This is a genomic window from Gemmobacter aquarius (assembly GCF_003060865.1).
Classification (GTDB): domain Bacteria; phylum Pseudomonadota; class Alphaproteobacteria; order Rhodobacterales; family Rhodobacteraceae; genus Paragemmobacter; species Paragemmobacter aquarius.
On sequence record NZ_CP028918.1, the window covers coordinates 1,244,091 to 1,285,000 of the forward strand.

General features: G+C 66.9%; 37 protein-coding genes and 4 pseudogenes (2 of these 41 cut by a window edge). 19 read left to right on the plus strand and 22 right to left on the minus strand.

What is annotated here, in order from left to right:
- A protein-coding gene (locus tag HYN69_RS06040) for a PfkB family carbohydrate kinase (protein WP_108434960.1) crosses the window boundary here: on the plus strand, positions 1–722 show its 3' portion. The gene continues 154 nt to the left of window position 1, outside the view; only the last 722 of its 876 coding nucleotides appear in the window; its start codon lies beyond the left edge, outside the window; its stop codon occupies positions 720–722.
- 5 nt (positions 723–727) lie between these two features.
- Here the strand turns inward: HYN69_RS06040 and HYN69_RS06045 are convergent, their stop codons facing one another.
- The 3 genes from HYN69_RS06045 to HYN69_RS06055 all read right to left on the minus strand — a co-directional run bounded on the left by HYN69_RS06045 (position 728) and on the right by HYN69_RS06055 (position 3,660).
- Positions 728–1,435: a hypothetical protein gene (locus HYN69_RS06045; protein ID WP_159082371.1), complete on the minus strand. Its 708-nt coding sequence runs from the start codon at positions 1,433–1,435 to the stop codon at positions 728–730.
- 121 nt (positions 1,436–1,556) lie between these two features.
- Positions 1,557–2,834 carry an AAA family ATPase gene (locus HYN69_RS06050; protein WP_108434962.1) on the minus strand — a complete coding sequence of 426 codons (1,278 nt, stop codon included), beginning with the start codon at positions 2,832–2,834 and terminating at the stop codon, positions 1,557–1,559.
- Positions 2,835–2,973: 139 nt separating this feature from the next.
- Positions 2,974–3,660: an aspartate/glutamate racemase family protein gene (locus tag HYN69_RS06055; RefSeq protein WP_108434963.1), complete on the minus strand. Its 687-nt coding sequence runs from the start codon at positions 3,658–3,660 to the stop codon at positions 2,974–2,976.
- A 188-nt stretch (positions 3,661–3,848) separates the two neighbouring features.
- Between HYN69_RS06055 and HYN69_RS06060 the strand changes: the two genes are divergently transcribed.
- From HYN69_RS06060 to HYN69_RS06070, 3 genes are read left to right on the plus strand one after another with little or no spacing between them, the layout of a single operon-like run.
- Entirely contained in the window at positions 3,849–4,745 is an 897-nt protein-coding gene (locus tag HYN69_RS06060) for an NAD-dependent epimerase/dehydratase family protein (protein WP_174213601.1), read from the plus strand.
- 36 nt (positions 4,746–4,781) lie between these two features.
- Complete coding sequence (locus HYN69_RS06065; RefSeq protein ID WP_108434964.1) at positions 4,782–5,612, plus strand: SDR family NAD(P)-dependent oxidoreductase; 831 nt, start codon at positions 4,782–4,784, stop codon at positions 5,610–5,612.
- A gap of 25 nt (positions 5,613–5,637) precedes the next feature.
- Entirely contained in the window at positions 5,638–6,699 is a 1,062-nt protein-coding gene (locus tag HYN69_RS06070; RefSeq protein WP_108434965.1) for an aldo/keto reductase, read from the plus strand.
- Between the two features lie 33 nt (positions 6,700–6,732).
- On the opposite strand, the gene HYN69_RS06075 is transcribed toward HYN69_RS06070, so the two are convergent.
- From HYN69_RS06075 to HYN69_RS06125, 13 genes and pseudogenes are all read right to left on the minus strand, one after another.
- A complete protein-coding gene (locus HYN69_RS06075) occupies positions 6,733–7,341 on the minus strand; it encodes a dihydroxyacetone kinase subunit L (protein ID WP_108434966.1) in 609 nt (202 codons plus the stop codon).
- On the minus strand, positions 7,338–8,339 hold the full coding sequence (locus tag HYN69_RS06080; protein WP_108434967.1) for a dihydroxyacetone kinase subunit DhaK: 1,002 nt from the start codon (positions 8,337–8,339) through the stop codon (positions 7,338–7,340). Before HYN69_RS06080 ends, HYN69_RS06075 begins: the two co-directional genes overlap by 4 nt.
- 48 nt (positions 8,340–8,387) lie before the next feature.
- Positions 8,388–9,368 (minus strand): ABC transporter permease, encoded by a 981-nt coding sequence (locus HYN69_RS06085; RefSeq protein WP_108434968.1) that lies wholly within the window; start codon positions 9,366–9,368, stop codon positions 8,388–8,390.
- A complete protein-coding gene (locus tag HYN69_RS06090; RefSeq protein ID WP_108434969.1) occupies positions 9,365–10,351 on the minus strand; it encodes an ABC transporter permease in 987 nt (328 codons plus the stop codon). The genes HYN69_RS06085 and HYN69_RS06090 overlap by 4 nt, the downstream gene beginning before the upstream one ends.
- Entirely contained in the window at positions 10,348–11,835 is a 1,488-nt protein-coding gene (locus HYN69_RS06095; RefSeq protein WP_108434970.1) for a sugar ABC transporter ATP-binding protein, read from the minus strand. The genes HYN69_RS06090 and HYN69_RS06095 overlap by 4 nt, the downstream gene beginning before the upstream one ends.
- A 77-nt stretch (positions 11,836–11,912) precedes the next feature.
- Positions 11,913–12,893 (minus strand): autoinducer 2 ABC transporter substrate-binding protein, encoded by a 981-nt coding sequence (locus HYN69_RS06100; RefSeq protein WP_108434971.1) that lies wholly within the window; start codon positions 12,891–12,893, stop codon positions 11,913–11,915.
- Between the two features lie 206 nt (positions 12,894–13,099).
- On the minus strand, positions 13,100–13,858 hold the full coding sequence (locus tag HYN69_RS06105) for an alpha/beta fold hydrolase (RefSeq protein ID WP_230426506.1): 759 nt from the start codon (positions 13,856–13,858) through the stop codon (positions 13,100–13,102).
- A 45-nt stretch (positions 13,859–13,903) separates the two neighbouring features.
- Positions 13,904–13,999 (minus strand): annotated as a pseudogene (locus HYN69_RS21890) (hypothetical protein); the annotation flags it as partial.
- 164 nt (positions 14,000–14,163) lie between these two features.
- A pseudogene (locus HYN69_RS21895) lies at positions 14,164–14,355 on the minus strand (biotin/lipoyl-containing protein); the annotation flags it as partial.
- The gene (locus HYN69_RS06115) at positions 14,316–15,320 is read right to left on the minus strand and encodes an alpha-ketoacid dehydrogenase subunit beta (RefSeq protein ID WP_108434973.1); all 1,005 of its coding nucleotides are present in this window, start codon (positions 15,318–15,320) and stop codon (positions 14,316–14,318) included. The pseudogene HYN69_RS21895 and the gene HYN69_RS06115, both read right to left, overlap by 40 nt.
- Positions 15,317–16,354, minus strand: coding sequence for a thiamine pyrophosphate-dependent dehydrogenase E1 component subunit alpha (locus HYN69_RS06120; protein ID WP_108434974.1), 1,038 nt, complete (start codon positions 16,352–16,354; stop codon positions 15,317–15,319). The genes HYN69_RS06115 and HYN69_RS06120 overlap by 4 nt, the downstream gene beginning before the upstream one ends.
- Entirely contained in the window at positions 16,351–16,830 is a 480-nt protein-coding gene (locus HYN69_RS21320) for an FGGY-family carbohydrate kinase (RefSeq protein ID WP_230426550.1), read from the minus strand. The genes HYN69_RS06120 and HYN69_RS21320 overlap by 4 nt, the downstream gene beginning before the upstream one ends.
- Positions 16,713–17,834 carry an FGGY family carbohydrate kinase gene (locus HYN69_RS06125; RefSeq protein WP_230426551.1) on the minus strand — a complete coding sequence of 374 codons (1,122 nt, stop codon included), beginning with the start codon at positions 17,832–17,834 and terminating at the stop codon, positions 16,713–16,715. Before HYN69_RS06125 ends, HYN69_RS21320 begins: the two co-directional genes overlap by 118 nt.
- A gap of 223 nt (positions 17,835–18,057) precedes the next feature.
- Between HYN69_RS06125 and HYN69_RS06130 the strand changes: the two are divergent.
- The 6 genes and pseudogenes from HYN69_RS06130 to denD all read left to right on the plus strand — a co-directional run bounded on the left by HYN69_RS06130 (position 18,058) and on the right by denD (position 23,749).
- A pseudogene (locus HYN69_RS06130) lies at positions 18,058–18,917 on the plus strand (sugar-binding transcriptional regulator).
- Positions 18,914–19,762: a sugar phosphate isomerase/epimerase family protein gene (locus tag HYN69_RS06135; RefSeq protein WP_108434975.1), complete on the plus strand. Its 849-nt coding sequence runs from the start codon at positions 18,914–18,916 to the stop codon at positions 19,760–19,762. Before HYN69_RS06130 ends, HYN69_RS06135 begins: the two are co-directional and overlap by 4 nt.
- Positions 19,763–19,774: 12 nt before the next feature.
- A complete protein-coding gene (gene mtnK, locus HYN69_RS06140) occupies positions 19,775–21,028 on the plus strand; it encodes an S-methyl-5-thioribose kinase (protein WP_108434976.1) in 1,254 nt (417 codons plus the stop codon).
- A gap of 13 nt (positions 21,029–21,041) precedes the next feature.
- Entirely contained in the window at positions 21,042–22,130 is a 1,089-nt protein-coding gene (gene mtnA, locus HYN69_RS06145) for an S-methyl-5-thioribose-1-phosphate isomerase (RefSeq protein WP_108434977.1), read from the plus strand.
- On the plus strand, positions 22,130–22,771 hold the full coding sequence (locus tag HYN69_RS06150) for a class II aldolase/adducin family protein (protein ID WP_108434978.1): 642 nt from the start codon (positions 22,130–22,132) through the stop codon (positions 22,769–22,771). Before mtnA ends, HYN69_RS06150 begins: the two co-directional genes overlap by 1 nt.
- Positions 22,772–22,783: 12 nt before the next feature.
- A complete protein-coding gene (gene denD / locus HYN69_RS06155) occupies positions 22,784–23,749 on the plus strand; it encodes a D-erythronate dehydrogenase (RefSeq protein WP_108434979.1) in 966 nt (321 codons plus the stop codon).
- Positions 23,750–23,760: 11 nt separating this feature from the next.
- On the opposite strand, the gene HYN69_RS06160 is transcribed toward denD, so the two are convergent.
- Complete coding sequence (locus HYN69_RS06160) at positions 23,761–24,189, minus strand: YqaA family protein (RefSeq protein WP_108434980.1); 429 nt, start codon at positions 24,187–24,189, stop codon at positions 23,761–23,763.
- A 247-nt stretch (positions 24,190–24,436) separates the two neighbouring features.
- Here HYN69_RS06160 and HYN69_RS06165 point away from each other — a divergent pair, with 247 nt between their 5' ends.
- The 3 genes from HYN69_RS06165 to HYN69_RS06175 are packed head-to-tail and all read left to right on the plus strand — an operon-like array spanning position 24,437 to position 26,370.
- Positions 24,437–25,354, plus strand: a complete 918-nt coding sequence (locus HYN69_RS06165; RefSeq protein ID WP_159082373.1) for a diacylglycerol/lipid kinase family protein — start codon at positions 24,437–24,439, stop codon at positions 25,352–25,354.
- Positions 25,351–26,130, plus strand: a complete 780-nt coding sequence (locus HYN69_RS06170; protein ID WP_108434982.1) for a metallophosphoesterase family protein — start codon at positions 25,351–25,353, stop codon at positions 26,128–26,130. The genes HYN69_RS06165 and HYN69_RS06170 overlap by 4 nt, the downstream gene beginning before the upstream one ends.
- A 60-nt stretch (positions 26,131–26,190) precedes the next feature.
- Positions 26,191–26,370: a hypothetical protein gene (locus tag HYN69_RS06175; protein WP_108434983.1), complete on the plus strand. Its 180-nt coding sequence runs from the start codon at positions 26,191–26,193 to the stop codon at positions 26,368–26,370.
- Positions 26,371–26,791: 421 nt separating this feature from the next.
- On the opposite strand, the gene HYN69_RS06180 is transcribed toward HYN69_RS06175, so the two are convergent.
- Together HYN69_RS06180 and HYN69_RS06190 are read right to left on the minus strand one after the other, a co-directional pair.
- Positions 26,792–30,175: an MFS transporter gene (locus tag HYN69_RS06180; protein ID WP_108434984.1), complete on the minus strand. Its 3,384-nt coding sequence runs from the start codon at positions 30,173–30,175 to the stop codon at positions 26,792–26,794.
- A gap of 684 nt (positions 30,176–30,859) precedes the next feature.
- Positions 30,860–32,275: an amidase gene (locus HYN69_RS06190; protein WP_108434985.1), complete on the minus strand. Its 1,416-nt coding sequence runs from the start codon at positions 32,273–32,275 to the stop codon at positions 30,860–30,862.
- A 148-nt stretch (positions 32,276–32,423) separates the two neighbouring features.
- On the opposite strand from HYN69_RS06190, the gene HYN69_RS06195 reads away from it, so the two are divergent.
- Positions 32,424–33,206 (plus strand): ThuA domain-containing protein, encoded by a 783-nt coding sequence (locus HYN69_RS06195; RefSeq protein WP_108434986.1) that lies wholly within the window; start codon positions 32,424–32,426, stop codon positions 33,204–33,206.
- Positions 33,206–34,255, plus strand: a complete 1,050-nt coding sequence (locus HYN69_RS06200; protein ID WP_174213602.1) for a Gfo/Idh/MocA family protein — start codon at positions 33,206–33,208, stop codon at positions 34,253–34,255. Before HYN69_RS06195 ends, HYN69_RS06200 begins: the two co-directional genes overlap by 1 nt.
- Here the strand turns inward: HYN69_RS06200 and HYN69_RS21325 are convergent.
- Positions 34,239–34,709, minus strand: a pseudogene (locus HYN69_RS21325) (DUF2243 domain-containing protein). The gene HYN69_RS06200 and the pseudogene HYN69_RS21325 sit on opposite strands and share 17 nt — an antisense overlap.
- A gap of 338 nt (positions 34,710–35,047) precedes the next feature.
- Here HYN69_RS21325 and HYN69_RS06215 point away from each other — a divergent pair.
- Positions 35,048–37,378, plus strand: coding sequence for a Tex family protein (locus tag HYN69_RS06215; protein ID WP_108434989.1), 2,331 nt, complete (start codon positions 35,048–35,050; stop codon positions 37,376–37,378).
- 350 nt (positions 37,379–37,728) lie between these two features.
- Here the strand turns inward: HYN69_RS06215 and HYN69_RS06225 are convergent, their stop codons facing one another.
- Complete coding sequence (locus tag HYN69_RS06225; RefSeq protein WP_108434991.1) at positions 37,729–38,517, minus strand: enoyl-CoA hydratase; 789 nt, start codon at positions 38,515–38,517, stop codon at positions 37,729–37,731.
- Between the two features lie 69 nt (positions 38,518–38,586).
- On the opposite strand from HYN69_RS06225, the gene HYN69_RS06230 reads away from it, so the two are divergent.
- Positions 38,587–38,994, plus strand: a complete 408-nt coding sequence (locus tag HYN69_RS06230) for a PaaI family thioesterase (protein WP_108437062.1) — start codon at positions 38,587–38,589, stop codon at positions 38,992–38,994.
- Positions 38,995–39,005: 11 nt separating this feature from the next.
- Here the strand turns inward: HYN69_RS06230 and HYN69_RS06235 are convergent, their stop codons facing one another.
- Positions 39,006–39,377, minus strand: a complete 372-nt coding sequence (locus HYN69_RS06235) for a bactofilin family protein (RefSeq protein ID WP_108434992.1) — start codon at positions 39,375–39,377, stop codon at positions 39,006–39,008.
- Positions 39,378–39,605: 228 nt separating this feature from the next.
- On the opposite strand from HYN69_RS06235, the gene HYN69_RS06240 reads away from it, so the two are divergent.
- Positions 39,606–40,568 (plus strand): agmatinase, encoded by a 963-nt coding sequence (locus HYN69_RS06240; protein WP_108434993.1) that lies wholly within the window; start codon positions 39,606–39,608, stop codon positions 40,566–40,568.
- A gap of 99 nt (positions 40,569–40,667) precedes the next feature.
- Positions 40,668–40,910, plus strand: partial view of an amidohydrolase gene (locus tag HYN69_RS06245; protein ID WP_108434994.1) — the 5' end (the start) only. The gene runs 1,425 nt beyond the window's last position; 243 of the gene's 1,668 nt are visible here — the first part of the coding sequence; it begins with the start codon at positions 40,668–40,670; its stop codon lies beyond the right edge, outside the window.

The window sequence follows — 40,910 nt, forward strand, 5'->3', positions numbered from 1 at the left end:
AGGCGGCGGGGGCAAGGGGGCGCATGTTCGGGGCCGTGGGGCGCGACGGGTTCGGGGCCTTCATGCTGGAGGCGCTGGACCGTGGCGGGGTGGACCGGCGTTTCGTGGCAGAGTTGGACGGGGTGGGGTCGGGCATGAGCGTGGCGATACAGGATGCTGCGGGCACCTATGCCGCGACCATCGTTTCGGGGGCGAACCTGTTGGTGGACGCGGGCGCGCTGGAGGCGGCGGCGCTGTGGCAGGATGTGAAGGTGCTGGTCTTGCAGAACGAGGTTCCGGCGGGCGTGAACCTTGCCGCTGCGCGGGCCGCACGCGAGCGAGGGGTCAGGGTGGTGCTGAACGCGGCGCCTGCGCGCGAGGTTGCGCGGGAGTTGCGGGCCCTGGTCGATGTGCTGGTGGTGAATGCGGTCGAGGCGGAAATGTTCGGGGCGGGGGAGGTGGGCGATCTGGCTTCGGCGCTGGCTGCCGCGCGGCATCTGGCGGCGCAATATGACAGCGTGGTGGTGACGGCGGGGGCCGAAGGGCTGGCAGCCTGGACACTGGACGATGTGCAGATCACCCTGCCCGCCCGCAAGGTGCGGGTTTCGAGCACGCATGGTGCAGGCGATTGCTTCACCGGCACGCTGGCTGCGGCTTTGGCCATGGGGCAGGGGTTGGAAGAGGCCTGCGCGCAGGCGTCGGAGGCGGCGGCGCTGCATGTGGCGGGCGGGCAGGCAGGCTGACGCCGTCAGAAATGCGGGTGTTTGCAGGTGCCCTTTGCGAAGTCGTCAGGAGAGACGGGCGCGGCCGTTTCGGGGAGTGACGATGTGGGGGCACCGGTCGCCACGGGCTTGCCGGTGCGCGGGTCGCGCAGCGCCCACCATATCGTGACGCTGTCGATGAAGGCGAAGTAATGCATGGTCTGGCCGAGTTGCGTGATCGGGCGCATCCGGTCCATCGTATCGGCAAAGACCCAGACGCCGCTTTCGGGGTCGTCGTAGAAGGTCACGACATGTAACTCATTCCGCCGCGACGGAAGCTGGGTAACGATCAGCCCAAGGCGGTCTGCGGGAAAGCCTGCACAAATGGCGAGTTGCGCGCCCGTCACGGCCACATCGTCGCAATCGGCCGCCGGTTTGCGTGCGCCCGAGATGACGGTGCCGGTGAGGGGGGTCCAGCGGTCCTGTCCCTTGTCGGGGATGAGAGTGACGCCGGTCTTGAGCCGTTTGTCGATCTCGCGCAGGGCGGAGATACTGGTGCCCGTTGGCCAACCCGCAGCGTCGTAAGCCTGTTGCAATGCGGCGCAGGTATCGAGCCTGCCGAAATCGCGTTGCAGGATGTTGGATTGCGGCATGGACCAGCGCATGGTCTGCGGAAAGGGGCTGTCCCGTGCCGAAAGCGGTGTGGCGACCACGTGTACGGCGAGAGCCAGCCACGCGCAGACCAGCGGCTTCAATTGGGTGCCATCAATTCCACGCGACCGTTTAGAGTTGAGGTGATCTGGCTGAACCGAGCAGTTATTCACATATCTTTATGCGAGATGCCGCGGTTTTGTCACATCAATTCTTTCACCGCTTCTATCCGGCGACGGGCGGCCTGCGGTCGCTGATGACGTTTTGCCATGCGAGGTCGAGGAGGTCGCGGGTCAGGCTGGGCGGGCGACCAAGGTAGCTTGACGCGGCGATGACGTGTTTGAGCAAAAAGCCCGGATGCGCGCCCGAGGTGACGAGTGACTGCGCGGCGTAGGTGTCGTCGAAGAAGGCTTCGACGATGGATGCGTCATAGGCGATGCCGCGCCTTTCGCAGGTGCGGCGGAAGATTTCGAGATATTCGTCGCGGGTCGGGCTGGGGACGTGGAGTTTGAAGGTGATGCGGCGCAGGCCTGCACTGTCGGCGATGGCCTCGACCGGCATGTTGGTGGAAAAGAGCAGGAGAAGGTCGAAGGGGACGCCGAATTTCTTGCCGGTGTGCAGGGTCAGGATGTCGTAGCCGCGCTCCAGAGGGCCGATCCAGCGGTTGATGAAGGCCATCGGCGGCTCTTTCTGGCGGCCGAAATCGTCGATCAGGAACATTCCGCCCAAGGCCTTGAGGTGCATGGGGGCTTCGTAGAAGCGGGCATGGGGTTCGAAGATCAGGTCGAGTTTGGCAAGGGTGAGTTCGCCCCCCGCCGCGATGATCGGGCGGCGGCAGCGCACCCAGCGGCGGTCGAGGTGGTCGCCTGCGTCATCGCCTGCGGCGATGTGCACGGTGTCGTCGAAGACCTGGATGATCTCGTTCCTGACGACAAAGGCGTAGGGGACGAGGATGGTGTCCTGAAAGGTGGTGGCCAGCGCCTCGGCGATCGAGGTCTTGCCGTTTCCGGCCTCGCCATAGAACAGGACCGAGGCGGCGGAGTTGACGGCGGGACCGAGGCGGTCGGTCAGGCCGGGGGGCAGGACCAGATGCGAAAGGGCATCGTGCAGGCGGTCTTGGCGGATCGTTTCGGCTGCAACGGTCTGGAGTGCGGCTTGTGCGACGAAGGCTTCGAGCGGCACGGGGGCGGGGCCGATGTATTGCGACACGGCAAGCGCCGCTTCGGCGCGGGCATCGCCACGGTCGGTCAGGGCAAAGCGCAGGTCCGAGCGCAGGTCGCCCTGAAGCGAGAGGCCGCGGGCTTCGACCAGTTGCAGGCGGACCATGTCTTCGGTCAGGCTGCGGATGATGGGGCGAGACAGGCACAGCGCATCGGCCAGTTGCGAGGTGGAAAGCACGCCGTTGCTTTTCATGAATTTGAGCGCGAGGCCGATGAGGAGATCGGCGTTAAGGCCGGTGTCTTCCGGGGTCAGCGGGGCGGCGGGGTGGGGAAAATCGGTCATCTGGGCCTGTCGGGGCCGTGGGCGGCCATGGGGGAGGGTGGCCTGCGCGGGGCGCAGTCGGTGTGGATACTTAATATAGATTAATGACCTAAGGGCGCCGCGAGCGCAACTTTGGTATACGGCGGCGCTATGGGCGCGGTCAGCTTGCCGAAAGGCGGTCGCGGATGTGGCGGATGCCCAGTTCGGGGCTGGTCAGCACCGGCGTGCTGCCAAGATCGCCCGCCACGGTGGCAAGGGCGCGGGCCATCGAGGCTTGGGCGAGCACGACCGTATCGCAGGTGGCGGCGAGGGCGCGGATTTCTGCGGCGACCATCGCGTCATGGGTGGCGGTGTCGCCGCTGGCCAGTTTCTGGAACGCGCCTTCGGCGAGGCGGTCGGTCACGCTGCAATCGCGGCCAAGGCGGGCGGCGGTGGCGCGGATCAGCGCAGCCGTAGGGGCAAGGGTGCTGGGCAGGGTGGCCAAGACGCCGATGCGGCCAAGGTGCTGGACTGCTGATTGGACGGCGGCGATGGCCATGCCTTCGTCGATGCGGAACAGGGGCACGGGGCAGAAGGGGCGGCAGGCCTCGACCGCGGGGCCGAGCGAGGAGCAGGTGACGACCACCGCTTCGGCCCCTGCATCGGTGGCCGAGGCGATCAGGGCGGCCAAGCGGCGGGTGGTGAGGGGCGAGGGGCTGCCATCGCGGATGGTGGCGCGCAGCAGGCTTTCATCGACCATGTTGAAGCCGGCCCAAGCGGGGAGGTCGGCTTTCAGCAGCGCGTCGAAGGTGGGGATCAGGCCTGCCACGGTATGGATCATCGCGAGGGAGCGGGGGGTGGGGGTCATGGGCCTGCCTGCCGGATTGGGTTAGGGCGATGCTGGGGCAAAGCGGGGGCGCTGTCAAATCGGCGGGCGTGTCGGTTTCGGGGGTGAAATCGGGCTAATGGGTGGATAGGCTGGGGGAAATATCGGGGCGGGGCACTGGCTTAGGGCCGGTGCGCCGCGCCGGACTGCAAAAGGTTGGAGACCGGATCATGACAAAGCGCATCGTATTCACCGGCGGGACCGGCAAGGCCGGACGCCATGCCGTGCCGCATCTGCTGGCCAAGGGGTATCAGGTGCTGAACCTCGATCTCAAGCCGTTCGACCATCCGGGGGTGAACACGCTGATCACGGATGTGACCGACAGCGGGCAGGTGTTCAACGCGCTGACGTCGCATTTCGGGTTTGACGGGTTCGAGGCGGGGCAGCCCGCGCAGGCGCCCGATGCGGTGGTGCATTTCGCCGCCGTGCCGCGGATGCTGCTGAACCCCGACAACAAGACCTATGCCGACAATGTGGTCAGCACCTATAACGTGATCGAAGCTGCGATGAAGCTGGGCGTTCGCAAGGTCATCATCGCCAGTTCCGAGACGACCTATGGCGTTTGTTTTGCCGAAGGCGACCGGGATTACCATTCCTTCCCGCTTGAGGAGGATTACGACACCGACCCGATGGACAGCTATGGCCTGTCGAAGGTGGTGAACGAAAAGACGGCGCGTGCCTTTGCCATGCGCTACGGGGCCGATATCTATGCGCTGCGGATCGGCAATGTAATCGAGCCGCATGAATATGCGCGGGATTTTCCGGGCTATCTGGCGAACCCAGCGGTCCGGAAGCGCAATGCCTGGAGCTATATCGATGCGCGGGATCTGGGCGAGATCGTGCATCTGTGCATCGAAAAGGACGGGCTGGGGTTTCAGGTGTTCAACGCGGTCAACGATACGATCACCGCGCATGAGCCTACGGCGGAGTTTCTGGCCAAACATGCGCCCGGAACGCCTGTGACGCGGGCGTTGCAGGGGTTTGAAGCGCCGCTGTCGAACCGGAAAATCCGCGAGGTTCTGGGGTTTCGCGAGGCGCATGACTGGCGTGATTATGTAAAGGGTTGAGCGGGTTATGGGGCGAAGCTGACAGGAGGGTTCGGGGTGCATCCGGCAATCGGGCAGGGCCGCGTGGCGGTGGTGACGGGCGGGGCTTCGGGCATCGGGCTGGCGGCGGTGGTGCGGTTCGCGTCGATGGGGATGCGGGTTTGCGTGGCCGATCTGGCGGGGCCTGCGCTTGACGCGGCTAAGGCGGCTGCGCTGGCGGCGGGGGCGCCTGATGCGATGGCCATGGCCTGCGATGTGGCGGATGCGGCGCAGGTGCGGGCGCTGGCGGATGCGGTTTACGGGCGGTTCGGCGTGGTGCATGTGTTGATGAACAATGCGGGGATGCAGCCCGGCAGCAGCATTTTCGATGCCGAGGAGAATTGGGAGCGTATCCTTGGCGTCAACCTGATGGGTGTGGTGCGGGGATCGCAGGTTTTTGGCCCGCGCATGATCGCGGGGGGCGAGGCGGGGTTGATCATCAACACCGGATCCAAGCAGGGGATCACCACGCCGCCCGGAGACCCGGCTTATAACCTGTCGAAGGCGGGGGTGAAGGTGTTCACCGAAGCCTTGCAGCATGATTTGCGGGGCCGTGCGGGCTGCTTGGTCGAGGCGCGGCTGTTCGTTCCGGGGTTTGTCTTTACGCCGCTGACAGCGCATGGCCGCGTGGAAAAGCCCGCAGGGGCATGGACGCCCGAGGAGACGGTGGAGTTCATGCTGCACAGCGTGGCGTGGGGGGATTTCTACATCCTTTGCCCCGATAACGAGGTGACGCGCGAGCTGGATGCCAGGCGCATCCTGTGGGCGGCGGGGGATATTGCCGAGAACCGACCGCCCTTGTCGCGCTGGCATCCCGAGTATGCGGAGTTGTTCAAAGCATCGCTTTAGGGCGAAACCTTCTGGGAGGAAGATTTTGGAATACAGGACGCTTGGACGGTCGGGGCTGAAGGTCTCGGCGATCACGATGGGGACGTTTACTTTTGGCGGGGTCGGCCCCTTTGCGCGGGTGGGCAATACCGGCGTGGACGAGGCGCGGCGGCTGGTCGATCTGGCGATCGATCACGGCGTGAACCTGTTCGATACGGCCAACATGTATTCGAGCGGGGTGGCCGAAGAGATCGTGGGCGAGGTGATGGAGGGGCGGCGCGACAATGTGCTGATCACATCCAAGGCGCGGATGCGGGTGGGGACGGGGCCGAATGACGAGGGCACGAGCCGCTGGCACCTGATCCGCGAGTGCGAGAAAAGCCTGAAACGGCTGCGGACGGACCATATCGACATCTATTACATGCACGAATGGGACGGGACCACGCCGGTCGAGGAGACCATGATGGCGCTGGATATGCTGGTGCAGCAGGGCAAGGTCCGGTATTTCGGCTGCTCGAATTATTCGGGCTGGCATGTGATGAAATCGCTGGCCGTGGCCGACCGTGACCGGCGCGAGCGCTTCGTGACGCAGCAGATCCATTACACCATCGAGGCGCGCGAGGCGGAGTATGAACTGCTGCCGATCAGCGTCGATCAGGGGCTGGGGGTGCTGGTGTGGTCGCCCCTCGCCGCCGGGCTGCTGACCGGCAAGCACCGGCGCGGCAAGCCGACGCCCGAGGGGACGCGGCAGTTTGCGGGATGGACCGAACCCCCGATCCGCGATGCGGAACGGTTGTATGACATTGTCGAGGTGCTTGTCTCGGTCGGCGAGGCGCACGGGGTTTCGGCCGCTCAGGTGGCGCTGGCGTGGTTGCTGACGCGGCCTGCGGTGACGTCGCTGGTTGTGGGCGGGCGTAATGCGGCGCAGTTCGAGGATAACTTCGCGGCGGTCGATTTGAAGCTGACGGCGGATGAACTGGAACGGTTGAACGAGGTGAGCCGCCCGCCGCTGATCTACCCCTATTGGCATCAGGGGCAGTTTGCGGTCGACCGCTTTTCCCCCGCCGATCACGCGATGCATGACGGGAACCCGCCGCCGAAGTGGTGAGGGTGCGGCCCCGCCTGTGCGGCGGGGCCTGTTTCAGCGGTTGGCGATGGCTGCGGTGATCGCGGTCATGGCCAGCATGCCCGGATCGTCCATGCCGATGGTCTTTTCGCCGAAGATGCGGGCGCGGCCGATGGTGGCGACCTTGCCGCGCATATCGTCCAACGCCTGTTTGGCCGCTTGGGTGGCGGTGTCGGCCATCGGGACCGCATCGGTCTGGCCTGCGGTGGCCTTTGCCACGGCGTCGAGGCTGTCGAGCACGGTCTTGCCACCCAGATCAGCCTTGCCGCGTGCCTGCATCGCGTCGCGTGCGCCTGCGATCAGGGCGGGGAGGTCGGCCACGTCGACGGATGTTTGTCCGCGCAGGGTTTTGGCCATGGACATCAGGCCGGTGGCCATGAGCGTGCCGTAGCTGGAGCCGGAGGTTTTGGTGAAGGCCTGCGCGCAGGCGAGCAGGGCCTGGCCGAGGTCTTCGGGCAGGGTGGGGGCAAGGTCGGTGATCGCCCGCATGCCACGGGTGAGCGTGACGCCGAGGTCGCCGTCGCCAAGCGCGCCGTCTGCGGCGTTGAGCGTTTCAAACTCACGCTCCATCGCGGCGGTCAGGCGGGTGATGGCGGCCCGCAGATCGTCGGTCGTCAGGGTCATTTCACGCTCCAGAAGGCGCAGTCGCAAGGGGCGGTGAGGTAGGATTCGAGTTCCGCGTCGAGTTTGATGAGGGTGAAGGACACGCCCGTCATCTCCATGCTGGTGGCGTAGCGGCCGACAAGCGGCATGACGGTGGTGGCACCGGCGGCGTCGAGGCGGGCTTTGACGGTGCGGTAAAGGATGTAGAGTTCCTCGGGCGGGGTGGCGCCGAGGCTGTTGACGAGGATCGAGACGCGGTCGCCCGATGCAATCGGCAGGTCGTCGAGCAGGCGGTCCATCATTTCGGATGCGATGGCATCGGCGGGGCGGAGTTTGTCGCGCCAGACGCCCGGTTCGCCGTGGATGCCCATGCCCATTTCCATCTCGTCCTCGGCGATGGTGAAGGTGGGTTTTCCGGCTTGCGGCACGGTGCAGGGCGACAGGGCCGCGCCGACCGAGCGGCAGGCGTCGGCGGCTTTCTGGGCGATGCGGGTGACTTCGTCGAGGTCGCGGCCTGCCTCGGCGGCTGCGCCTGCGATCTTGAAGGCATAGACCATGCCCGCCACGCCGCGCCGTTTGGCGGCTTCGTCCTTGGGGGCGGATGCCACATCGTCGGCAAGGATGACGGTGGTGCAGCGGATGTCTTCGAATTCCACGAGGTCGCCGGCCATGTCGAAGTTCATGATGTCGCCGCCGTAATTGCCGTAAAGGCGCAGCACGCCCGCGCCGGTATCGGCGGCGCGCATGGCATCGGCCATTTGCTCGGCGGAAGGCGAGGCGAAGACGTCACCGATGGCGCAGGCATCGAGAAGGCCGGTGCCGACATAGCCGGTAAAGACCGGCAGGTGGCCGGAACCGCCGCCCGTGACGATGCCGACCTTGCCCTTGGCCCCCGGTGTTGCGCGGGCGACGACGCGGCCCGTGTCGCCGTGCAGGCGGTAGTGTTGGGGATGGGCTGCGGTGAAACCGGCCAGCATTTCGTCGACGTAATCGACGGGGTTGTTGAGGATCTTTTTCATCGGGGGTCCCTTTCGGTTTCTGGCGTGGCGCGGTCAGGCCGGGTGTGGTCAGGCTTTACGGGGCTTGGCGCGCCATGTGTTCATGATCATGACAAGGATGAGCAGGGTGCCCCAGATCAGTTCACGCGCAAAGTTCGAGACTTGCAGCATGTTCATCCCCGAGGACAGGAATTGCATCGACAGGACGGCCAGCACCACGCCGATCACGCGCCCGTATCCTCCGTAGGGGTTGACACCCCCGAGCACGGCGATGAGGACGGCGAGGAGCAGGTAGCTTGACCCGTAATCGGCCTTGGCGGAATTCGCGCGGCTCATCACCACCATGCCCGAGATGGCGGCGAGCGCGCCCGAGAGCATGTAGACGCGCAACAGCATGGCGTCGATGTCAATGGCTGCGTAGCGGGCGGCGAGCGGGTTCGCGCCGAACATCCGCAGTTTGATGCCAAAGCCGGTGCGGGTGAGCAAAAGCGAGATGCCAAGGGCAAGGAGGGCGAAGACGATGAGGGGGGTGGGGATGCCCAGCACCGTGGAATTGCCGATCCATGCGGTGGCGGGGGGAAAGCCCATGACGGCAGAGCCGCCGGTCATGGCGATGGCGATGCCGGTGAAGATGAGGCCCGAGCCGAGGGTGGCAAGGATCGGCGGCAGGCCGAGGGTGGCGATGAGGATGCCGTTGAACAGGCCCGCGACCACGCCGACCGCGACCGAGACCGACAGGGCGAGCGCGAGGACGGCCCAGCCGTCTCCGCTGCCGGTGAGTTTGGTCAGGATGAGGGCTGCGACGATCGCGGTCATGTTGGCGATGCCGACAACCGACAGGTCGATGCCGCCGGTCAGCATGGTGATGGTCATGGCAAGCGCGAGGATGGCGAATTCGGGGAACTGGAAGGCCATCGACGTGAGGTTCTGCACGCTCAGGAACTTGTCGGGCGAGAGCAGCGCCATGACGAGGAACACGGCGAGCGCGATCAGGGCGAGGCGGCCTTCGGTCGATGCGGTGAAGCGGGTGAGCATTGGAACCTCGTTCATGCGGCGCGGGCGGCGGCGCGTTTGGCTTGCCACGCAGGCAGGCCGGTGCCGAGCAGGATGAGGCAACCGATGGTGACAGATTGCCATGTCGAGGGGATGCCAAGGACGATCAGGCTGTTCCGGACAAGGACGATGAGGGCCACGCCAAGGATGGTGCCGGTGAGCGTGCCGTGGCCACCAGCAAGGCGTGCGCCGCCGAGGACGACGGCGGCGATGACGGACAGCTCGAGGCCGACGAGGTCGAAGGGGTTGGCGACGCGGGCCATGCTGGCATGGATGATGCCCGCAAGGCCTGCAAGGGCGCCGACGTAGATGTAGACGAAGAACTGCACGCGCGAGACGTTGATGCCGATGCGGCGCGCGCTTTCTTCCGACCCGCCGATGGCGAAGATTTGCCGCCCCAGCATGGTGCGGTGCAGGATCGCCCATGTGAGCACGACGACGAGGACGGTGACGGCAAAGGCGCCGTGCAGCGAGTAGAACGAGCCGTCGGAATTTTCACCGCGCAGGAGCATCATGCGGCCGAAATCGCGCATGCCGGGGGGCAGGGTGGTGATCTGCTTTTGGCCGATGAAGGTGAGCATGGTGCCACGGAAGATCGACATGGTGCCAAGCGTGACGATCAGCGTGGGCAGGCCGAAAAACGCGATCAGCACGCCGTTGAATGCGCCGAGGGCTGCGCCGACTGCCATGCCAAAGGCGAGTGCGGCCCACCACGGCAGCCACGGCAGGGCGGCGTTCAGGATCATGGCGGTGACATACATGGTAAAGGCGGCGACGGCGGTGAAGGACACGTCGATGCCGCCGGAGATCAGCACGATCAGGGCCGCGACCGCGAAGATGCCAAGGACGATGCCGCCGCGCAGCAGGTCTGTCAGGGTGGCGAGCGACAGGAAACCTGGGTCTGACATCGCGGCGGCGGCGCAAAAGCCGAGGATCACGAGGGCGACGAGGGTTTCGTTGCGGGTCCAGTCGATTTTCATGACGCCAGCCTGTGGGCGAGTTCGGTTTCGGTGACGGCGCGGGCGTCGAAGTCTTCGGTGATGCGGCCGGATTTCATCACGAGGACGCGGTGGCAGGTGGCCAGCACCTCGGGCAGGTCGTCGGAGATGACGATGACGCCTAGGCCCTGGGCGGCAAGGCCCGCGATGATGCCGTGGATTTCGGATTTGGAGCCGACATCGACGCCGACGCTTGGACCGTTGAGGATCAGGACGCGGGGGGAACGGGCCATCCAGCGGGCAAGCACCACGCGCTGCTGGTTGCCGCCCGACAGCGAGCGGACGGGGGCATCGGGGGTGGTTGTTTTCACCGAAAGTCGTTTGAGCCAATCGCGCGCTTCGGACATCAGGGCGGGCAGGTCCAGGATGCCTGCGGTGCTGCCATGCGCGTCGAGGCGGCCTATGGCGATGTTTTGCAGGATGCTTTGCGTGAGGAACAGGCCTTCGGTCAGGCGGTCTTCGGGCACGTAGCCGATGCCAGCTTCGGCGGCGGCAAGGGGGTTGCCGGTGGGGACGGGCTTGCCGTTCAGCGTGATGCTGCCACGGTCGGGCGCGACGAGGCCGAAGAGCGCCTTGGCCAGTGCGGTGCGGCCTGACCCGAGAAGGCCCGAGATGCCCAGCACCTCGCCTGCGTGGAGGGTAAAGGAGATGTCGGTGCAGGCGCCATCCTTGTGCAGGTTTTCGACCTGCATCAGGACGGGGGCGTTGGCGGGCAGGGGGGCTGGCGGGCTTGCGGCAACGTCGCGGCCTGTCATATGGCGGGTGAGCGAGGCTGCGTCGAAGTCGGTCGCGGGGCCTTCGGCGACCTTTTCGCCGTTCCTGAGCACCACGACATGTTCGCAGACCTCAAGCACCTCGGCCAGTTTGTGGCTGACGAAAAGGACGGCCACGCCATCGGCTTTCAGGCGGCGGATGATGCCCAGAAGCACCCGCACCTCGCGTTCCGTGAGCGCGGTGGTGGGTTCGTCCATGATGATAAGGCGGGCTTCGGTGGCCAAGGCGCGGCAGATGGCGACGAGTTGCTTGTGCGCGACCGAGAGGGTTTCGACCGCCACGTCGAGCGGGATGTCGACGCCGATGCGCGCAAGGGTGCGGGTGGCGAGGTCGCGGATGCGTGCCTTGCGGTAGAGCCGTGCGCCTGCGCCAATTTCGGCGGAGAAGGCGATGTTTTCGGCGACCGAGAGGTTGGGGAACAGCGAGAAGTCCTGAAAGATCACTTTGATGCCCGCCGCTGCCGAGAGGCGCGGGTTGAGGGGGCCTTGGGTCACGCCTGCAAAGGCGATGCGGCCACGGTCGGGCTGTTCGACGCCTGCGAGGATCTTGATGAGGGTGGATTTGCCCGAGCCGTTCTCGCCGGCCAGACACACGGCTTCGCCCGCCGCTATGGACAGGCTGACGCCATCGAGCGCGGTGATGCCGGAATAGGTTTTCGTCACGCCGTCGAGCGTAACCAATGCGTCTGGCATGAGGATCCTTGATCGGTCGGCGACCGGATGGTCGGGCGGAAAAGGGGGCGGCAAGGCGCCGCCCCCGATGGGAAGGATCAGAACGGATAGTCGGCCATGTTGGCCTTGTTCACGTTGACCCAAGCCTGACCGTAGATGACTTTGCCGTCGAGTTTGACCTTGTTGTAGCCTTCAAGCCCGAGGTCCATGCCATCGGTGACCGCTTCGCCGTTCATCACCATCGTGGCGAGCTTGTTCATCGCATAGCCTGCGACGGACGGATCCCAGAAACCGATGCCATCGACCGCGCCGGTGTCGAGATACTGGCCCGCGATCGAGGGCAGCGAGGTGCCGAAGACGCAGGTCTTGTCGCCGAGACCCTTTTCTTCGACTGCAAGGCCGATGCCTGCGACGTCGGTCGAGGCCGAGCCTTGCAGGCCCTTGACGTTCGGGAAGGCGCGCAGGACTTCCTGTGCCTTTTCATAGGCTTTCTGCTGGTCGTCGAAGGTTTCGTTCTTGTCGCCGACAAGCGTCATCTTCGGATACTTTTCCTTCTGGTACGCGATTGCGCCATCGACCCACTGGTTGTGCGTCTGGCTGGTGAGCGAGCCGACGAAGACGGCGTATTCACCTTCGCCGCCCATGCAGGTGGCCATCTGTTCCATCAGGTTGGCGCCGAAATCCTCGTTCACGAAGGCTTCGATGTCGTAGTTGGTGTTCTGCTGGCTGGCGGCTTCATGGGTGATGACGGTGATGCCCGCATCCATGGCGCGCTTCAGCACGGGTTCCAGCGCCTCGGGCGACATCGGGACGACGGCGAGGGCGTTGACGCCCTGGGCGATCATGTCTTCGATCAGGGCGGCCTGCTGCTGCGGGTCAGCCTGTGCGGGGCCGACCTGAAAGGCATCGTTGCCGGTGTCGGTGGCGTATTGCTTGACGCCTTCTTCCATCCGGTTGAACCACTGGATGCCGGCGATCTTGACGACCGTGGCGATTTTCTTTGAGTCCTGCGCCGCTGCGGGCAGGGCGAGGATCGAGGCCGAAGCGGCCAGAACGGCGAGCAACTTTACGGATTTCATAAGACTTCCTCCCTGATGACACCCCGTTTCGGGGCATTTCTTTTCTTGGCTACAGATTAGGCAGTCTGGATTGTAATTCCAGTGTTTTTTCAGCGGTTGACGCTAAAAAAATCGTTTTCATACAATGGGTTATTTGGGTTTTCCATAGGCGGGCGCCGCCCCCTTGGCCTGATGGGCCGGAGCGGTCTTTGCACAGTGCGGGCAGGTCAGGCGCGGGTGGCGGTGCTCCTTTGGGCGGTGACGAGGGACAGCACGAGGTCGGGGTCGGCGTGGTGGGCCAAGTGGCCCGCGCCGCGGATCAGGTGGATCGCGGTTGTGGCGGGCAGGTGTTCGATGCAGCGCCAGTCAAGGATGCGGTCGGCGGTGCCGAAGATCACGGTGGTGGCGCAGGTCAGGCGGGCGAGGTCGGCGGTGATGTCGATCTGCTGGAAGCCGTGGGATGACAGGGCGGCGGCGAGGGGGGCATGGCCCGCGCGCTGCGCTTTCAGGCGGGCGAGTTCCTGCGCGAGCGCTGTGGGGGACAGGGGGCCTGCGTCAAGCAGCGAAAGCGCGCGTGCGAGGGCTTGCGGCGTTTCGGCGGCGAGCATGCCTTGGGTGAAATCGGGGTTGATGCGGGGGCCGAGGCCTGCGGGAGCCGACAGGATCAGGTGTGCGATGCGCTGCGGCATGAGGGTGGCGATTTTGACGGCGAGGGCCGCGCCGAGGGAATGGCCGATGAGGGTGAGGGGGCCAGCGGGGATGGCTTGCGTTACGGTTTGGGCGAGGGTGGTCAAGACTTCGTCGAGGGTCGCGGCGGGGGCGCTGTCGCCGTGGCCCGGAAGGTCGGGCGCGAGGACGCTGTGGCCTGCGGCGGCAAGGCGGCGGGGCAGGTCGCGCCAGCCTTTCGGGCTGTCGAACAACCCGTGCAGGAGGACGATTGCCTCGGCGCTGCCGGTGGGGGCTTGGCCTTGGGTGGTGCCGGTCACATCGGCGGCGGTGATGCGGCCACGGCGGCCCGTGCCTGCGACGAGCGCGAGGTCTGCACCGCTGCGGCGGGCGGCGGCGCGGGCGGCGGGGCTGGCTGCGGGGCTGGCTGCGGGGCTGGCTGCGGGGCGGGGGGGGCGGATCGGGCGGGGATCGCTGCCTGCGCTGCTGCGGCGGGGGCTGGCGCTGCGGGGGCGGTTTGGGGGGCGGGTTCGGGGGTCGTTTCTGCGCCTTCGGCTTCGACCAGCGCAATGGGGTGGGCGAGGGCGACCATCTCGCCGGGGTGGACGAGCTGTTCCAGAAGGGTGCCGTCGGTCAGGGCGGGGACTTCGACCACGGTCTTGTCGGTTTCGACCTCCAAGAGCACGTCTCCGCGTTTGAAGGCGGTGCCGGGGGTGACGAGCCAATCGGTGACCCGCGCTTCCTCCATCGTTTCGCCAAGGCGGGGCAGGGTGAGGGTTATGCGGCCCATTCCGGGGCCTTTCGGGTCACAAGCCATTGAGCGGTATCGTGGATCAGCGTGGCCGAGGGGATCGAGCCGCGTTCGAGGGCGGGGGAGACGGGAATGGGAATATCCTCGCCGCCCACCCGCAGGATCGGTTCTTCGAGCCAGTCGAAGCAGGACTCGGTCAGGCGGGCGGCGATTTCCGAGGCGACGGAGCCGGTGACCACGGCTTCGGTGACGACCATGGCGCGGCCCGTGCGTTTGACGGCCTCGATCAGGGGGGCCTCATCCAGCGGGTTGAGGCAGCGCAGGTCGATCACCTCGGCCTCGATGCCCGATGCGGCGAGGCGGTCGGCTGCGGCGAGGCTTTCGTGCAGCATGCGGCTGTAGGAGAGGATGACGAGGTCGCTCCCCTTGCGGCGTGTGACGGGCTGGCCCCAAGCGCCATCGGGGGTGTCGGGGTCGAGATCGCCCTTGAGGGTATAAAGGCCCTTGTGTTCGATGAAGACCACGGGGTCGGGTTGGGTGAGCGACTGGCGCAGCAGGTGATAGGCGTCGTTCACGGTAGCGGGCATGATCAGGCGCAGACCGGGGGTGTGCATCACCCATGCCTCGAGGCTTTGGGAATGTTGGGCGGCGGCGGAGCGGCCCGTGCCGCCCTGCGTGCGAAGGACCATCGGCACGCCGATCTGGCCACCGAACATGTAGCGGCTTTTCGCGGCCTGATTGGCGAGCTGGTCCATCGTCATGCCAATGAAATCGACATACATCAGTTCCGCCACGGGGCGCAGGCCGGTCATGGCGGCCCCGACCGCTGCGCCGACGATTGCGGGTTCGGAAATCGGTGCGTCGATCACGCGGTTGGCGCCGAAGATGTCGATCAGGCCTTTGGTGACGCCGTAGGCGCCGCCGTAAAGGCCGACTTCTTCGCCGATCAGGATGACCGAAGGGTCTGCGTGCATGGCGTCGAGCAGGGCTTGGCGGATCGCCTCGCGGTAGGTGGATTGGGTCAGGCTCATGCGCGGGCCCCTTCGCTCAGGATTGCGGTGAGGCGCTCGGCCTGCGGGCGGGGGGCGGGGGTGCCGGGGGCGTAGACGTCCTGGAACATGGTGGACAGGGCGGGGGGCGTGGCGGCTATGGCGTGCGACAGGGCGGCGTCCATTTCGGTGACGGCTTCGGCGTCGATGAGGGTCAGGTCGTCGTCGGTCGCAAGGCCATGGGCAGAAAGGCGGGTGCGGGCGGCTGAAAGCGGGTCGCGGGCGCGGCCTGTCGCTTCCTCGTCCGCGGTGCGGTAGGGGGATTTGTCCATGCGGGCGTGGCCGTAAAAGCGGTAGGCGTCGATCTCGAGGTATCCGGGTTTGCCGTCGCGGGCGGCCTGCACCAGCGTGCGGGCGGCATCGTGCACGGCTTCGACATCGGCCCCGTCGGCGCGGGCGGTGTTCAGCCCGAAGGCTGCGGCGCGGGCGGGAAAGTCGCGATGGCCGGCCGAACGGTCGACGCGGGTGCCCATGCCGTATTGGTTGTTGATGCAGCAAAAGATGACCGGCAGGTGCCAGAGCGCGGCCATGTTCATCGATTCGTAGAGGATGCCTTGTGACATGGCACCGTCACCGAAGAAGGCCACGGAAATCTGGCCGGTGCCGCCGTTGCGATAGGTGATGCCCGCGCCGACGATATGGGGGATGCCGCCGCCGACGATGGCATTTGCACCAAGGTGGCCAAGCGCGCGGTCTGCGATGTGCATCGAGCCGCCCTTGCCACGACAATAGCCGTCTTCCTTGCCCGCGATTTCGGCCATCATGCGTTTGGGGTCGGCCCCGCGCCCGAGGAAGACGCCGTGGCCACGGTGGTGGGTGGTGAAGGTATCTCCCGCCTGCATGGCATCTGTCATGCCGACCACGGCTTCCTCGCCGATGGAGAGATGCAGCATGGAGCCTGCGCTTTCGCCTTTCAGGAACAGCTCGCCCACCCGTTCCTCGAACGACCGGATGCGGCGCATCATGCGGTAGCGGCCAAGGGCTGCGGTGTTGGTGGGCAGGTGGGGGGCGTTCATTCGGGGGCTCGCAGCGGTTGGAGGGCGTGGTAGGCGGCGCGGTAGCGGGCGTAGATCGGTGCATAGGCTGCGTGGGTGGCCATGTCGGGTTCGACGGTGCGGGCCACGCGGACCATGGCGGCGACGGCGGCGTCGATGGTGGGGAAATGCCCCGCGCCATGGGCGGCGAGGACGGCCGAACCGAGCGCGCAGGCTTCGGTTTCTTCGGTCAGGATCAACGGCAGGCCGAGGGTGTCGGCATGGACTTGCAGCCAGAAGGGAGAGCGGGTGGCCCCGCCTGCCACGACGATGCGGCGGGGGTGGAAGGCATCGCCGAAGGCTTCAACAATCGCGCGGGTGCCGAAACAGATGGATTCGATCAGGGCGCGGTAGACATGGGCGGGGGTGTGTTTGAGCGACAGCCCCGTGATCGCGCCACGGGCGAGCGGGTCGGTGTGGGGGGTGCGGTTGCCCTGGAAGTGGTCGACGGCGAGCAGGCCTTCGGCCCCGGGGGGAGGGCTGCGGCGAGGGCGTTCAGGGTGTCGAAATCGGTGTGTTCGGCGAAGTGGCGCTTGAACCATGCGATGACCGAACCGGTCGAGGTTTGCCCGCCCTCGATCACCGGGCGGTCGGGGTAGACGCAGTCCATGTAGGTGCCCCATGTTCCCGCTTCGTGCACGGAACGTTCGGCTATACCCAGTTGCAGGTGCGACGATCCGGTGATGAGCGCGAGGTCGCCGGGGGCGGTGACGCCAAGGCCGATCATGCCGATGAAGGCATCGGCCCCGCCCTGGACCACGGGGGTTCCGGCATTGAGGCCGAGGTGGTGGGCGGCATCGGCGGTGAGGGGGCCGATGATCTGGCCTGCCGGGACAAGGGTGGCGGGCCAGCGTTGGAGGAGGTCTGACAGGTCGAGGCGGGCGAGCATGGATGCGGGCCAGCCGCCGTGCTGGGTCTGGTAGTGCCAGCGCATGGTGGCGTTGTTCAGGCTGCCGGTCCACAGGCCGGTCAGGCGCAGGGTGAGGTAGTCCTGATATTCGCCCACCATCGCTGCCTGCGCCCAGAGGTCGGGCTGGTTGCGCTTGAGCCAGAGCGCCTTGGGGATCATCCATTCGGGGCTGACGGGGCCGCGACCGCCGCCGTTCAGGCGCAGGGCGGGGTCGCCGCAGGCGGCGACATCGGCGGCTTCGCGGTGGGCGCGCACGTCCATCCAGAGCAGGCAGGGGCGCAGCGGGCGGCCGTTCGCATCGAGGGCGACCACGGTGCAGGAGGTGGTGTCGCAGGCCAGTGCGGTGATCTGGTCGGGGGATATGCCCGCGTTGGCGATGGCTTCGTGCACGGCGATGCCTGCGGCGTGCCACCAGTCGTCAGGGTTCTGTTCGGCGTGGCTCGGTTCGGGAAAGCGGGTTTCATAGCCGCATTTGCCGACCCCGCGCGAGCGACCGGCAAGGTCGAACACATGGGCGCGCAGCCCTTCGGTTCCGCCGTCGATGCCGATCACATAGGCCAAGGAGGGACTCCGTTTTTCTGCAACCGCAATGCTGCGCCTGCAACATTGTGCGGTGTTTGCACTTTTGTTGATATGCGTTGACGAAGGGGGCGGTCAAGTGTCTAGTTGACGCGCGTTTTGGGTGGAGGCGGTGGTGAGCGGCGGGGATGATCTGGTTCAGGCGGCTTGGCTGTATCACATCGGCCAGATGAGTCAGGAAGAGGTCAGCCGCCGCATGGGGCTTTCGCGCTTCAAGGTGTTGCGATTGCTGGCGGAAGCCCGCGAGCTGGGGTTGGTGCGGGTGTCGCTGGAGCACGGGGCGGTGCGGACGCTGGCGCTGGCCGACCGGCTGGCGCAGCGCTTCGGGCTGGACGAGGTGCAGGTGGCACCCGACAGCGGCGACGGGGACGATGCGGCGCGGCGGGCGGTGGGGCATCTGGCGGCGGGCTGGCTGGCGCGGGTGGGGCGCGAGGGGCCTTTGGTCGTGGGTGTGGGCTGGGGGCGCACGGTGGCCGCCATGTCCGAGGCGCTGACGGGGTTGAAGAATCCTGACCTGTGTTTCGTGTCGCTGATGGGGTCGATGACGCGGACCTCTGCCACCAGCCCGTTCGACGTTTGCGTCCGGCTGGCGGCAACCACGGGGGGCGGGCGATGTTCCTGCCTGCGCCGTTTCTGGCCGACAGCGCCGAGGCGGCGCAGGTGATCCTGAGCCAGCGCATGGTGCGCGAGGCGTTGGAGCTGGCCGAGCGGGCGGATCACATGGTGATCTCGGTCGGCGAATGCACGGCCGATGCGCTGTTGCAGGCGACGGGCGTGCTGACGCCTGACGAGATTGCGGCGCTGGGGCGGGCGGGGGCGGTGGCCGACACCACGGGCAAATTTTTCCGCGCCGACGGGGCGCTGGCCGAGACGGATCTGAACGCGCGCGCGCCGTCGATCGGGATTGCCGATTTGCAGCGGTCGAAGGTTCTGCTGCTGGCGGCGGGGCGGGGCAAGGCGGTGGCCACGCTGGCCGTGCTGCGCGCGGGCTTCGTGGACCGTTTGATGGTGGACGAGGGATTGGCTTTGGCATTGCTGGAAGGAGACGGGGCATGAAGGGGTTCGGGGTTCATACGTCGATGTGGACGATGGCGTGGGATCACGCCGGGGCCGAGCGGGCGGTGGCCGCTGCGGTGGATTACAAGATGGATTTCATCGAGGTGGCGCTGCTGTCGCCCGAAAAGGTCGACGCTGTCCATTCGCGGCGCTTGCTGGAAAGGCATGGCATGCCTGCGGTCTGTTCGCTGGGGCTGCCCGAGGGAAAGCATGCGTCCAAGCATCCCGAGGCGGCGCTGGAGTTCCTGAAGCTGGCGTTGGACCAGACGGCGGCGATTGGCGCTTTGGCGTTGACCGGCGTGACCTATGGCGGGATCGGGGAACGCACGGGGGTTCCGCCCACGCAGGCCGAGCGCGACAATATCGCGCGGGTGCTGGTCGAGGCTGCGGGTTATGCCAAAAAGCTGGGGCTGGAGCTGGGGATCGAGCCGGTGAACCGCTATGAAAACCACATCCTGAACACCGGCTGGCAGGCGGTGGAGATGGTCGAACGCGTGGGGGCAGACAATCTGTTCATCCATCTCGACACCTACCACATGAACATCGAGGAGCGGGGGCTGGCACTGGGCATCCTCGATGCGGCGAAATACCTGCGCTATATCCATTTGTCGGAAAGCGACCGTGGCACGCCCGGATCGGGGAACGTGCGCTGGGATGAAATCTTTGGCGCGCTGAAGGCGGTGGGGTTCACCGGCGGGTTGGCGATGGAGAGCTTCATCGACATGTCGCCCGAGGTGGCATTCGGTCTGGCGGTGTGGCGACCGGTGGCGGAAAGCCGCGATGTGGTGATGGGCGAGGGCTTGCCCTTCCTGCGCAACAAGGCGCGGCAATACGGGCTGATATAGCGGGGTGCGGCGATGGGATATGCGGCGCTGACGCCAGACAGTTTGCCTGCGCGGTTGGGCGGGCTTGAGGCTTTGACCGGCAGGATCGGGCCTGCGGCGGGCTGGAAGGTGGCCGAGGTCGGGGACGGGAACCTGAACCTTGTGTTCATCGTGACGGGTGAGGCGGGGGCGGTCGTGGTCAAGCAGGCCTTGCCCTATATCCGGCTGGTGGGGGACAGTTGGCCCTTGCCGCTGAACCGCGCCTTTTTCGAGTATCACGCGCTGGTGCGTCATGCCGCGCGCGATGCGGGGCGGGTGCCGGAAGTGTTCCATTTCGACGAGGAACAGGCGCTGATCGTGATGCGCTATCTGTCGCCGCATGTGATCTTGCGCAAATCGGTGGTGCGGGGGGTGCAGCACGGCCATATGGCCCGGCATATGGGGCTGTTTCTGGCGCGCAGCCTGTTTCGCGGGTCGGGGCTGGCAATGGGCGGCAAGGCCCTGCGCGAGGATATGGCGCTGTTCTGCGCCAACCATGCCTTGGCGGATATCACGGAAAACCTTGTCTTTTCGGACCCTTACTTTGACGCGCGGTTGAACCGGCATACGGCGGGGCTTGATGGGTTCATCGCCCCCTTGCGGGCCGACCGCGCCTTGCGGATCGCGGCGCAGGAGATGAAGCACGCCTTTGTCGCCAAGGCCGAGACGCTGGTGCATGGCGATCTGCATTCAGGGTCGCTGATGGTGACGGCGGAGGACACGCAGGTGATCGATCCGGAATTCGCCATTTACGGGCCGTTCGGGTTCGATGTGGGGATGTTTCTGGCCAATATCCTGCTGGGGTATTTCTCGCAAAGCGGGCACGAGGCGGCTTCGGGAGCGCGTGACGGGTATCGGGCTTATCTGCTGGCGCAGTTTTCCGAAGTCTGGGCCGAGTTTGCGGCCGAGTTCGGGAGGTTGTGGCGGTCTGAGCGGACGGGTTTGCTTTACGAGCGGAGCCTGTTTCAGGATGCGGGCGATGCGGCGGGGGCCGAGGCGGCTTTGGTGGCGGTGCTGCGCGGCATCTGGACCGATGCGATGGGGTTTTGCGGGGTCGAGTTGCACCGCCGGATCCTTGGCCTTGCCCATGTCGAGGATATGGAGGCGATTGCCGATCCTGCGCGGCGGTGGCCCTGCGAGGCGCGGGCGCTCGAGGCGGGGCGGATCATCGCCGTGATGCGGCATGGTCTGGCGGTCGGGGATGTGGCAGCACTGGTGCAGGACGTCGAAAGGTCGGTTGCGAGATGAAGGTGGGTGCAAGATGAAGGTGGGGCAGGGGCATTACCGGTCGATCTGGGTCGAGGATGGCGCGGTGCGGATCATCGACCAGACGCGGCTGCCGCATGAATTCGTGGTGGTGACGCTGGGCACGCTGGAGGAGGCGGCGACCGCAATCCGCGACATGTGGGTGCGGGGCGCGCCCTTGATCGGGGCGACGGCCGCTTATGGCGTGGCGATTGCGATGCGCGAGGATGCAAGCGATGCAGGGCTGGCGCGGGCGCATGAGGTGTTGGTGAAAACGCGGCCCACGGCGGTGAATTTGCGCTGGGCGCTGGAGGAGATGGCGCGGTTCCTGATGCCGCTGGCCCCTTCGGCGCGGGCAGATGCCGCCATGTCGCGGGCGGCCGGGATTGCAGACGAGGATGTGGCGATCAATGCGGCCATCGGGACGCATGGGTTGGGGATCATCCGCGAGATTGCGGAAAGGAAGGGCGGGGTGGTGAACATCCTGACCCATTGCAACGCGGGCTGGCTGGCCACGGTGGATTGGGGCACGGCGACAGCACCCATCTACAAGGCGCATCTGGCGGGGATTGCGGTGCATGTCTGGGTCGACGAGACGCGGCCGCGCAATCAGGGGGCGCATCTGACGGCTTGGGAAATGGCGAGCCACGGGATTTCGCACAAGCTGATCGTGGACAATGCGGGCGGGCATCTGATGCAGCATGGCGAGGTGGATATGGTGATCGTCGGCACCGACCGGACCACGGCGCAGGGCGATGTGTGCAACAAGATCGGCACGTATCTCAAGGCCTTGGCGGCGCGGGACAACGGGGTGCCGTTCTATGTGGCGCTGCCTTCGCCAACCATCGACTGGCGGGTGAGGGACGGGGTGCGCGAGATTCCGATCGAGGAGCGGTCGGGCGACGAGGTGTCTTTCGTGCAGGGCAAGCTGGCCGATGGCACGGTGGGGCGGCTGCGGATCAGCCCCGAGGCGACGCCTGCGGCGAACCCCGCATTTGACGTGACACCTGCGCGGCTGGTGACGGGGTTGATCACCGAGCGCGGGGTTGCGCCTGCGACGGCTGACGGTCTGGCCGCGATGTTTCCCGACCGCGAGGGGCAGTGATGGACGAGCGGGAGTTGCGGGCCGATGTGGTGCGGGTGGTGCGCGAGTTGGACGCATCGGGGCTGAACCGCGGGACGTCGGGGAATGTGTCGGCGCGGTTCGGCGCGGGGATGCTGGTCACACCTTCGGGGGTGCGAGGGGCGGATCTGGAGCCGGAGATGCTGGCATTCATGCCGCTTGACGGGGAAGGCTGGACGGGGCCGATGAAACCTTCGTCGGAATGGCGCTTCCACCGCGACCTGTACCGCGCGCGTGCCGAGTTGCAGGCGATCGTCCATACCCATGCGCCGTTTTCCACCATCCTGTCGATTGCGCGAAAGCCGGTTCCGGCGGTGCATTACATGATGGCGGCATTCGGCGGGCTGGAGATCCGCTGTTCTGACTATGCGACATTCGGCACGGCGGCGCTGTCGGATGCGGTCGTGGCGGCGATGGAGGGGCGGGCGGGATGCCTTATGGCCAATCATGGCATGGTGGTGGGTGGGCCGACCCTGACGCGGGCGGCGTGGCTGGCGCATGAACTGGAGGCGCTGGCGCACCAGTATTACCATGTGTTGCAGATCGGCGGCGGGGTGATCCTGACGCCGGCCGAGTTGGCCGAGGCGGCGGCAGGCTTTGCCGGTTACGGGCCAAAGGCCTGAGGGGGGGGCGCGATGCATGTGATGGTGCTGGGTGCTGCGGGGATGATCGGGCGAAAGCTGGTCGCGGCCATCGTGGCGGGGGGCTTGGACGCGACGGCGCTGACGCTGGTCGATGTGGTGGCCCCCGATGCGCCTGCGGGCTTTGCGGGGCGGCTGCGCTGCCTTGCGCTGGATCTGGGCGAGGACGGGGTGGCCGAGCGGCTGGTGGGGCTGCGGCCCGACCTGATCCTGCATCTGGCGGCGGTGGTGTCGGGCGAGGCGGAGCGGGATTTCGACAAGGGCTACCGCGCCAACCTCGACGGGACGCGGGCGCTGTTCGAGGCGATACGGCGGGTCGGGGGCTATTGCCCGCGTGTGGTCTTTGCCTCGTCCATCGTGGTGTTCGGGGCGCCGTTTCCGCAGCGGGTGGGCGATACGCAGCTTGTCGCACCCATGACGAGTTACGGCACGCAAAAGGCGGTGTCGGAACTGCTGCTGGAAGATTATTCGCGGCGCGGGATGCTGGACGGGGTGGCGTTGCGGCTGCCCACGATATGCATCCGGCCCGGTGCGCCCAACAAGGCCGCGTCGGGGTTCTTTTCCAACATCCTGCGCGAGCCTTTGCTGGGGCGGCCTGCGGTGCTGCCGGTGGGGGACGGCCTGCGCCACTGGTTCGCCAGCCCGCGCGCGGCGGTGGGGTTCTTTCTGCACGCGGCGCGGATGGATACGGGGGATCTGGGGCATCGGCGGGCTGTCACCTTGCCGGGTGTTTCGGCGACGGTGGGCGAGATGGTCGAGGCGTTGCGGGATGTGGCGGGCAATGACGCGGTGGCGTTGATCCGGCGCGAACCGGACGAGGCGATTGCGGCCATTGTCGCAGGCTGGCCCGGCGACTTCGAGGCGACGCGGGCGCGGGCGCTGGGCTTTCGCGCCGAGGCGGATTTCGCCGAGATCATCCGTGTGTTCATCGAGGATGATCTGCCCGCAGCCGAGCATTAGGCAAGGGGGGGTTAGGCGAGGGCGAGGGTCGCCGCGACCAGTATGACGTAGCGCAGGCCCTTGGCCAGCGTGACGACAAGCAGGAAACGCCAGAGCGGTTCGCGCAGCAGCCCTGCGGCGAGGGTGAGGGGGTCTCCGATCACCGGAACCCATGACAGGAACAGGCTGGGCCAGCCCCAACGGCCATACCAGAGGGCGGCGCGGTCTAGTTGTGCGGGGCTGACGGGAAACCAGCGGTGGCCCGCATGGTGCATCAGGAAGCGGCCAAGCGCCCAGTTGAGCAAGGAGCCGAGCACATTGCCGGTGGTGGCAACCGCCAGCAGCAGCCAGACGGGATGGCCGCCGGTCAGGACGAGTGCGGCGAGCACCGCTTCGGATTGCGCGGGGATCAGCGTGGCGGCGGCAAAGGCCGCGAGGAACAGGCCGCCGAGGGCTAGCATGGGGGTGCTTGGGGGGTGCGGGGTCTGGTCATGGTGCGACCTTACCCCAGCGCAACGTGCCGCGCACGGGGGTAAACGACGCGCCAAGGACGGTGGTGCAAGGGTCGCTGCGGCATTTGTTGGCGTCGCTGCTGGAAAAGGCAGGACAGGCGCATTAGGTCGAACGGGAACAGGGCGGCGGAACAGGGCGGTTGGCCGCGTGTTCCCGACCCGTGCCAGAAGGCGCCGACCTGACAGGAGAGTGCCCATGCCGCTAGACCCCGCGACGATCTGCGTTCTGGCCAACCCCAAATCGGGGTTGAACAGCCGCGATGCCGAGGCGATCGGCAAGGCCATGGCGGTGTTCGGCCCTGCGGCCACCCTGCGCCGCTGGGAGCGGGGCGAGGCTTTGGCCGATGTGGTGGGCAAGGCGATTGACGACGGGTTCACCACGATTGTCGCGGCAGGAGGCGACGGGACGGTCAGGGGTGTGGCGCAGGAGATGCTGGGACGCGACGTGTCGATGGCCGTTCTGCCCTTGGGAACGTTCAACTTTTTCGCCCGTGGCTTGGGCCTGCCCGAAGACCCCGAGGCGGCGGCGCGGGCGATATTGAACGGGACGGCGCGGCGGATCGCGGTGGGCACCGTGAACGGGCGGGTGTTTCTGAACAATGCGAGCCTCGGGGTCTATCCGCTGATCCTGCAATCGCGCGAGCAGGTTTATGCGCGGTTCGGGCGGTCGCGGCTGTTGGCCTATTGGACGGTGGTCGAGACGCTGGTGCGCGTGCAGGCGACCAAGCGGATGGTGATCCATGCCGACGGGCAGTTGCATGATTTCCGCTCGCCACTGCTGTTCGTGGCGCGGTCGGCTTACCAGTTGAACCATTACGGGCTGGAGGGGGCGGCGGCGATCAGTGCCGACCGGTTCGCCGTATTCATTTTGCGCGATGGCAGCCGGTGGCAGATGCTGAAGGCCGTGGCGAAACTGGCGATGAAGCGGGCGGTGGTGGGGAGCGAGATCGACGTGATCTATGCCCGCGACATGCAGGTGACGCCTGCGAGCAGGCGACCGCTGGTCGCGATGGACGGCGAGAGGGAGCATATCCGCGCGCCGTTGCGCTTTGTGATCCGCGATGAGGGGCTGTCGGTGATTTTGCCGTCCGAGGCAGACAAGGTGGGCCTGTGAGACGGATCGTGCATCTGTCGGACCCGCATTTCGGGGCCGAGGAACCGCGTCTGGTGCCGCATCTGCTGGCGGCGGTCGCAGCACTTGCGCCCGATCTGGTGGTGATGTCGGGCGATCTGACGCAGCGGGCGCGGCCAGAGCAATTCGAGGCGGCGGCGCGGTTTCTTGCCGCTTGCCCGGCGCCGGTTCTGGCGATCGCGGGCAACCATGACGTGCCGCTTTACGATCTGCGGCTGCGGTTCGGCGATCCGTGGCGGCGCTGGCGGCAGAGTGTGGGGCGCGACCTCGAGCCGGTGTTCGAGAATGACGCGCTGGTCGTCGTTGCGGTCAACACGGCCAACCCGCTGGCGTGGAAGGACGGCAAGATAACGGGCCGGCAGGTAGAGCGGGTGGCGCGGTGTTTCGCGGAAGCGGGCGCGCGGCGGCGGGTGTTGGTGATGCATCATCCGTTGCAGGGCCCACCCGCCGAGCCGCCCGCGCTTGTGGGGGCGGGTGATGCCTTGGCCGGTCTGGTCGAGGCCGGGACCGAGGTGGTGCTGTCGGGGCATTTGCACGCGACCTATGTGACGCCGCTTACGGGGGCGGAACGCATCCTGTCGGTTCAGGCGGGCACGTGCCTGTCATGGCGGGTGCGGGGGGACGGCAATGCGTTCAACGCGCTGGACTTCGATACGGACGGGGTGGTGCTGACGCATCACCGCGCCGGGGCGGACGGGCGCTTTGCGGCCGATGCGGCTATCCGGATGGAGCGCAGGGCGTCGGGGTGGCAGGTGTGACGGGAACCCGGACGCGCGTGGTGCGTTACGTTCGTGGAAAATATTGAGCGAGGCATATTGATGGCTGCGACAGATGACACTCCGCCCGAGACCGGATACCGCGAACTCGGCCCCGCCGAGGAGGCGGTGACCGAGGCGGAACGTGACGAGCGAGCCGACACCGTCTATGCCCGCTACAGCGCGGCCATGACGTTTTTCGGCGAAACGCCCGCGCCCAAGGGCAAGGCACAGCGCGACTAGGCGGCGTGGGTCCGGATCGTCGGGCTTGCCCGAGGCGGTTTTGCAGCCTTTCCGGACGAGACGGTGATGCGAATTCGGATAGCCCTTCGGCCCTTTCCTGTGTTTTTACGGGTAAGGGGCGGAGGGTTTTTTGACATCGCGCGCGGTGAGGCAAGTCCGGGCATGCCGCCACCTGTTTTCCCGTTACAGCGCGGCGAGGATTTTTCAGACGCGACGCGCAATGCCGGTTGGCTTTCGGTCATGCGAGGTCTGATCGTCGAGCGTGCTCGAGGCGGGGCAGCTGCAATCTGGCGACCAAGTCCACACCAAGCGGCGCTTGGCTTGCGCTTCGGGCTGCACCTCGGGTTTCGGGGCGTCGGTGGAGCAAGTCGGGCTTTCGGCTGCGGCGGGGGTGATCTTGGGTTGGTGACATGCCGCGCTATCACGGGTCGGCGTAGAGTTTGGCTATGGCCGGATAGTCGGGTTTGCCCGAGGCGAGCATGGGGAGTTTCGCGAGGAGTTCCAGACGCGCGGGCAGCATGATTTCGGCCATCCCCTCGGCCCGCGCCTGGGTTTTCAGGGCGTCGAGGGTGGGTGCCTTTTCGCCGTGGGGCGGGGCGAGGACGAGGATCACGCGGTTGCCCTTGCGCGGGTCGGGTTGGGCGATGGCGGCGGCGGGGATGTTGGGCCATGTGCGTTCCGAAAGCGCCTCGACCGCCGCGAGGCTGACCATTTCGCCGCCGATCTTGGCAAAGCGTTTGATGCGGCCGCGGATGGTGATGAAGCCATCGTCATCCAGCGTGACGGCGTCGCCGGTGTCGTACCAGCCGTCTTCGGGGGCTTCGATCACGCCGGGGGCGGTGGCGCGGATATAGCCGCGCATGATGTTTTCGCCGCGCACATAAAGCTTGAAGGCGTCGACCCCGGTGATGGGTTCTAGGCGTGGCTCGATGCCGGGAAGGAAGCGGCCAACCGTGCCGTCACGCGACGAGACGGGCGTGTTGAGCGACAGGACGGGGGCAGTTTCGGTCGCACCGTAGCCTTCGAGGATGCGCACCCCGAAGCGGCGTGACCACAGGTCGCGGGTGGCCTGTTTGATCGGCTCGGCCCCCGCTATGGCGGTGCGCAGGCTGGCGAAATCATAGTCATGCGCGCGGCGGCCCCAGCCCGACAGGAAGCTGTCGGTGCCGAAGATGACGGTGGGCTGGTGGTAATAGGCCAGTTCGGGGATGACCTTGTAATGCAGCGGCGACGGGTAGGCCACGACCTGCGCGCCGACGACGAGCGGCAGAAGGATGCCTGCGGTCAGGCCGAAGGAGTGGAACACGGGGAGCGCCGTGAAGATGCGGTCGCCTGCGTTCACGTCGGTATGGGCGCGGAGCTGCGCGATATTGGCGAGGAAGTTGGCGTGCGACAGTACGACGCCTTTGGGGGCGCCTTCGGTGCCCGAGGTGAACAGGATCGCGGCGGGGGTGTCGCGGGTGATGGGGACGAGGGTGCTACCCTTGCGGGCGGGGCCGAATTTGGCGGAGAGGAAGGCGCGTGCCTTGGTCGCGATTGTGACCGATGCGCGGATGTCTTCGGTGCGAAGGATGCGGATGCCTGCGGCTTCGAGATCGGCAATCAGGCCGTGGAGTTTGGCTTGGTCGACCATCGCGGTCGAGGTGATGACGGTGGTGATCTGCGCGGTGGTCAGGCAGGTTTTCAGCGGGCCGGGTCCGAGCGTGGGGTTGAGCATGGCAGGCGTCACCCCCATGCGCCAGAGGGCGAGGAGGACGGCGGGCACCCCTGCGGCGGTGGGCAGCAGGAGGCCCACGGTGGGGTCGTCTTTCAGCAGGGGGGAAAGCGTGCGGGCGAGGACATCCCCCGCAAGGGTCAGTTTGCCGTGGCTGAGGTCGGTGCCGGTGTGGTCCACCAGTGCGGAGCGGTTCGCGCCGTAGAGGGCTGCGGTGTCGGCAAGGGCCTGCGGGAGGGTGTCGTAACGGTTCAGCGCGATGTAGCGTTGCGTCTCCAAGAGCTCGCTGACCATGAGGGCGGCGCGTTCGCGGCGTTTCCTGCCCTTGAGGTCGGGGTCCAGCGTGATGCGCTGGGCGGGGCCGATGGTCAGGCGCACTTTCGGGAACCAGCGGCGCGGGAAGCCGTGTTTGGGGCGGCTTTGGCGCGAGAATTCCAGCCCTTCGATATGGATCGGGATGACGGGGACATTCGCCTGATCGACGAGCCACGAGGTACCGGGGTAGATTTTCATCAAGGCACCCGTGGCGGTGATGCGGCCTTCGGGGAAGATCACGCAAGATTGGCCTGCGGCGATGCGGCGGGCCATGGCCTTGATCGACATCGGCTTGGTGTGGTCGGTTGCGAGGATCGGGACGAGGCGCGCGACCTTTTGCATGAAGGGGCGGTCGGCCCAGATGCTGGTCATCGCGAAGGCGGCTTGGGGACCGAGCAGCGAAAAGAGCAGCGGGCCGTCGAGCAGGCTTTGGTGGTTCGACGCATAGATCACGGGGCCTGTGGTGTTCAGGTTTTCCCCGCCGGTGATCTTTACGCGCAGGAGGGTGCCGAGGAGGAGGCGCAGGAGGCCCTGCAGCGCCTCGGCCGGGAAGAAGCGCAGGGTGGCGGCGAAGGCGGTGGCGCTGCCTGTGGCGAGGATCAGGAACTGTGCGGACAGGGGCAGGCCGAGCGTGGTGAGAAGCGCCATGAGCAGGCTGGTGGCGGTGATTGCGGCGGCCGAGAGGATGCCCTTGCCCGCCTGGATGCGGGCGCGGGCATCGGGGGGCGAGCGGGTCTGGATCGCGGCGGCGAGGGGGACGGCATAGGCGCCGCCCGCCATGGCGACGGCGAGGATCGAGAGGGTGGTGACGATCCCGCTCGGGGTGGTGAAAAGCGCGGCGGTGCCGCCGCGTGCGGGCAGGGCGAGGAGGGCCGCGTAAAGGACAAGGCCCCCGAGGGCGAGGAGGAGCGCCGAGGGGGCGGTCGAGGTGAGCGAGGGCTTGCCGCGCAAAAGGCGCGCAATGAGCAGAGAGCCTGCGCCGATGCCTGCGGCAAAGACCGCCATGATGGTCGAGACGAGCAGTTGGTCGGCGTCGAGCAAGCCGCGCAGGAATACGGGGAGGGCCGAGAGGTAGACTGCACCTGCCGCCCAGAACCACGATTCCAGCAGGGCGGCGCGCATCAGGCCGCGGTCGGCGGCGAGGTCTTGCAGCAGGGTGATATTGCCGCTGAACGGGTTGGCGGGGATGTGAAGGGCGGGGGCGGCGGGCTGGCCTGTGGGCAGGCGCAGGCTGGCCGCGATGCCTGCAAGCGCGATGAGGACCGAGGCCGTGGCCACGGCAGGCGCGCCCCAGAGCGCCATGAGAGCGCCGCCGCCGAGGGTGCCCAGAAGGATCGCGGCGAAGGTGGCGGTTTCCAGCAGGGCGTTGGCGGGCACGAGGTCGGCTGCGGGCAGGCGTTCGGGCAGCCAGCCCTGTTTCAGCGGGCCGTAGAAGGCCGAATGGGTGCCCATGGCGAAGATCACCACCAGGAGGAAGGGCAGGCTGTGCGCGAGGAGGGCTGCGGAGGCGAGGCAAGCGATCGCAAGCTCGGCCGCTTTGATCCAGCGGATCAGGCCCGCCTTTTCGCGCTTGTCGGCAAGGCGTCCGGCGAGGCCAGAGACGAGGAGATAGGGCAGCATCATGAGGCCGCTTGCCAGCAGGGCGATGAGGGCGGCTTGGCTCGCGGGGACGAGCAGCGTTGCCAGAACCACGAGTGCGGCGCGCAGGAGGTTGTCGTTCATCGCGCCGAAGAAGGCGGTGGCGAGCAGCGGATGAAGCGCGGGGTTACGGGTCATTGCGTGCCTTTGCGGGGGGAGGGGCGGACCGGACGGGCTGTCAGCGTGTCACATCGGGGAAAGTGGCGGAAGGGGGTGGGGGTTCCCTTTCGCGGGTTCGGGCGGGTGGGTGTGGGGCCGAGGTCGAGCGGGGGGCCAGCCCCCGGACCATTTGGGCAAAGGTGAACAGGGGGTACGGTTGGGGCCGCGAAGGATGTGTCGGTGGGTGCGGGATGGTGTGGGGTTTGGTTGGCTTGTGGTTGGGGTGGGTGCGGCTACGGCGGTTGGTGGGTTTGGTCGGTGGCGGGGGGCGCCTCGATCGCGGTGAAGTATTTGGGCAAAGGTGAACGGGGGGCGGTTGGGGCCGCGAAGGATGTGTCGATGGGTGCGGGATGGTGTGGGGTTGGGGTGGGTGCGGCTGCGGCGGTTGGTGGGTTTGGTCGGTGGCGGGGGGCGCCTCGATCGCGCTGAAGTATTTGGGCAAAGGTGAACGGGGGGCGGTTGGGGCCGCGAAGGATGTGTCGATGGGTGCGGGATGGTGTGGGTTTTGGCTGGCCTGTGGCTGGGGTGGGTGCGGTTGGGAGGGGCAATCGTCTTCGTTGGGCCTTGTGGAGTATTTGGGCCGAGATGAAGGGGGGCGGGATCGTCAGGCAGGGGTGGGGAAAGGGTTGGCTGGCGTTTTGGTAAACGGTGGAGGGGAGGGGATCAGACGGGTGCGCGGCGGTGGTGCCATGGCATCGCGGTTTCGAGATCGCGGGCGAGGCGGACGAGGGTGGATTCGGCGGCGAAGCGGGCGACGAGCTGGATGCCTATGGGCATGCCTGCTGCAGATTGGCCGAGGGGGAGGCTGACCGAAGGTTGGCCTGTCACGTTGAAGGGGCCGAGGTAGGTGAAAAGGCTGGTGTCGCCCATCGCGTACCCCTCGGCGGAAAGGTCGGGGCGGGTGGTGGCGAAGAGGCCATGTTCGGGGGCGGTGACGGGCAGGGTGGGGGTGAGGAGCACATCGAAGCGGGCGGTGCGGGTGGCGATTTCCACGCGGATGCGGCGGAGGGTTTCGAAGACCTCCATGATCTGGGCGGGGGTCATCGCGAGGGTCTGGTCGAGGAGTTTGAGGGTGACGGGTTCGAGCGTCGTGTCATCGAGCGGGCGGCCGAGTTTGCGGGCGAGTTCGGGCAGGGTGGCGAGGCCGAGGTTGAACGCGCCCATGACGCCGGTCGCGATGTCTTCGGGTTGGACGGGGGAGGGGATTTCCTCGAGGCTGTGGCCCTGGGCGGAGAGGGTGGCGGCGGTTGCGTCGACGAGGGCGAGCACTTCGGGGTTGAGCGCGATCTCGCCCCATGCGGTGCGGGCGACCCCGATGTGCAGGCGCGGTGTCGCGCCGTCGAGGTCGGTGACGAAAGGGGCGTCGGGCGGCGGGATGGTGAAGGGGTCGCCTGCCTCGGGGCCTGCGAAGATGTCGAGGGCGAGCGCCATGTCGCGCACGGTGCGGGTAAGGACGAAGGCGCGGGCGAGGCCGAAGAGCGCATCCTGACCGTCGGGCCCGCCCGAGACGCGGCCCCGCGACGGGTTGAGGCCCACAAGGCCGCAACAGGCGGCGGGGATGCGGATGGAACCCCCGCCGTCGCTGGCGTGCGCGATGGGCACGATGCCAGCGGCGACCGCTGCGGCGGCCCCGCCGGAGGATCCGCCTGCGGTGCGGTCGGGCGACCACGGGTTGCGGGTGATGCCGTGAGCCAAGGTTTCGGTGAAACCGGAAAAGGCCAGTTCCGGCACGGCGCTGCGCCCGACGAGGGTAAGGCCTGCGGCGCGGGCGCGGGTGATGAAATGGCCGTCGTGGTCGGGGCGGTTGCCGCGCAGCAGGCGCGAGCCGCATTCTTGCAGGCGTCCGGCCTCGGTCGCGCCTATGTCCTTGCGAAGGAAGGGCACGCCGGAAAGGGGGCCTGATGTGACGGGCAGGGTTTCGGCGTCGTCGTAGAATTCGATGACCGCATTCAGCGCGCGGTTCACCGCGTCGTGGCGCGTGCGGGCGGCGCGGGTGAGGTCGAGCGGGCTAACGTGGCCTTGGCGGACCAGTGCGGCGAGGCCGGTTGCGTCATGGGAGATATAGTCGCTTTGGTCCATCGGGGCGGCCCTTTGTTGCTGCAAGTCAGGCTAGGGGGGCTTTCCGGGCCTGCCAAGGGGATTGCTGCCGAGGGCTGCTTTGCGGCTTGTTTAAAGCGCTTTGGAACGGCAGATTCCGGCGCAGAATCGGAATGACAGGAGAAGTGCGATGCTGCGGGTCACGGTCTGGGGCGAGAATGTGCACGAGCAGAAGAACCGCGTGGTGGCCGAGGTTTACCCCGACACGATGCATGGGACGATTGCGGGCTTCCTGAACCGAGCGGGCGGGATTGCGGCCACGACCGCCACCTTGCAAGAGCCGGAGCACGGGCTGACGGCGGAACGGATTGCCGCGACCGACGTGCTGGTCTGGTGGGGCCATGCCGCGCATGGCGATGTGGCCGATGCGGTGGTGGACCGCGTTTGCGATGCGGTCTGGGGCGGGATGGGGATGATCTTCCTGCACTCGGCCCATTTCGCCAAGCCGTTCAAGCGGCTGATGGGCGCACCCTGCAATCTGACGTGGCGCGAGGCGGGCGAGCGGGAACGCTTGTGGGTGACGAGCCGCAGCCATCCGATCACGGCGGGCTTGCCGGATCATTTCGAGCTGGAGCACGAGGAGATGTATGGCGAGCCCTTTGGCGTGCCCGAACCGCTGGAGACGGTGTTCGTTTCGTGGTTCGCGGGGGGCGAGGTGTTCCGGTCGGGGCTGACCTGGCGGCGGGGGGCGGGGAATGTGTTCTATTTCCGTCCGGGGCATGAAACTTATCCGACCTATCACGACGCCAATGTGCAGCGGGTGATCTGCAACGCTGTGCGTTGGGCGCATAATCCGGCGATGCGGATCGCAGACCCCCATGCCGCGCCGAACGTGCCGGTAGACCGCGCGCTGGAGTCGATCACCGAGCGGGGGCCACGGCTGCATCATGACGGCGAGGCGGGGTATCGCTGATGGTGCGGGTTCTGGTCGTCGGCACCGGCGGGATGGCGGAAAACCACGCGGCGGCTTTTGCTGCGATGGACGGGGTCGAGCTGGTTGCGGGGGTGGATACGCGGGCGGAACCGCTGGCCGCGTTTTGTGCGCGCCACAGGATCGGGCGGGGGTTCGCCTCGGTTTCCGAGGCGCTGGATTGGGGCGGGTTCGATGCGGTGACCAATGTCACGCCGGATGCCGCGCATTACGCCACGGTGATGCCGTTTCTGGCGGCTGGCAAGCATGTGCTGTGCGAAAAGCCTTTGGCCACCAATGCGGTGCAGGCCGGGGCCATGGCGGATGCGGCGGCGCAAGCGGGCGTGGTGAACATGGTGAACCTGAGTTACCGCAACGTGGCGGCCTTGCAGCGGGCGGCGGTGCTGGTGCGCGATGGGGCGATCGGCCGCGTGCGGCATTTCGAGGCGAGTTACCTGCAAAGCTGGCTGGTGCAGCCCGCTTGGGGCGAGTGGCGGACCGAGGCGCAATGGCTGTGGCGGCTGTCATCGGCCCATGGGTCCAACGGGGTGCTGGGGGATGTGGGAATCCATATCCTCGACTTTGCGACCTTTGTGGCGGGGCAGGCGGCGGCCGAGGTGTCTTGCCGTCTGGCTACTTTCGACAAGGCGGAAGGCGGGCGGATCGGCGAATATGTGCTGAACGCCAACGATAGCGCGACGATGCAGCTGGTGCTTGAGGGCGGGGCCATCGGGACGGTGACGGCCACGCGCTTTGCCAGCGGGCATCTGAACGATCTTTCGCTGCGTATCCATGGCGATGCGGGCGGGCTGGAGGTGACATTCATAAACAATGTCAGCCGGTTGCGGGCCTGTGTTGGAGCGGATTTGCAAGGCGCTGTCTGGCGTGACGTGGACTGTCCTGCGGTGCCGACGATCTATGCGCGGTTCATCGCTGCGGTGCGGGGGCAAGGGGCTGCGGTGCCCGATTTCGCGCGCGGGGCTGCGTTGCAGCGCCTGGTCGACCGGGCCGGAGAGTCGGCGGGGCGGGGCTGCGTCAGTCTGACGGTTTAGCGGGGCGTGCCGGAATGCGGCGGGTCGGCGGGGGTGGTGTCGCGCATCGAGAAGCGACGAGCAAGGGGTGCAGGCCAAAGGCGGCGAGCCAGCCGATGTCCCAGAGGATGGGCACTTCGGCGGTGGGGCGGATGCGGTGCAGGCCCATAAGCCAGTGGACGATCAGCGCATCGGCGATGTTCCTTGCTCCGAACCCGATCAGCGCCATGCCTGCCACGCAGCGGGGATGGATGCGGGCGGTGGTCGTGCGGGCGCGGATCATGCCGGTCAGTCCGGCGAGAAGGGCTGCCTACATTGCGGCGTCGAAGATCGAATCCTGCCGGATATGGCGGGCGAGCGGTGCGTCGGGCAGCGCGCCGGTCAAAAGGGGATGCCAGCCCAGCAGCCGGTGCAGGACGAGGCTGTCGAACAGCCCCGCAAGGCCGAAGCCCGTCAGCGCCGAGAGCAGGTTCACGCGGCGGACCTACGTTCGAGCGGGCCAGTCGGGCGGGCCAGTCGGGCGCGGGGTCTGCTTTGGCGGGTCGGGGCATGGGGTCCTTTGCGGTGAGGGCGGTCCTTGGCGGGACGGTCGTCGGGTTCAAACAGGCAAGGTCCGTGTCGGTTGCCTTCCCTTGGGGATACCGGAACAGACGGGCAGCGGGGCATATACGGGCGGCTGGGCGCAGACGGGCGGCGGGGCACAGACGGGGGGCTGGGCGCAGACGGGCGGCTGGCAGGGCTTGGCGCGGGGGGTGGGCGCGGCTATGGTCGTGGCCCTGTCACCGCATTCGACCTACCGGAGAGTTCCTGCCCATGACGACCGATACCGCCCGCCGTATTCCCCAGATCATCGCCGCTGAAATCGGGGCGCAGCCGGGGCAGGTGGTGGCGGCCATCGGGCTTTTGGACGAGGGCGCGACGGTGCCTTTCGTCGCGCGGTATCGCAAGGAGGTGACGGGGGGGCTGGACGACACGCAGCTTCGCAATCTGGCCGAGCGGCTGGCCTATCTGCGCGAGATGGAGGCGCGGCGGGCGGCTATTTTGTCGTCGATCCGCGAACAGGGGAAGATGACCGATGCGCTGGAAGGCGCGATCCTGAAGGCGGGGACCAAGTCGGAGCTTGAGGACATTTATCTGCCCTACAAGCCCAAGCGGCGCACCAAGGCGATGATCGCGCGGGAAAATGGCTTGCAGCCGCTGGTCGATGCGATTCTGGCGGATCGCGGGGCTGATCCTGCGGTGCTGGCGGCGGGTTTCGTGACCGAAGCCGTGGCGGATGTGAAGGCTGTGCTGGAAGGCGCGCGTGACATCGTGGCCGAGGGGCTGGCCGAGGATGCGGCCCTGCTTGGCCGGTTGCGCGGGCATATGAAGCAGGTGGCCAAGCTGGTCGCCAAGGGTGTCGATGGAAAAGAGGTCGAGGGGGCCAAGTTTTCGGATTATTTCGCGCATAGCGAGGCTTGGGCGACCGCACCTTCGCACCGCGTGCTGGCCATGCTGCGCGGGCGCAACGAGGGGTTTTTGGCCATCGACCTTGAAATCGATGCCGATGCGGCGCGGGGCGAAAGCCCTGCGGAACGGGCTTGCGGGGCGGCTTTGTCAGTGACGGGGCGCGGGGCGGGGGATGCGTGGCTGCGCGATGCCGCCGCATGGGCGTGGCGGGTGAAGATCAGGACTTCGCTGACGCTGGACCTGATGGCCGAGATGCGCGAACGGGCCGAGGCCGAGGCGATCCGGGTTTTTGCGATGAACCTCAAGGCGCTGTTGCTTGCGGCTCCGGCGGGCGGCAAGGCCACGATGGGGCTGGACCCCGGCATCCGCACGGGGGTGAAGGTGGCGGTGGTCGATGCGACGGGCAAGGTGCTGGCGCATGACACGGTCTATCCGTTCCAGCCGAAGAATGACTTGCGCGGGGCGCAGGGGACGATTGCGCAGATGATCGCCAAGCATGGCGTCAAACTGATCGCCATCGGCAATGGCACGGCGAGCCGCGAGACGGAAAAGATGGTGGCCGATCTATTGGCCGTGCTTCCCGGCAGCGAAAAGCCGGTGAAGGTGATCGTAAGCGAGGCGGGGGCTTCGGTCTATTCGGCCTCCGAACTCGCGGCGAAAGAGTTTCCCGATCTGGATGTGTCGATCCGGGGGGCGGTCAGCATCGCGCGGCGTTTGCAGGACCCGCTGGCCGAACTGGTGAAGATCGAGCCGAAGTCTATCGGCGTCGGGCAATACCAGCATGATGTGGACCAGTCGCGGCTGGGACGGTCGCTGGAAGCGGTGGTCGAGGATGCGGTGAACGCGGTGGGGGTGGACCTGAACACCGCCTCGGCGCCGTTGCTCGCGCGGGTGTCGGGGGTGGGGCCGTCGCTGGCCGAGGCGATCGTGGGGCACCGCGATGCCAACGGGCCCTTTGCCACGCGGCGCGAGTTGCTCAAGGTGGCGCGGCTGGGACCGAAGGCATTCGAGCAGGCGGCGGGGTTCTTGCGGATCGCGGGGGGGAAAGAGCCGCTCGATGCCTCATCCGTGCATCCCGAGGCCTATGAGGTGGCAAGGAAGATCGTGGCGGCTTGCGGGCGCGATATTCGCAGCCTCATGGGGGACGCGGCGGCGCTGAAGGCTGTGGACCCGCGGGCTTTCGTGGACGCGCGGTTCGGCCTGCCCACGGTGCGCGACATTCTTGCAGAGCTGGAAAAGCCGGGGCGCGACCCGCGACCCACCTTCAAGACCGCGACCTTTGCCGAAGGGGTGAACGAGATCCGCGATCTGAAGCCGGGGATGTTGCTGGAGGGCACGGTGACCAACGTGGCGGCCTTCGGTGCCTTTGTCGATATCGGAGTGCATCAGGACGGGCTGGTACATGTGAGCCAGCTTGCCGACAGTTTCGTGAAAGACCCCCATGCCGTGGTCAAGGCGGGCGATGTGGTCAAGGTGCGGGTGGTCGAGGTGGACGCCGCGCGCAAGCGGATCGGGCTGACGATGAAAAGCCAGTCGGGCGAGGCGCGCGACGCTGCGCGGGAACGCGGGCCGGTGCAGAAGGCGGCTGCGGTCAAGCCGGGGGCAGGGTCGGTGGGGCCGAAGGGGGGCACGGCTGGGGAACCGGCGGGGGGCAACGCCTTTGCCGATGCGCTGAAGGGCAAGTTCGGGCGCTAGGCTGGCGTTTGGCGGAATTTGACGCAAATTCCGCGCCGAAATCTGACGCAGATTTCGGGGTTTTGCCGAACGGTCTGGGCGAGGCGCAGACTGCGTCATTTCCCGCGCACAACGCTTGGCGCGGGACGGTGCAGAAAGCGGTAGTGGTCAAGCCGCAGAGCAATGCCTTTTCCGATGCGCTTGGGGGCAAGTTCGGGCGCTATGCCTACGCGGTGACCGGGGGGCGGTGATGCGGAATTTGACGCAAATTCCGCGCCGAAATCTGACGCAGATTTCGGGGATTTGCTGAACGGTCGAGGCGAGGCGGAAAATGCGTCATTTTCCGGCGCGGAATTTGCGTCAAATTCCGCTCAGCTCCAGTCGGGTTTGCGCTTTTCGAGGAAGGCGGTGATGCCTTCCTCGGTGTCGCGCCAGAGCATGTTTTCGACCATCGCGCGACCGGTCAGGGCATAGGCTTCGGCAAGGGATTCGCCTTGCTGGTCGTAGAAGGCGGATTTGCCGATCTTGACGGCGGCGCCCAGTTTGCCTGCGATCTGGCGGGCGAGGACACGGGTGTCGGCGTCGAGCGTTTCGGGCGGGCTGATGCGGTTCACGAGGCCCGCGTCGCGGGCGCGGGTGGCATCGATGAACTCGCCCGTGGTCAGCATCTCGAAGGCGAGGGCGGGGGGGATCTTGCGGGTCAGGGCGACCATCGGGGTCGAGCAGAAGAGGCCGATGTTGACGCCGTTCACGCCGAAACGGGTGCCTTGCGCTGCGGTGACGAGGTCGCAAGAGGCGGCAAGCTGGCAGCCTGCGGCGGTGGCGATGCCGTGGGTCTGGGCGATGACGGGCTGGGGCAGAGCGGGGATCATCTGCATCATCGCGGCGCAGCGCTGGAACAGGTCGCTGAAATAGGCGGCCCCCTTGTCGGGCGACTGGCGGGCGGCCTGCATTTCCCGCAGGTCGTGGCCCGCGCAAAAGGCGCGGCCTTCGCCCCTGAGCACGACCACGCGGGTCTGCCGGTCGGTCGACAGGGCGGTGAATTGCGCGGTCAGCGCCGCGATCATCGCATCCGACAGGGCGTTCAGGCTGGCGGGGGTGTTCAGGGTCAGGGTGGCGATGCCGTCTGCATCTTGGCGGGTCAGGATCGTGTCGGTCATTGCGCTTTCCTTGGTGATTGGCAAAGCATAGGCGGCGGACAGGCGGGAGGGAAGGGCTTGGGCTTGATGATGGACAAGGCGGCGCTGGCCGTATTCCTGCGGGCCGATTTCGCGCAGGTGGCGGATGATTTCGTGGTCGAGCGGGCGGACGAGGCGGGGGTGACGCTGCGGCTGGTGGCGGGCGAGCGGCATCTGCGGCCGGGGGGCACGGTATCGGGGCCTGCGCTTTTCGCGCTGGCCGATGTGGCGATGTATCTGGCGATCCTTGCCCGTGTCGGGCCGGTGGCGCTGGCGGTGACCACGAATTGCAGCATCGATTTTATGCGAAAGCCCGAGGCGGGGCGCGATCTTCTGGCCGAGGCGCGGGTGCTCAAGCTGGGGCGCGTTCTTGCAGTGGGCGATGTGCTGGTGTTTTCGCAAGGTCGCCCCGAGCCTGTGGCGCGGGCGGGGCTGACCTATTCGCTGCCGCCGCGCTGAGGGGGTGTAGGCTAGCCCTGTTTGGCCTTGGTGAAGCGGCCCTCGATCTGGGCGCCGCTTTCGATGCTGACGGCGCTGTAGGTCACGTCGGCCTGCACATTGGCACTGGCGCGCAGGGTCAGGTGTTCGGTCGAGGCGCGGCCTTCGAAGCGGCCTTTCACTTCGACCGTTTCGGCCGAGACTGTGCCCTTGACCTCGCCCTCGGGGCCGATGATCAGACCGCGGGCCGAGAGCGTGCCATCGATCACGCCGTGGATTTCGACGGTGCCGGTCGAGGTCACATCTCCGGTGATGCGAAGGTCTGATCCGAATACGGACTTGCCCGTGTTGGGGCTGGCGGGCCGGGAAGCGGCGGGTGCGGGCTGGTCGGGTTTGGAAAACATGGGAACGCTGCCTTTCAAATGCGGGCAGATAAGGCGACAGGGCAGGGCCGCGGTCAAGGGCCGAGAACGCGGCGGAGCGGGAAGCGGCGGCTTCGGCGTACCCGTTGCGGGCACCCTTTGTTTCACAGAGCGTCTCGGGGTCGTTATTGGGCCTGACAAGGGGTTGCTGGCGGGGTTTGATACGGCAAAGAATCAGGCAAGAGCGGGGTGCAGCCTATGTCAGGTGGTATGGGGAACGACTTTTTCCGTCCGGTTTCGGGGTTGGACCTGCCGCGATTCGCGGGGATTCCGACGTTCATGCGCCTGCCGCATGTGGGCTTGGACGATCCGCGCCTGGCCGAGGTGCAGATCGGGCTGATCGGGGCGCCCTGGGACGGGGGGACGACGAATCGTCCCGGTCCGCGCCACGGTCCGCGCCAGTTGCGCGACCTGTCCACCATGATCCGCGCGCAGAACGGGGCGACGTGGGTTGCGCCCTTCGAGTTGGCGCGCTGTGCCGATCTGGGGGATGTGTCGCCCAATCCGGGCGATCTGATGGACAGCATGGCGCGGATGACGGCGTTTTACGACCGTGTCGTCGCTGCGGGGATATTGCCGCTGACGGGGGGCGGGGACCATCTGTGCAGCCTGCCCATCCTGCGGTCGGTCGCCAAGGCTCGACCCGTGGGGATGATCCAGTTCGACAGCCACACCGACCTGAACGACGTCTACTTCGGCACGGGGCGCTATACCCATGGCACGCCGTTCCGCCGCGCGGTCGAGGAAGGGTTGATCGACCCCGCGCGCTATGTGCTGATCGGGATACGCGGCACGGCTTACGGGCGCGAGGATTGGGATTTTGCGGCTGCCAACGGCATCACCATCATTCCCATCGGGGATTTCCACCGCAGGGGTGTAGAGGATGTGATGGCCGAGGCGCGCGAGATCGTGGGGACGGGGCCGACCTATATCACCTATGACATCGATTTCGTCGATCCGACCTTTGCGCCGGGCACCGGAACGCCCGAGGTGGGCGGGCCGAACAGCTGGCAGGCGCTTGAGGTGGTGCGGGGCTTGCGGGGCCTCGATATCGTCGGCGCCGATCTGGTCGAGGTGTCGCCGCCCTTTGACGCAAGCGGCGGGACGGCGTGGCTTGGGGTGTCGATCATGTTCGAATTGTTGTGCGTGATGGCCGAGGCGCGGTTCGGCTGAGAGGGCAGGGGGCCTTTGCGCCCCCGCATCGCCGGTGCTTTGACCGGATGATTGAAGGCACAGATTAGGGGGCGCGGGTCGCCCGGGAGAGGATGCGCGATGCAGGTCGATATGATCGTGACGGGGGCCAAGGTTCTGACGATGGAGCCAAGCCAGCCCCGGGCCGAGGCGGTGGCCGTGGCGGGTGGCAGGATCGTGGCGGTGGGGTCGGAGGCCGAGGTGAGGGCGCTGGCGGGACCTGCAACGCGGGTGATCGAGGCGGCTGGGCGCACGCTTCTGCCGGGTTTTGTGGAAAGCCATTTGCATCTGGTGCTGGGCGGGGCCGAGCTGGGGCATCTTTAC

Bases quoted from the DNA above. Each gene is read 5' to 3' on its own strand.
- mtnK (WP_108434976.1), top strand. From the start codon at position 19,775: ATGGGATATGCGGCGCTGACGCCAGACAGTTTGCCTGCGCGGTTGGGC.
- HYN69_RS06165 (WP_159082373.1), top strand. From the start codon at position 24,437: ATGCCGCTAGACCCCGCGACGATCTGCGTTCTGGCCAACCCCAAATCG.
- HYN69_RS06075 (WP_108434966.1), bottom strand. From the start codon at position 7,341: ATGACCCTGACGACCGACGATCTGCGGGCCGCCATCACCCGCCTGACC.
- HYN69_RS06215 (WP_108434989.1), top strand. From the start codon at position 35,048: ATGACGACCGATACCGCCCGCCGTATTCCCCAGATCATCGCCGCTGAA.
- HYN69_RS06120 (WP_108434974.1), bottom strand. From the start codon at position 16,354: ATGAACGCCCCCCACCTGCCCACCAACACCGCAGCCCTTGGCCGCTAC.
- HYN69_RS06050 (WP_108434962.1), bottom strand. From the start codon at position 2,834: ATGACCGATTTTCCCCACCCCGCCGCCCCGCTGACCCCGGAAGACACC.
- HYN69_RS06240 (WP_108434993.1), top strand. From the start codon at position 39,606: ATGGGGAACGACTTTTTCCGTCCGGTTTCGGGGTTGGACCTGCCGCGA.
- HYN69_RS06230 (WP_108437062.1), top strand. From the start codon at position 38,587: ATGGACAAGGCGGCGCTGGCCGTATTCCTGCGGGCCGATTTCGCGCAG.
- HYN69_RS06090 (WP_108434969.1), bottom strand. From the start codon at position 10,351: ATGAAAATCGACTGGACCCGCAACGAAACCCTCGTCGCCCTCGTGATC.
- HYN69_RS06195 (WP_108434986.1), top strand. From the start codon at position 32,424: ATGCTGCGGGTCACGGTCTGGGGCGAGAATGTGCACGAGCAGAAGAAC.
- HYN69_RS06115 (WP_108434973.1), bottom strand. From the start codon at position 15,320: ATGAGCCTGACCCAATCCACCTACCGCGAGGCGATCCGCCAAGCCCTG.
- HYN69_RS06225 (WP_108434991.1), bottom strand. From the start codon at position 38,517: ATGACCGACACGATCCTGACCCGCCAAGATGCAGACGGCATCGCCACC.
- mtnA (WP_108434977.1), top strand. From the start codon at position 21,042: ATGAAGGTGGGGCAGGGGCATTACCGGTCGATCTGGGTCGAGGATGGC.
- HYN69_RS06150 (WP_108434978.1), top strand. From the start codon at position 22,130: ATGGACGAGCGGGAGTTGCGGGCCGATGTGGTGCGGGTGGTGCGCGAG.
- HYN69_RS06135 (WP_108434975.1), top strand. From the start codon at position 18,914: ATGAAGGGGTTCGGGGTTCATACGTCGATGTGGACGATGGCGTGGGAT.
- HYN69_RS06095 (WP_108434970.1), bottom strand. From the start codon at position 11,835: ATGCCAGACGCATTGGTTACGCTCGACGGCGTGACGAAAACCTATTCC.
- HYN69_RS06080 (WP_108434967.1), bottom strand. From the start codon at position 8,339: ATGAAAAAGATCCTCAACAACCCCGTCGATTACGTCGACGAAATGCTG.
- HYN69_RS06180 (WP_108434984.1), bottom strand. From the start codon at position 30,175: ATGACCCGTAACCCCGCGCTTCATCCGCTGCTCGCCACCGCCTTCTTC.
- HYN69_RS06060 (WP_174213601.1), top strand. From the start codon at position 3,849: ATGACAAAGCGCATCGTATTCACCGGCGGGACCGGCAAGGCCGGACGC.
- denD (WP_108434979.1), top strand. From the start codon at position 22,784: ATGCATGTGATGGTGCTGGGTGCTGCGGGGATGATCGGGCGAAAGCTG.
- HYN69_RS06055 (WP_108434963.1), bottom strand. From the start codon at position 3,660: ATGACCCCCACCCCCCGCTCCCTCGCGATGATCCATACCGTGGCAGGC.
- HYN69_RS06085 (WP_108434968.1), bottom strand. From the start codon at position 9,368: ATGAACGAGGTTCCAATGCTCACCCGCTTCACCGCATCGACCGAAGGC.
- HYN69_RS06190 (WP_108434985.1), bottom strand. From the start codon at position 32,275: ATGGACCAAAGCGACTATATCTCCCATGACGCAACCGGCCTCGCCGCA.
- HYN69_RS06175 (WP_108434983.1), top strand. From the start codon at position 26,191: ATGGCTGCGACAGATGACACTCCGCCCGAGACCGGATACCGCGAACTC.
- HYN69_RS06100 (WP_108434971.1), bottom strand. From the start codon at position 12,893: ATGAAATCCGTAAAGTTGCTCGCCGTTCTGGCCGCTTCGGCCTCGATC.
- HYN69_RS06235 (WP_108434992.1), bottom strand. From the start codon at position 39,377: ATGTTTTCCAAACCCGACCAGCCCGCACCCGCCGCTTCCCGGCCCGCC.
- HYN69_RS06200 (WP_174213602.1), top strand. From the start codon at position 33,206: ATGGTGCGGGTTCTGGTCGTCGGCACCGGCGGGATGGCGGAAAACCAC.
- HYN69_RS06160 (WP_108434980.1), bottom strand. From the start codon at position 24,189: ATGCTAGCCCTCGGCGGCCTGTTCCTCGCGGCCTTTGCCGCCGCCACG.